Annotated in this window: 40 protein-coding genes and 1 tRNA gene (1 of these 41 only partly in view); 10 read left to right on the forward strand and 31 right to left on the reverse strand. The window is 73.1% G+C overall.

Translation table 11 applies throughout. From position 1 onward, the window contains the following. Positions 1–368 carry the 5' portion of a branched-chain amino acid ABC transporter permease gene (locus M8316_RS19335; RefSeq protein WP_250057410.1) on the reverse strand. It extends 994 nt beyond the left edge of the window, so only the first 368 of its 1362 coding nucleotides appear in the window; its start codon is at positions 366–368; its stop codon lies off the left edge, out of view. A 347-nt stretch (positions 369–715) separates the two neighbouring features. After that, positions 716–1333 carry an ANTAR domain-containing response regulator gene (locus tag M8316_RS19340; RefSeq protein ID WP_308196058.1) on the reverse strand — a complete coding sequence of 206 codons (618 nt, stop codon included), beginning with the start codon at positions 1331–1333 and terminating at the stop codon, positions 716–718. Between the two features lie 89 nt (positions 1334–1422). Between M8316_RS19340 and M8316_RS19345 the strand changes: the two genes are divergently transcribed. After that, positions 1423–1495 (forward strand) — tRNA-Leu (locus M8316_RS19345). A gap of 151 nt (positions 1496–1646) precedes the next feature. On the opposite strand, the gene pyk is transcribed toward M8316_RS19345, so the two are convergent. The 7 genes from pyk to trpC form a co-directional block, all read right to left on the reverse strand. Then, positions 1647–3107, reverse strand: coding sequence for a pyruvate kinase (pyk, locus tag M8316_RS19350; RefSeq protein WP_250057412.1), 1461 nt, complete (start codon positions 3105–3107; stop codon positions 1647–1649). Positions 3108–3324: 217 nt separating this feature from the next. Continuing rightward, positions 3325–4791 (reverse strand): glutamate synthase subunit beta, encoded by a 1467-nt coding sequence (locus M8316_RS19355; protein ID WP_250057414.1) that lies wholly within the window; start codon positions 4789–4791, stop codon positions 3325–3327. A gap of 66 nt (positions 4792–4857) precedes the next feature. Continuing rightward, positions 4858–9414: a glutamate synthase large subunit gene (gltB, locus tag M8316_RS19360; protein ID WP_250057416.1), complete on the reverse strand. Its 4557-nt coding sequence runs from the start codon at positions 9412–9414 to the stop codon at positions 4858–4860. A gap of 211 nt (positions 9415–9625) precedes the next feature. Then, entirely contained in the window at positions 9626–10603 is a 978-nt protein-coding gene (gene lgt, locus M8316_RS19365; protein ID WP_250057418.1) for a prolipoprotein diacylglyceryl transferase, read from the reverse strand. 3 nt (positions 10604–10606) lie between these two features. Continuing rightward, on the reverse strand, positions 10607–11416 hold the full coding sequence (gene trpA / locus M8316_RS19370) for a tryptophan synthase subunit alpha (protein ID WP_250057420.1): 810 nt from the start codon (positions 11414–11416) through the stop codon (positions 10607–10609). Next, positions 11413–12612, reverse strand: a complete 1200-nt coding sequence (gene trpB / locus M8316_RS19375) for a tryptophan synthase subunit beta (RefSeq protein WP_250057508.1) — start codon at positions 12610–12612, stop codon at positions 11413–11415. Before trpB ends, trpA begins: the two co-directional genes overlap by 4 nt. Positions 12613–12710: 98 nt before the next feature. Further along, the gene (trpC, locus tag M8316_RS19380) at positions 12711–13493 is read right to left on the reverse strand and encodes an indole-3-glycerol phosphate synthase TrpC (protein ID WP_250057422.1); all 783 of its coding nucleotides are present in this window, start codon (positions 13491–13493) and stop codon (positions 12711–12713) included. Positions 13494–13775: 282 nt separating this feature from the next. On the opposite strand from trpC, the gene M8316_RS19385 reads away from it, so the two are divergent. Together M8316_RS19385 and M8316_RS19390 are read left to right on the forward strand one after the other, a co-directional pair. Beyond that, positions 13776–14078, forward strand: coding sequence for a DUF4190 domain-containing protein (locus M8316_RS19385; RefSeq protein WP_250057424.1), 303 nt, complete (start codon positions 13776–13778; stop codon positions 14076–14078). Between the two features lie 199 nt (positions 14079–14277). Further along, positions 14278–14694: a DUF4190 domain-containing protein gene (locus M8316_RS19390; protein ID WP_250057426.1), complete on the forward strand. Its 417-nt coding sequence runs from the start codon at positions 14278–14280 to the stop codon at positions 14692–14694. A gap of 58 nt (positions 14695–14752) precedes the next feature. On the opposite strand, the gene M8316_RS19395 is transcribed toward M8316_RS19390, so the two are convergent. The 6 genes from M8316_RS19395 to M8316_RS19420 all read right to left on the reverse strand — a co-directional run bounded on the left by M8316_RS19395 (position 14753) and on the right by M8316_RS19420 (position 20324). Then, complete coding sequence (locus tag M8316_RS19395; protein ID WP_250057428.1) at positions 14753–15157, reverse strand: DUF2752 domain-containing protein; 405 nt, start codon at positions 15155–15157, stop codon at positions 14753–14755. Positions 15158–15216: 59 nt separating this feature from the next. Next, the gene (locus M8316_RS19400) at positions 15217–15408 is read right to left on the reverse strand and encodes an HGxxPAAW family protein (protein WP_250057430.1); all 192 of its coding nucleotides are present in this window, start codon (positions 15406–15408) and stop codon (positions 15217–15219) included. 66 nt (positions 15409–15474) lie between these two features. Next, positions 15475–16101 (reverse strand): Trp biosynthesis-associated membrane protein, encoded by a 627-nt coding sequence (locus tag M8316_RS19405; RefSeq protein ID WP_250057431.1) that lies wholly within the window; start codon positions 16099–16101, stop codon positions 15475–15477. Positions 16102–16195: 94 nt separating this feature from the next. Continuing rightward, entirely contained in the window at positions 16196–16573 is a 378-nt protein-coding gene (hisI, locus tag M8316_RS19410) for a phosphoribosyl-AMP cyclohydrolase (protein WP_250057433.1), read from the reverse strand. A gap of 8 nt (positions 16574–16581) precedes the next feature. Continuing rightward, the gene (locus M8316_RS19415; protein ID WP_250057435.1) at positions 16582–18468 is read right to left on the reverse strand and encodes an ABC transporter ATP-binding protein; all 1887 of its coding nucleotides are present in this window, start codon (positions 18466–18468) and stop codon (positions 16582–16584) included. After that, positions 18465–20324 carry an ABC transporter ATP-binding protein gene (locus M8316_RS19420; protein ID WP_250057437.1) on the reverse strand — a complete coding sequence of 620 codons (1860 nt, stop codon included), beginning with the start codon at positions 20322–20324 and terminating at the stop codon, positions 18465–18467. Before M8316_RS19420 ends, M8316_RS19415 begins: the two co-directional genes overlap by 4 nt. A gap of 114 nt (positions 20325–20438) precedes the next feature. Here M8316_RS19420 and M8316_RS19425 point away from each other — a divergent pair, with 114 nt between their 5' ends. Further along, entirely contained in the window at positions 20439–21080 is a 642-nt protein-coding gene (locus tag M8316_RS19425) for a TIGR03085 family metal-binding protein (RefSeq protein WP_250057439.1), read from the forward strand. Positions 21081–21122: 42 nt separating this feature from the next. On the opposite strand, the gene M8316_RS19430 is transcribed toward M8316_RS19425, so the two are convergent. Next, a complete protein-coding gene (locus tag M8316_RS19430) occupies positions 21123–21821 on the reverse strand; it encodes a nucleotidyltransferase domain-containing protein (RefSeq protein ID WP_250057441.1) in 699 nt (232 codons plus the stop codon). A gap of 121 nt (positions 21822–21942) precedes the next feature. Further along, the gene (locus M8316_RS19435; protein ID WP_250057443.1) at positions 21943–22497 is read right to left on the reverse strand and encodes a hypothetical protein; all 555 of its coding nucleotides are present in this window, start codon (positions 22495–22497) and stop codon (positions 21943–21945) included. 137 nt (positions 22498–22634) lie between these two features. On the opposite strand from M8316_RS19435, the gene M8316_RS19440 reads away from it, so the two are divergent. From M8316_RS19440 to M8316_RS19455, 4 genes are read left to right on the forward strand one after another with little or no spacing between them, the layout of a single operon-like run. Next, on the forward strand, positions 22635–23441 hold the full coding sequence (locus M8316_RS19440; RefSeq protein ID WP_250057445.1) for an HNH endonuclease signature motif containing protein: 807 nt from the start codon (positions 22635–22637) through the stop codon (positions 23439–23441). A 31-nt stretch (positions 23442–23472) separates the two neighbouring features. Continuing rightward, entirely contained in the window at positions 23473–24366 is an 894-nt protein-coding gene (locus M8316_RS19445; protein ID WP_250057447.1) for a DUF3626 domain-containing protein, read from the forward strand. Further along, entirely contained in the window at positions 24363–25352 is a 990-nt protein-coding gene (locus M8316_RS19450; RefSeq protein ID WP_250057449.1) for a GNAT family N-acetyltransferase, read from the forward strand. The genes M8316_RS19445 and M8316_RS19450 overlap by 4 nt, the downstream gene beginning before the upstream one ends. Before the next feature lie 44 nt (positions 25353–25396). Continuing rightward, positions 25397–26434, forward strand: coding sequence for a hypothetical protein (locus M8316_RS19455; protein ID WP_250057451.1), 1038 nt, complete (start codon positions 25397–25399; stop codon positions 26432–26434). 27 nt (positions 26435–26461) lie between these two features. On the opposite strand, the gene hisF is transcribed toward M8316_RS19455, so the two are convergent. The 7 genes from hisF to hisD are packed head-to-tail and all read right to left on the reverse strand — an operon-like array spanning position 26462 to position 32188. Then, positions 26462–27223, reverse strand: a complete 762-nt coding sequence (hisF, locus tag M8316_RS19460; protein ID WP_250057453.1) for an imidazole glycerol phosphate synthase subunit HisF — start codon at positions 27221–27223, stop codon at positions 26462–26464. Then, a complete protein-coding gene (gene priA / locus M8316_RS19465; protein WP_250057455.1) occupies positions 27220–27966 on the reverse strand; it encodes a bifunctional 1-(5-phosphoribosyl)-5-((5-phosphoribosylamino)methylideneamino)imidazole-4-carboxamide isomerase/phosphoribosylanthranilate isomerase PriA in 747 nt (248 codons plus the stop codon). The genes hisF and priA overlap by 4 nt, the downstream gene beginning before the upstream one ends. A 54-nt stretch (positions 27967–28020) precedes the next feature. Continuing rightward, the gene (locus tag M8316_RS19470) at positions 28021–28377 is read right to left on the reverse strand and encodes a hypothetical protein (RefSeq protein ID WP_250057457.1); all 357 of its coding nucleotides are present in this window, start codon (positions 28375–28377) and stop codon (positions 28021–28023) included. A 19-nt stretch (positions 28378–28396) separates the two neighbouring features. Beyond that, complete coding sequence (hisH, locus tag M8316_RS19475) at positions 28397–29047, reverse strand: imidazole glycerol phosphate synthase subunit HisH (RefSeq protein ID WP_250057509.1); 651 nt, start codon at positions 29045–29047, stop codon at positions 28397–28399. A gap of 41 nt (positions 29048–29088) precedes the next feature. Further along, positions 29089–29700, reverse strand: a complete 612-nt coding sequence (gene hisB / locus M8316_RS19480) for an imidazoleglycerol-phosphate dehydratase HisB (RefSeq protein ID WP_250057465.1) — start codon at positions 29698–29700, stop codon at positions 29089–29091. After that, positions 29697–30839, reverse strand: a complete 1143-nt coding sequence (locus M8316_RS19485) for a histidinol-phosphate transaminase (protein WP_250057467.1) — start codon at positions 30837–30839, stop codon at positions 29697–29699. Before M8316_RS19485 ends, hisB begins: the two co-directional genes overlap by 4 nt. Positions 30840–30847: 8 nt before the next feature. Continuing rightward, positions 30848–32188 carry a histidinol dehydrogenase gene (hisD, locus tag M8316_RS19490; RefSeq protein ID WP_250057468.1) on the reverse strand — a complete coding sequence of 447 codons (1341 nt, stop codon included), beginning with the start codon at positions 32186–32188 and terminating at the stop codon, positions 30848–30850. Positions 32189–32297: 109 nt separating this feature from the next. Here hisD and M8316_RS19495 point away from each other — a divergent pair, with 109 nt between their 5' ends. Further along, entirely contained in the window at positions 32298–32981 is a 684-nt protein-coding gene (locus M8316_RS19495) for an LON peptidase substrate-binding domain-containing protein (protein WP_250057470.1), read from the forward strand. 46 nt (positions 32982–33027) lie between these two features. After that, on the forward strand, positions 33028–33519 hold the full coding sequence (ybaK, locus tag M8316_RS19500; protein WP_250057472.1) for a Cys-tRNA(Pro) deacylase: 492 nt from the start codon (positions 33028–33030) through the stop codon (positions 33517–33519). Between the two features lie 15 nt (positions 33520–33534). On the opposite strand, the gene M8316_RS19505 is transcribed toward ybaK, so the two are convergent. The 7 genes from M8316_RS19505 to M8316_RS19535 form a co-directional block, all read right to left on the reverse strand. Next, positions 33535–35160, reverse strand: coding sequence for a DUF3352 domain-containing protein (locus M8316_RS19505; RefSeq protein WP_250057474.1), 1626 nt, complete (start codon positions 35158–35160; stop codon positions 33535–33537). Between the two features lie 91 nt (positions 35161–35251). Then, positions 35252–35878 carry a hypothetical protein gene (locus M8316_RS19510; protein ID WP_250057483.1) on the reverse strand — a complete coding sequence of 209 codons (627 nt, stop codon included), beginning with the start codon at positions 35876–35878 and terminating at the stop codon, positions 35252–35254. Next, entirely contained in the window at positions 35863–39438 is a 3576-nt protein-coding gene (gene dnaE, locus M8316_RS19515; RefSeq protein ID WP_250057485.1) for a DNA polymerase III subunit alpha, read from the reverse strand. Before dnaE ends, M8316_RS19510 begins: the two co-directional genes overlap by 16 nt. A gap of 152 nt (positions 39439–39590) precedes the next feature. Next, positions 39591–40187, reverse strand: coding sequence for a GNAT family N-acetyltransferase (locus M8316_RS19520; RefSeq protein ID WP_250057487.1), 597 nt, complete (start codon positions 40185–40187; stop codon positions 39591–39593). Positions 40188–40233: 46 nt separating this feature from the next. Further along, complete coding sequence (locus M8316_RS19525; RefSeq protein WP_250057489.1) at positions 40234–41172, reverse strand: RluA family pseudouridine synthase; 939 nt, start codon at positions 41170–41172, stop codon at positions 40234–40236. Beyond that, positions 41169–41774: a signal peptidase II gene (lspA, locus tag M8316_RS19530; RefSeq protein WP_250057491.1), complete on the reverse strand. Its 606-nt coding sequence runs from the start codon at positions 41772–41774 to the stop codon at positions 41169–41171. Before lspA ends, M8316_RS19525 begins: the two co-directional genes overlap by 4 nt. Before the next feature lie 11 nt (positions 41775–41785). Further along, positions 41786–42229: a TraR/DksA family transcriptional regulator gene (locus M8316_RS19535; RefSeq protein WP_250057492.1), complete on the reverse strand. Its 444-nt coding sequence runs from the start codon at positions 42227–42229 to the stop codon at positions 41786–41788. Positions 42230–42401: the final 172 nt, after the last annotated feature.

The following is a 42401-nucleotide window of genomic DNA, read 5'->3' on the forward strand; positions in this document are numbered from 1 at the left end:
CGCTCGGCGGCCGGGATGATCTCCTGGTCCTCCGGCAGCGACTCCGGGTCCACGGCGACGTAGTACGTGCCGGCCGTGTCGACCGAGAAGCTGAACTTGCCGTCGGCCCCGGTGGTGACCGAGTCGACCTCGGCCTCGTTGGAGTCGAGCAGCGTGACGTCCGCACCCTCGATGGGGTTCGTGCGGTTGCCGACGGTGCCGCTGATGCAGCCGGAGACGTCTGCCTGCGGGAGGCAGAAGGTCGAGGTCGTGCTCGCGGACGCCCCGGGGGCCGCGAGGAGCAGCAGGCCGGCCAGCAGGGAGAGCAGGGCCATCAGCCCCGTGACTCCCCTGGCCCGGGGCCGCGCCCAGGTCGGTGTGGTGGACACCAAGGTGGTTCTCCTTCTTCGAGCGTGCTCGAGCACCTGCTCGTACGCGTTCGCCAGGGCCGTGATCATAGGCCCGGAACTTGCCAACCCAACCACACCGCACCGCTGCGGGTCGCCCTCGAAACGGCGGCTTTACCCCGCCGTTCCCGGGTTGAGACCCAGACGTCCCTGTCCGTGACCAGCGGTCGGGCACGCCCGTGACCGGCAGCACCCCGACGGTGCCCGGACCGTGCCCGGCCTGCCCCCGGACCTACCCCCGACCGTCCCCGGACGGCCTCCGGACGGCCTCCGGACGCACGACAGGGCGGCCCCGTACGGGGCCGCCCTGTCGTGCTGTCGCGCGTGGTTCAGGAGCTCTCGGCGATGCCGGGGCCGTGGGTGAGCACGCCGTCGGCGACCTGACGCATCGAGAGGCGCAGGTCCATGGCGGTCTTCTGTATCCACCGGAAGGCCTCGGCCTCGGAGAGACCCATCTGGGCCTGCAGCGCGCCCTTGGCCCGGTCCACGACCTTGCGGGTCTCCAGGCGCTCGGTGAGGTCGGCGACCTCGCTCTCGAGCATCTGGACCTCGGCGAACCGCGTCACCGCCATCTCGATGGCGGGCACGAGGTCGGTCTGGGAGAAGGGCTTGACCAGGTAGGCCATCGCGCCGGCGTCGCGGGCCCGCTCGACCAGGTCGCGCTGGCTGAAGGCGGTGAGGACGATGACGGGCGCGATCCGCTTGCCGGCGATCTCCTCGGCCGCGGCGATGCCGTCGAGCACGGGCATCTTCACGTCCACGATCACCAGGTCGGGCCGCAGCTCGGTGGCGAGCTCGATGGCGCGCTGGCCGTCGCCGGCCTGACCGACGACCTCGTAGCCCTCCTCCCCCAGCATCTCGGCGAGGTCCATGCGGATGAGGACCTCGTCCTCGGCGATGACGACGGTCCGGGGGGAGGGCTGGCTGCCCGTGGCTGCGTTGCTCACGGCGCAAGGTTAGGCCACGAGCGGCCCGGACGACGGCCGGGGCGAGCGACGTCACGTGTCGTGGCCCCGGTAGCCTCTCCCCTGGCCGCGCCCCGGTAGTCCAACGGCAGAGACACGGTGCTCAAACCACCGCCAGTGTGGGTTCGAATCCCACCCGGGGCACGTCGGCCCTCAGCCGGACCTCACCACGACCTCCCCAGGCCCGCAGCAGGCCCGCATGAGGACTCCTGGCCGACAGGAGCAGGCCTCGACGGCACGAGGGCCGCCCCACCGGTGGTGGGACGGCCCTCGTGCGGGTGCCGGACGCGGTGCGTCAGGCCTGCGGCTCGTAGGCGGGGGTGACGCGGTTGATGGCGTCGCCGATCCGGTGCACGCGCAGCGCGTTGGTGGACCCGGGGATGCCCGGGGGCGCACCGGCGACGATGACGACGAGGTCACCCTCCTCGACGCGGCCGATCTTGAGCAGCGCCTCGTCGACCTGGCGCACCATCTGGTCGGTGTGCTCGGCCTCGTCGGTCAGGAAGGTCTCCACGCCCCAGCTCAGGGCCAGGCGCGACCGCACCCGGGACTCCGGGCTGAACGCCAGCACCGGCGGCGCACCACGCAGGCGCGACATCCGACGGGCGGTGTCGCCGGTGGTCGTGAACGCCACCAGGTAGGACGCGCCCACGCCGGCGGCCACGTCGCCCGCGGCCTTGGCGATGACGCCCGACTTCGTCCGCGGCGCCCACTTGATGTCGGCGAACCCGAAGTGCTCGTCGGAGAGCGCGCGACGCTCGGTGGTCTCCACGATCCGCGCCATGGTCTCCACGGTGTGGATCGGGTAGTCGCCCACGCTGGTCTCGCCCGAGAGCATCACCGCGTCGGCGCCGTCGAGCACGGCGTTGGCCACGTCGGAGGCCTCCGCACGCGTCGGGGACGGGGAGGAGATCATGGACTCCAGCATCTGCGTGGCCACGATGACCGGCTTGGCGTTGAGCCGCGCCTTCTCCACGATCTGCTTCTGCAGGAACGGCACGTCCTCCAGCGGGCACTCCACCGCCAGGTCGCCACGGGCGACCATGAAGCCGTCGAACGCGCGGATGACCTCGTCGAGGTTGTCGATGGCCTGCGGCTTCTCGATCTTGGCGATGATCGGGAGGCGGATGCCCTCCTCGTCCATCACCTTGCGCACGTCCTGCGCGTCCTTGGCGTCACGCACGAACGAGAGGGCGATGAAGTCGACCCCGAGGTGCAGCGCGAAGCGCAGGTCCTCGATGTCCTTCTCGCTCATCGCCGGCACCGAGACGGCCACGCCGGGCAGGTTGATGCCCTTGTGGTCGCTCACCTTGCCGCCGACCAGCACCTCGCAGCGCACGTCGGTGTCGGTGACCTCGATGGCACGCAGGCGGACCTTGCCGTCGTCGATGAGGATCGGGTCGCCGACCTTCACGTCACCGGGCAGGCCCTTGTAGGTGGTGCCGCAGGACTCGGCGTCACCGGGCACGTCGCGGGTGGTGATGGTCCACTCCATGCCACGGCGCAGCTGGACGGGCCCGTCCGCGAAGGTCTCCAGACGGATCTTCGGGCCCTGGAGGTCCGCCAGCACGGCGACCGCCTTCCCGGAGTCGTCCGAGGCGGCGCGGACGTGGTGGTAACGCTCCGCGTGCTCCTCGTGAGACCCGTGACTCATGTTCAGCCGGGCGACATCCATCCCGGCGTACACGAGCTCACGGATGCGGCGGGGGGTGCCGACAGCGGGACCCAGGGTGCAGACGATCTTGGCTCTTCGCACCCGCTCAGAGTACCGGCCCCTTGGATCGTTCCAGCCACCGGCCGCCCCCTGGACGGCCACATTTCACCTTCCCAGGCGCAACTTGTCAGATAAGTCACCACGCGGGTGGCCCGGGGAAGGCGTGCGAGGAGGGTCGGCCGGACGACGGGAAAAGGTCGGAGCCGGGCCGACCACGAGGGTCGACCCGGCTCCGGGTGCTGCAGGAGCGCCGGGGCGCTCAGGCCATCAGCGGACGGTCCGTCGGCTTGATCGGCGCGGGCAGCGCCGTCGAGCCGGTGAGGTAGGCGTCCACGTGGGAGGCAGCTGCGCGGCCCTCCGCGATCGCCCAGACGATGAGCGACTGGCCGCGGCCGGCGTCGCCGGCCACGAAGACGCCGGGCTTGGAGGACTGGTAGTCCGCCCCGCGCTTGACGTTGCCGCGCTCGTCCAGGTCCACGCCCAGCTGCTCGACCAGGCCCTGCTTCTGCGGGCCGGTGAAGCCCATGGCGAAGAGCACCAGGTCGGCCGGGATCTCGCGCTCGGTGCCCTCGACCTCGGTGAGCTTGCCGCCCTCGAAGACGACCTCGACGATGCGCAGGCCCTTGACGTTGCCGTTGCCGTCGCCCACGAACTCCTTGGTGGAGGCCGAGTAGACGCGCTCGCCGCCCTCCTCGTGGGCCGAGGAGACGCGGTAGATCATCGGGTAGGTCGGCCACGGCTGGCCCGCGGGCCGGTCCTCGCCGGGCTGCGGCATGATCTCCAGCTGCGTGATCGACGCGGCGCCCTGACGGATCGAGGTGCCGAGGCAGTCGGCGCCGGTGTCACCGCCGCCGATGATGACGACGTGCTTGTCGGTGGCGGTGATCTGCCCCTCGACGCTCTGGCCGACCGCGGTGCGGTTGGCCTGCGGCAGGAACTCCATCGCCTGGTGGATGCCGTTCAGCTCGCGGCCCGGGGCCCCGAGGTCGCGCGGCACGGTGGAGCCGATGGCCAGGACGACGGCGTCGTACCGCTCGGCCAGCTTCTCCCCCGTCAGCTCGCCGCCGACGTCCACGCCCGTGCGGAAGACGGTGCCCTCGCGACGCATCTGCTCCAGGCGCCGGTCGAGGTGCTTCTTCTCCATCTTGAACTCGGGGATGCCGTAGCGCAGGAGGCCACCGACGGCGTCCGCCCGCTCGTAGACCGCGACCGTGTGACCGGCGCGGGTGAGCTGCTGGGCGGCGGCGAGGCCGGCGGGGCCGGAGCCCACGACCGCGACGGTGCGGCCCGAGAGCCACTCCGGCGGCTGCGGGGTCACGTAGCCGGACTCCCACGCCTTGTCGATGATCGAGACCTCGACGTTCTTGATGGTCACCGGGTCCTGGTTGATGCCCAGGACGCAGGCGGTCTCGCAGGGCGCGGGGCAGAGGCGACCGGTGAACTCCGGGAAGTTGTTGGTCGCGTGCAGGCGCTCGATCGCGTCGGCCCAGTCACCGCGGTACACCAGGTCGTTCCACTCCGGGATGATGTTGCCCAGCGGGCAGCCCTGGTGGCAGAACGGGATGCCGCAGTCCATGCAGCGGCTCGCCTGCGGCGTGATGATCGGCAGCAGCGCGCGACCGATGCCGTCGGGGTAGACCTCGTCCCAGTCGTTGACGCGCTCCTCGACGGGGCGGCGTCCTGCGACGGCACGCCCCTCCTTGAGGAATCCCTTGGGGTCAGCCATCGTGCTCAGCCCTCCGTCGTGGTGCCGGCCGTGCGCACCGCGCACGGGAAGGTGGAAGTCACGCGGTCAGCCATGGAGGGCCTCCATCATCGCGTGAGCGGTCTGGTTCTCGTCGAGGCCGTCGGCCTCGGCCTTCGCCTTCGCCTCGAGCACGATGCGGTAGTCCCGCGGCATGATCTCGGTGAAGCGCGTGAGGGCGGCCGGCCAGTCGGCGAGCAGCTGCTCGGCGACCTCGGAGCCGGTCTCCTCGAAGTGGGCACGCACCATCTGCTCGAGCTCGACGGCGGCCTGGCCCTCGACGGCACCCAGCTCGACGAGCTCGGTGTTGACCCGGAAGGGCTTGAGGTCCAGGACCCAGGCGATGCCGCCCGACATGCCGGCGCCGAAGTTGCGGCCGGTCTTGCCGAGCACCGCCAGGCGTCCGCCGGTCATGTACTCGGCGGCGTGGTCGCCCACGCCCTCGGTGACGACCCAGGCACCCGAGTTGCGCACGCAGCAGCGCTCGCCGACGCCACCACGGACCAGGATCTGGCCGGTGGTCGCGCCGTAGGCCAGCGTGTTGCCCGCGATGATGTGCTCGTGGGAGCGGAAGGTGGCCGCCCGGTCGGGGCGGATCACGATCCGGCCACCGGACAGGCCCTTGCCCACGTAGTCGTTGCCGTCGCCCTCGAGACGCAGGGTGATGCCCCGCGGGACGAAGGCGCCGAACGACTGGCCGGCGGACCCGGTGAAGGTGATGTCGATGGTGCCGTCGGGCAGGCCCTCGCCGCGGTACCGCTTGGTGACCTCGTGGCCGAGGATGGTGCCCACCGTGCGGTTGACGTTGCGGATCGGCAGCTGGGCGCGCACCGGCTCGCCGTTCTCGAGCGCCGGCTGGGCCAGCGGCACGAGCTCGGTGACGTCGAGGCTCTTCTCCAGACCGTGGTCCTGGCTCTTGGTGCAGCGCAGGTCCTGCTCCGGGAACGCCGAGGTGTCCGGGGCGTGCAGGATGGGCGACAGGTCGAGCCCGTCGGCCTTCCAGTGGTCCACGGCCTTCTGCGTGTCGATGGCGGCGACCTGGCCCACGGCCTCCTCGATCGAGCGGAAGCCCAGCTGCGCCAGGTACTCGCGCACCTCCTGGGCGATGTACTCGAAGAAGTTCACGACGAACTCGGGCTTGCCCGAGAAGCGCTCGCGCAGGACCGGGTTCTGCGTGGCCACGCCCACCGGGCAGGTGTCCAGGTGGCACACGCGCATCATGATGCAGCCGGAGACGACCAGCGGGGCGGTGGCGAAGCCGAACTCCTCGGCGCCCAGCAGGGCGGCGATGACGACGTCGCGACCGGTCTTGAGCTGGCCGTCGGTCTGCACGACGATCCGGTCACGCAGGCCGTTGAGCAGCAGGGTCTGCTGGGTCTCGGCCAGGCCGAGCTCCCAGGGACCGCCGGCGTGCTTGAGGGAGGTCAGCGGGGACGCGCCCGTGCCGCCGTCGTGCCCGGAGACCAGGACGACGTCCGCGTGCGCCTTGGAGACGCCCGTGGCGACCGTGCCGACGCCCACCTCGGAGACCAGCTTCACGTGGATGCGGGCCGCGGGGTTGGCGTTCTTGAGGTCGTGGATCAGCTGCGCCAGGTCCTCGATGGAGTAGATGTCGTGGTGCGGCGGCGGGCTGATGAGGCCCACGCCCGGCGTCGAGTGCCGGGTCTTGGCCACCCACGGGTACACCTTGTGGCCGGGCAGCTGCCCGCCCTCGCCGGGCTTCGCGCCCTGCGCCATCTTGATCTGGATGTCGTCGGCGTTGGTCAGGTACTCCGAGGTGACGCCGAAGCGGCCCGAGGCGACCTGCTTGATCGCCGAGCGGCGCTCGGGGTCGTAGAGGCGCTCGGGGTCCTCGCCGCCCTCACCGGTGTTCGACTTGGCGCCGAGCCGGTTCATGGCGATCGCCAGGGTCTCGTGGGCCTCCATCGAGATGGAGCCGTAGGACATGGCGCCGGTGGAGAAGCGCTTGACGATGGACTCGACCGGCTCGACCTCGTCGATCGGGACCGGGGTCCGGCCGAGCTCCTCGGCGGACTTGAACGAGAACAGGCCTCGCAGCGTCATCAGGCGCTCGGACTGCTCGTCCACGCGCGAGGTGTACTGCTTGAAGACGTCGTAGCGGCCGGCGCGCGTCGAGTGCTGGAGGCGGAAGACCGTCTCCGGGTCGAACAGGTGCGGCTCGCCGTCGCGGCGCCACTGGTACTCGCCACCGGTCGCCAGCTCGCGGTGGGCGGGCTGGATGCCGCCGCGCGGGTAGGCGGTGCGGTGCCGACGGGCGACCTCCTCGGCGATGACGTCGATGCCGATGCCGCCGAGCTTGGAGGTGGTGCCGGTGAAGTAGGTGTCGACCGTCTCCTGGGAGAGGCCGATGCACTCGAAGATCTGCGCACCCGTGTAGGAGGCGACCGTCGAGACACCCATCTTGCTCATGACCTTCAGGACGCCCTTGCCGAGCGCCTTGACGAGGTTCTTGACCGCGACCTCGGGCTCGGTCTTGACGTAGTACCCCTCGCGGGCGAGGTCCTCGACGGACTCCATCGCCAGGTACGGGTTCACCGCGGCCGCGCCGAAGCCGACCAGCAGCGCCACGTGGTGCACCTCGCGCACGTCGCCGGCCTCGACCAGCAGGCCCACCTGGGTGCGGGTCTTCTGGCGCACCAGGTGGTGGTGCACGGCGGCGGTGAGCAGCAGCGACGGGATCGGCGCCTGCTCGGCGGTGGAGTGGCGGTCCGAGAGGAGGATGACGCGGGCGCCGCGCTCGATGGCGCGGTCGCACTCGCCGAAGATCTCCTCGATGCGGGCGGCCATCGCCGCACCGCCGCCCTCGACGTCGTAGAGGCCGCGGGAGACGTGCGTGATGAAGCCCGGCATGTCGCCGTCGTTGTTGATGTGCCGGATCTTCGCCAGGTCGTCGTTGGAGATGACCGGGAAGGGCAGCACGATCTGACGGCAGGAGGCCGGCGTCGGGTCGAGCAGGTTCGACTCCGGGCCGATGGAGCCGTTGAGCGAGGTGACGAGCTCCTCGCGGATGGCGTCCAGCGGCGGGTTGGTGACCTGCGCGAACAGCTGGCTGAAGTAGTCGAAGATCAGCCGCGGCTTCTCCGAGAGCGCCGCGATCGGCGTGTCGGTGCCCATGGAGCCGATCGGCTCGGCGCCGGTGTTGGCCATCGGGGTGAGGAGGACGCGGAGCTCCTCCTCGGTGTAGCCGAAGACCTGCTGGCGACGGGTGACCGAGGCGTGGGTGTGGATCACGTGCTCGCGGTCGGGGACGTCGTCGAGGTGGACGAGCCCGGCGTGCAGCCACTCGGAGTAGGGGTGCTCGGCGGCGAGGCCGGCCTTGACCTCCTCGTCCTCGATGATCCGGTGCTCCTCGGTGTCGATGAGGAACATGCGGCCCGGCTGGAGGCGGCCCTTGCGGACGATGCTGGCGGGGTCGAGGTCGAGCACGCCGACCTCGGAGGCCATGACGACGAGACCGTCGTCGGTGACCCAGTAGCGCGAGGGGCGCAGACCGTTGCGGTCCAGGACCGCGCCGATCTGGTGGCCGTCGGTGAAGACCACCGAGGCCGGGCCGTCCCAGGGCTCCATCATCGCGGCGTGGAACTGGTAGAAGGCGCGGCGCGCCTCGTCCATCTCGCCGTGGTTCTCCCAGGCCTCCGGGATCATCATCAGCACGGCGTGCGGCAGGGACCGGCCGCCCATGTGCAGCAGCTCGAGGACCTCGTCGAAGGACGCGGAGTCCGAGGCCTCGGGGGTGCAGATGGGGTACAGGCGCGACAGGTCCCCGGGGATGACGTCGGACTCCAGGAGGGCCTCGCGGGCGCGCATCCAGTTCCGGTTGCCCTTGACCGTGTTGATCTCGCCGTTGTGCGCGATGAAGCGGAACGGGTGCGAGAGCGGCCAGCTCGGGAAGGTGTTGGTGGAGAAGCGCGAGTGCACGACCGCCATGGCGGAGGCGACGCGCTCGTCGACCAGGTCGGGGAAGAAGTTGTCCAGCTGGTCGGTCGTCAGCATGCCCTTGTAGGCGATGGTGCGGCTCGACAGCGACGGGAAGTACACGTCGGTCTCGCGCTCGGCCCGCTTGCGCAGGCAGAAGGCCTGACGCTCGAGCGGCATGCCGGTGAGCGCCTCGGCGCCCGCGACGAAGAGCTGGCGGAAGGTCGGCATGACGCCGAGGGCGGTGGCGCCCAGGATGGACGGGTCCGTCGGGACGTCGCGCCAGCCGAGGACGCTGAGGCCCTCCTCGGCGGCGATCGCCTCGATCCGGGCCGCGGTGGCGGCCACGGCGGCCTCGTCCCCGGGGATGAAGGCCGTGCCGACCGCGTACGTGCCCGCGGCGGGCAGGTCGAAGCCGGCCTCGGGGGCCACGTCCCGGAAGAACGCGTCCGGCACCTGCATGAGGATGCCGGCGCCGTCGCCCGAGTTGGGCTCCGCGCCCGCGGCTCCGCGGTGCTCGAGGTTGCGCAGGGCGGTGAGCGCCTGCGCGACGATGCTGTGGCTGGCCTCGCCGGTCAGGGTCGCCACGAAGGCCACGCCGCACGCGTCGTGCTCGTGACTCGGGTCGTAGAGGCCCTGCTTCGGCGGGAATGCGTGCTGGTAGGGCACCGGGTGTTCTCCCGTCGTCGTCGGCACCGGGCAGCCCCTCACGCTCGTCGACGAGCGAGGGGTCGAACCGGCTGCTGGCGGGTGGTGCTGGAACTGGTCGTGACCAGTCATGACTGCCGGGGACGACGTTGGCCCTCGCGCGCTAGAAGATTACCACCGGGTTTCGCGGAGTCCCGCACCGCGGACACGGTGACCGCCGGTTGAGACCGGCTCAGGCGTCGGGGCGGGGTTCGGCGGGAGCCTCGTCCGGGTCCTCGTCCGGGGCCTCCTCCGGGTTCACCTCGGCCCCGGGCTCGACAGGCTCGTCAGGCTCCACCGGCTCGTCGCGCAGCGCGTGGCCGCGGGCGGTGAGGACGTCGGTCTCACGGCCCGGACGCAGGCGCGCCGAGACGACGAAGTAGACGGCCGCGAGCACGAACATCGCCAGCGAGAGCCACACGTTCCAGCGCAGGCCACCGACGTCGGAGAGCTCCACGGAGTCGATCCGCAGGTTCTCGATCCAGGCGCGGCCGGCGGTGTAGGCCATCACGTAGGCGGCCAGCACCCGGCCGTGACCGAGGCGGAAGCGTCGGTCCAGCCAGATCACCAGGAAGAACGCCCCCAGCGCCCACAGCGACTCGTAGAGGAAGGTGGGGTGGAAGAGCGTGTCCGCGGGGTACTGGGCGCGCACGCTGTCGCGGTCCGGGTCGATCTCCAGGCCCCACGGCAGCGTGGTCGGGCGCCCGTACAGCTCCTGGTTGAAGTAGTTGCCCCAGCGGCCCATGGCCTGGGCGATCAGTACGCCCGGGGCGATGGCGTCGAGCAGCGGCAGGATGCGCAGGCCCTTGAGCCGCGCGCCGATCGCGATGCCCACCGCGCCCAGGGCGATGCCGCCCCAGATGCCGAGGCCACCGCGCCAGACGTAGAGGGCCTCCCACGGGCTGCCACCGGGGCCGAAGTAGCGGTCCCACTCGGTGACCACGTGGTAGAGCCGCGCGCCGACCAGGCCGAACGGCACCGCCCACAGGGCGAGGTCCTGGATGTCGCCGACGCGTCCACCGCGGGCGGCCCAGCGGCGCTCGCCGATCCAGACGGCGGCCACGATGCCCGCGATGATGCACAGCGCGTAGGCGCGGATCGGCACGGGGCCGAGGTACCAGACGCCCTCGGACGGGCTGGGGATGGCCAGCACGGCCAGCTGGGGCAGCACGCCTCAGACCTCCCGCACGCCGCGGGCGAGGTCCTCGGTCAGCGTGCGCAGCGCCGACAGACCGGCGGCGCGGTCGCTGCCGGCGTCCAGGAGCGTGCGCACGAACGCGGAGCCGACGATCACGCCGTCGGCGAAACGCGCCACGTCGGCGGCCTGTGCCCCGGTGCTGACGCCGAGGCCCACCCCGACGGGCAGGCCGGGCTGGGCCGAGAGGGTCTTGGTGCGCTCCACGAGCGGGCCGGCGAGGCCGCTGGTGGTGGTGCGGGCGCCGGTGACGCCCATGACCGCGGTGGCGTACACGAAGCCGCGGCAGGCGGCCGTCGTCATCGTGATGCGCTCGTCGGTGGAGGACGGGGAGACCAGGAAGACCTTGTCGAGGTCGTGGGCGTCGGCCGCGGCGATCCACTCGGGCGCGAAGTCGGGCGTGAGGTCAGGGGTGATGAGCCCCGCTCCCCCGGCGTCGCCCAGCGAGGCGGCGAACTTCTCGACGCCGTAGCGCTCGACCGGGTTCCAGTAGGTCATGACGAGGGTCGGCACGCCGGTGGCGGCGACGGCCTCGACGGTGCGCAGGACGTCGGCGGTGCGGGTGCCGCCCTCGAGCGCCTGCTGGGCGGCGGCCTGGATCGTGGGGCCGTCCATCACCGGGTCGGTGTAGGGCAGGCCGATCTCGATCACGTCGCAGCCGGCGTCGACCATCACCTTCATGGCCTCGATCGAGCCCTCGTGGTCCGGGAACCCGGCGGGCAGGTAGCCGACGAGCGCGGCGCGCCCCTCAGCACGGGCCTGCTCGTAGGCCGTGGCGGTGGTGCTCACTTGCTCTCCTGCTCCTGGCCCTGCTCCTGGCCCTGGTTCTGGTCCTGGTCCTGGCCGAGACCGAAGTACTCCATGACGGTGCCCATGTCCTTGTCGCCGCGACCCGAGAGGTTGACGAGGATCGTCGCCTCCGGGCCCTTCTCGGCCGCCAGCTCCTCGGCCACCTTCAGCGCGCCGGCGACGGCGTGGGCGGACTCGATGGCGGGGATGATCCCCTCGGTGCGGGCCAGCAGGGCCAGGGCGTCCATCGCCTCGGCGTCGGTGACGGGCAGGTACTGCCCCCGACCGCTCGCGGAGATCCACGCGTGCTGCGGGCCGACGCCGGGGTAGTCCAGGCCGGCGGAGATCGAGTGCGACTCGATCGTCTGCCCGTCCTCGTCCTGCATGAGGTAGGTGCGGGCCCCGTGCAGGACGCCGGACTCGCCGGCGTGGATGGGAGCCGCGTGCCGCGGCGTGTCGACGCCCTCGCCGCCGGCCTCGAAGCCGTAGATCGCCACGTCGGCGTCGTCGAGGAAGGCCGCGAACAGGCCGATGGCGTTCGAGCCACCGCCCACGCACGCCGCGACGGCGTCGGGCAGGGCGCCGTACTGCTCCAGGCACTGCGCGCGGGCCTCGTCCCCGATGCCGCGGGCGAAGTCACGCACCATCGACGGGAACGGGTGCGGCCCGGCCGCGGTGCCGAACAGGTAGGCGGTGTGGTCGACGTTGGCGACCCAGTCGCGCATGGCCTCGTTGATGGCGTCCTTGAGGGTGGCGCTGCCGGTCTCGACCGGGATCACCTCGGCACCCAGCAGGCGCATGCGGGCCACGTTGAGCGCCTGACGTCGGGTGTCGACGGCGCCCATGTACACCGTGCAGTCGAGGCCGTAGTAGGCGGCGGCGGTCGCGCTGGCGACGCCGTGCTGGCCGGCGCCGGTCTCGGCGATGACCCGCTTCTTGCCCATCCGCTTGGTCAGCAGCGCCTGCCCGAGGACGTTGCGGATCTTGTGCGCGCCCGTGTGCGCGAGGTCCTCGCGCTTGAGCAGGACGCGGCAGCCGACCCGCTCGGAGAGGCGGGTGGCGTGGTAGAGCGGGCTGGGCAGGCCGGCGTACTCGCGCAGGGAGGCGCCGAACTCGTCGGTGAAGGTCGGGTCGGCCATGGCCTGCTCCCACGCGACGGTGAGCTCGTCGAGCGCGGCCACGAGGGCCTCGGGCATGAAGCGGCCGCCCCAGGCGCCCTCGCCGCCGAACCAGCCGTGCAGGTCGGCGTCCCAGGGTCCGTGACCGGTCACCGGTGCGGTGGTCTCGTCGATGCTCATGCGCCCACTCCCGTCATCGCGCGGACGGCGGCGGTCGGCTCGCCGTCCTTGACCAGTGCCTCCCCCACGAGCACCGCGCGGGCGCCCTCGAGGACGTGCCGCTTCACGTCGTCGGGGGTGAAGACCCCCGACTCGGCCACCTTGACGACGTCGTCGGGCAGCAGCGGCGCGAGGCGGCCGAACGTGTCGACGTCGACCGCCAGGGTCTTCAGGTTGCGGGCGTTGACGCCCACGAGGGGGGCGCCCAGGGCCACGGCCCGGGCGCACTCGGCCTCGTCGTGGACCTCGACGAGCACGGTCATCCCGAGCTCGGAGGCCAGGTCGTGCAGGCGGCGCAGGTCGTCGTCGCCGAGGGCGGCCACGATGAGCAGCACCAGGTCGGCGCCCGCGGCGCGCGCCTCGATCACCTGGTACTCGGTGACGATGAAGTCCTTGCGCAGGATCGGGGTCTCGACCGCCGCCCGCACGGCGCGCAGGTCCGCCAGGCTGCCGCCGAAGCGGCGCTGCTCGGTGAGCACGCTGATCGCGGCCGCCCCGCCGGCCTCGTAGGCGCGCGCGAGGACGGTGGGGTCGGGGATGTCGGCGAGGTGCCCCTTGCTGGGGCTCCTCCGCTTGACCTCGGAGATCACGCTGGAGCCGGGCGCGCGCAGGTGGGGCATCGGGTCGCGGGCGGGGTCGACGTCGGCCAGCGCGGCCCGCAGGTCGGCCAGCGGCGTCGCCGCCTCGCGGACGGCCAGGTCCTCCCGGACGCCGGCGACGATGTCGTCGAGCACGGACACGCGGTACACCTCGGATCTCTCTGCACGGGCCCGGCACGACCGTGCCGGGCGGGTTCACGCCTCGCCCGAGTCTGTCACGCGGGTGGTGCCCCCTGCCCCGGCAGGGCCGTGGGTGGACGGGGGTGCGGGAGCGGGCGGACGGAGGATGACACGCAGGGGTGGTGGCGCCACGACCTGTGCAGGAGCGGCCGCACGGAGGGCGTGCGTCCACTAGCCTGCCTGGCACGCGCCGGGCGCTCGGCCCGCGCGCGCCATCCACCCACCCCTCTCGGAGAGGTATCCATGAGCTACGACGCACCCCCGCCGCCCCCGCCGTACGGAGGCGAGCCGGGCGGCTACGCCGCTCCCGCCGGCAAGAGCAAGAAGGCCATCTGGGCCCTCGTGACCGGCATCGTCGGCCTGCTGTGCTGCGGCCCCGCCGCCATCGTCGCGATCGTCCTGGGCCACCAGGCCAAGGGCGAGATCAGCGCCAGCGGCCAGGAGGGCGCCGGCATGGCGCAGGCCGGCTTCATCCTGGGCATCGTCGGCGTGGTCCTGTGGGTGCTCATCCTGATCTTCAACGCCGGCTCGTTCATGTCGGCCTGATCGCCCTCGCCGCCGCGCTCGCCGTCGTCGACCTCCGGTCCCGGGACCAGGTGCCGGGTCGACGTCGGCGGGTGCCGGCACCACCGGGGCCGGAAGTCCGTTCCCCCGGCCCCCCGGCACCGCTACGGTGCCGAACGACCACGTGCGCCCGCACGCGGGCGCACGCCTCCACCACCACCTCGACACGACGGAGCCGTCCATGAGCGAGACCCCGCCGCCCTACCCGCCCTCCGGCGACCAGCCGCCCGCCTACGGTGGCCAGCCCTCCTACGGCGGTCAGCCGCCGTACGGCCAGCCTCCCTACGGCGGCCAGCCCGGTTACGCGCAGCCCGAGAACCACCCCCGCGGCACCCTGATCCTGGTGCTCGGCATCCTCGGCCTCGTGTGCTGCGGGCTCTTCACCGCCCTGCCGGCGTGGATCATGGGCAACAAGGCCCGCAAGGAGACGACGCCCTCCGGCGCGCCCTACGCCAACGCCGGCCTGATCAAGGCCGGCTGGATCCTGGGCATCATCGGCACCCTGCTGACCGTCGCCGGCATCGCCTTCTACGCGGTGCTGCTGATCGTCGGGGCCGCCACCGGCGGCTTCGAGTACACCTACGACAGCAGCTACTGAGCCCCAGCGGCCCGCCGCGCGCACGCCCCCGAGCCTGTCGGCTCGGGGGCGTGCGTCGTCAGGGGGCCAGCCAGAGGCCGGGAGCGACCGGCAGGTTGCGCAGGAGCGTGAAGGCGACGATCACGACGACGCCGACCACCACGAGCGGGCGTCCGCCACGCTCGATCAGCACGGTGGCGGGGTCGCGTCGGCCCTGCCACGACGAGCGGACCCACAGCAGCAGGCCGAGGACGGCCAGCGGCATCAGGGAGACGGCGAGGGCGTTGCTGGAGAACGCGGCCGCGACGTCGCCGTGGGTGAGGTCGTTGACGGCCCGCAGACCCCCGCAGCCGGGGCACCAGAAGCCCAGGGCGGCCGAGGGGCAGATGCCCCAGGACCCCTGGGCGTGCGGGTCGCGGACGTGCAGCGCGAGGGTCGCGGCGCCCAGGGTGCCGATGGTCAGCAGGGGTGCGGCCAGCCGCACGGGCAGCGACCGGGCCGCCCCGCCGGTGGGCGGGACGGGCGTGACGGGGACCGTCGCGGTCAGGAGGCCAGGCCCATCTTGGCCATGACGCCGTACACGACGAGGGAGGCGAGGGTGATCACGACACCGACCCAGAACACCGGCATGGAGACCGGGTTGAAGAGGAGGCCCACGGAGCCGACGACGACGCCGACCAGGCCGATCACGACCGCGGTCCAGGCTGCGGGGGTGTTGCCGTGGTTTGCCGACATGGAGCTGCTCCTCGCGTGTGTGGGGTTCTGCGTGCCCGTCCTGCCCGGGGGCGGGGCGGAGCGGAGTCAGTCTAGGCGGTCGGAGCCCTCGGACCCGCGCGCGGGGGTGCCGGGGGCGGCGTCGGCCTCGCTGGTCGGGTCCTCCCCCTCGTCCAGGGCCTTCCACAGGTCCATGCTGGAGGCACCCTCGTCCAGCGGCGTGCGCGTCGGGCGCGCGGCGGCGCCCGTGGGGGCGTCGTAGCGGCTGCCCATCTCCGGCCAGGTCGGCACCAGGCGCACCACGGCCGCCGTGGCGAGGACCAGGACGACGCTGCTCGCCGCCGCGACCAGGTACCAGCCGCTGGTGGCCACGCCGCCGTCCGCGCCGACGGAGGCGAGGGTGTCGCGGATCGTGGAGCGCACCCCCCACCACGCCTGGACGACGGCAGCGGCGCTGCCGAGCGCGGCCAGCAGGCCCAGCACGGCGACGCCGCGGCGGACCCGGCCGCGGGTGACGAGGACGACGCCGAGGGAGGCCAGCGCGACGAGGGCGAAGGAGGTGACGGCGGGCATGGCCAGCGCGTCGCCCGAGGTCAGGGTCAGCTCGGCGACCGTGCCGGCGGCGCCGTCGCCGGTGGCCGACGCGGCGGGCTTGCCGCCCGCGACCGCGGCCAGCGCACCGGAGGCGAGGACGAGCACGACGACCCCGCCCATCCGGGAACGGGCGCGGGACCGGGTCGAGGGCCGGCCAGGTGACTGGGCGGGCACGGGATCAGGCACGGGATCAGGCACGGGATCAGGCACGGGATCAGGCACGGGCACCGGTGGCGGGCAGGAGGTCCGCGTCGAAGCAGGTGCGGTCGCCGGTGTGGCAGGCCGCGCCCTCCTGGGAGACCTTGACCAGGAGCGTGTCGCCGTCGCAGTCGAGGCGGACCTCGTGCACCCACTGGCGGTGGCCGGAGGTCTCGCCCTTGACCCAGTACTCCTGGCGCGAGCGCGACCAGTAGGTGGCGCGGCCGGTGGACAGGGTGCGGGCCAGGGCCTCGTCGTCCATCCAGCCGAGCATGAGCACCTCGCCGGTGTCGTGCTGCTGGACGACGGCTGGCACCAGCCCGTCGGCGGTGCGCTTGAGCCGGGCGGCCACGGACGGGTCGAGCGGCGTCTGGTCGGGCTGCGGGTCGCTCACGCGTCCCATCATCCCTGCTCCCCCGCGCCGGAGGGCACCCGGTCCGTGGCGCGGCCCTGCTGGGCGACCCAGGAGGCGTGCAGCCCGGCGTAGACCGAGCCGGTCTGGGCGGCCAGCTCGGCGTGCGGGCCGCGCTGGACGACGCGGCCCTGGTCGACGACCAGCACCTCGTCGGCGGCCTCGGCGGTGGAGAGCCGGTGCGCGATCGTCACGGAGGTGCGGGCGCGCATCAGCCGCTCCAGGGCGCGCCCGATGCGCATCTCCAGGGCGGGGTCGACGGCGCTGGTGGCCTCGTCGAGCACCAGCAGGTCGGGGTCGGCCAGGTGCGCGCGGATCAGCGCCACGAGCTGACGCTCCCCGGCCGAGAGCGACTCGCCGCGCTGCCCGACCCGGGTGTCGAGCCCGCGGGGCAGGCCCGCCAGCCAGTCGCCGAGGCCCAGTGCGTCGGCGCTGGCACGGATGGTCGCCTCGTCCGCGTCGGTGCGGCCGTAGCGGACGTTCGCGGCGAGGGTGTCGTCGAAGAGGAAGCCTTCCTGCGGCACGAGCACGACGCTGCGGCGCAGGTCGGCCTGGGAGACGTGGCGCAGGTCCACGCCGTCGAGCAGGACGCGGCCCTCGCTGGGGTCCATCAGCCGGGTCAGGAGCTTGGCGATGGTCGACTTGCCGGAGCCGGTCTCGCCGACGACGGCGACGCGGCTGCCGGGGGCCAGCGTGAGGTCCACGTCGTGCAGCACCGGTCGGCCGCCGGGGTAGGCGAAGCCGACGTGGTCGAAGGTGACCTCGATCGGGCCCGAGGGCAGCGGCTCGCCGTCGGCGCCGGGGTCGGTGAGGTCGGCGGGGGTCTCGAGGATGCCGATGACGCGCCGCCAGCCGGCCAGCGCGTTCTGGGCGTCGGTCAGGATCTGGGTGCCCATCTGCACGGGCCCGACGAACAGCGTGACGAGGAAGGCGAACGCGATGACGGTGCCGAACGTCATCGCGTCGGTGCCGAACCAGCCGTCGGGCATGAGCAGGATGCCGACGACCACGACGCCGGCGTTGGCCAGCCCCGCCGAGACCCCGCCCAGGGAGAAGGAGAACGCGGTGAAGCCCTGGGCGCGGAACGAGGCGGCCTTGTGCCGGTCGATGGCCTCGTCGATGCGGGCCTGGGTGCGGTCTGCCACGGCGTAGGAGCGGACGACGGTGGCGCCGACGACCGGCTCGGAGACCGCCGAGAGCATCGCTCCGACCTGGCGGCGCACCACGCCGTAGGCCTCGGTGAGCTTGCGCTGGAAGTAGCGCAGGGACGCGAACAGAGGCGCGAACGCCAGCCACACCACGATGGTCAGCTGCCAGGAGTAGACGGCCATGACGACGGTGGCCACGGCGATCTGGCCGACGCTGACGACGAAGAGCAGGCCGCCGAAGACGAGGAACTGGCTGACCTGGTCGACGTCGCTGGTCACGCGGGCCACCAGCGCGCCGCGGCGCTCGGTGTTCTGGGTGAGCAGCGGCAGGTCGTGCACGTGCCGGAAGGCCTTGGTCCGCAGCGTCGCGAGGCCGCGCTCGGCGGCCCGGAACAGCCGGGCGGTCATCAGGTAGGAGGCGACGCCGGTGACGACGATCGCGGCGGCCGCCAGCAGGCCCATGAGCACGGTGAACCCGAGGTCGACGCCGCCGTCCGCACCCAGGCCCCGGTCGAGGGTCTGCTGCACGGCGATCGGCACGACGACCTCGCCGCCGGAGGCGAGCACCGCCAGGGCGAAGGTGCCGCGCAGGCCCTCGCGCAGCTCCGGGGAGTGCTTCATCCCGAGCCGGATGGTGGTGAACGCGCCGAGGCTCTCGCCGGTGTCCAGCGCGGTGCCGGTGCGGGGCGTGGCGGTGCTCCCCGCGCGGGTGGACGTGGTGGCGCTCATCGGCCCTCCTCCTGCTCGGCGGTCTCGTAGGCGTTGACGAGGCGGGCGTACTCGACGCTCGCGGCGAGCAGCTCCTCGTGGGTGCCGCGCGCGACGATCCGTCCGCGGTCGAGGTGCACCACCTCGTCCGCGAGGCCGATGGTGGCCTTGCGGTAGGCGACGACCAGCAGCGAGGGCTGGGGGCCGTTGCCGGCGGTGCTGCGCAGTGCCGCGAGGATGCGCGCCTCGACCTCGGGGTCGACGGCGGACGTGGCGTCGTCGAGCACGAGCAGCCGGGGCCGGCGCACCAGCGCGCGGGCCAGCGAGATGCGCTGCCGCTGGCCCCCGGACAGCGAGGTGCCCCGCTCGCCGAGCCGGGTGTCGAGGCCGTGGTCGAGCGCGGCGACGAAGCCGTCGGCCTGGGCGGCGCGCAGGGCGGCCCAGACCTCCTCGTCGGTCGCGTCGAGGCCGAGGGTGACGTTGCCGCGCACGGTGTCGTCGAAGAGGAACGCCGTCTGCGGGACGACGGCGACCGACCGGGCCAGCTCGCCGGCCGCGAGATCGCGCAGGTCGGTGCCGTCGAGTCGGACGGTGCCGGCCTGCGGGTCGACGAGCCGGGTGACGAGGCTCGTGAGCGTGGACTTGCCGGACGCCGTGGCTCCCACGAGCGCCACCGTGCGGCCGGGCGCGACCGAGAAGCTGACCTCGCGGAGCAGGCCGACCTCGTCCCCGCCCTCGGTCGAGCCGCTGCCGTAGGAGTAGGCGAGCGCGTCCACCTCGAGGTGCGCGCCGCCCGTGGCGGTGCTGGTGGCGGTGCCGTAGGGCATGGAGCCGGTGGCGTCGAGCACGCGCTTGATCCGCTCCCAGCCGACGACGGAGGCGGGGAAGTTGCCGAGCAGCCAGCCGATGGAGCGGATCGGGAACGCCACGACGGTGAGCAGGTAGGCGACGGTGACCACGGCGCCGGCGTCGATGGCGCCGGACTCGACGCGGGCCACGCCCACGCCGAGCACGAGCAGCACGGCGAGGTTCGGCAGGGCCGCCAGCGCCGGGTCGAAGGCGGCGCGGATGCGGCCCGCGCGCACGTTGACGTCGCGCAGCTCCTCGGCGACGCGGCCGAACCGCGCGGTCTCCTCGGGCTCGCGGCCCAGGGTCTTGACGACCATGGCACCGTCGAAGGACTCGTGGGCGATCTCGGAGAGGTCCGCGCGCAGCTGCTGGGCGCGGGTCATCAGCGGCGAGGAGAGCCGCTGGAAGTACAGGTTGGAGACGATCACCGCGGGGAAGACGGTGAGGCCCACGACGGCCAGGACGACGTCGGAGGCGAACATCTGGACGACGGCGATCACCATCATCGCGATCGTGCCGACCGCCATCGGCAGCGGCGCGATGGGGCGCCAGGCGGCCTCGACGTCGGCGTTGACGTTGCTCAGCAGCTCGCCCGTGGGGTGGCGCTGGTGCCACTCGACGGGCAGGCGCAGGTACTGGCGGCTGACCTCGCGGCGGCTGTGGGCCTGCATCCGGTACTGCATGAGGCCGGCGCCGACGCGGCGAGCCACGATGCCCACGGCCCGCAGGATCGCGATGCCGAGGAAGACCGCGAGGACGGCCCACAGCATCGACCCGTCGGTCTCGCCGGTGCTGAAGGCAGGGACGAGGACCTCGTCCGTGGCCCAGCCGAGCGCCCACGCGTCGGCGACGGTGAGCGCGCCGAACAGCACGCTGCCCAGCGTGGAGATCGTGAAGACCCACGGCTCGCGGCGGATGGCGATGCCGAGGACCTTGAAGCCGTCCCAGGTCGTGGCGGCCTTGGTGCGGTTGCCGACGAGGGCGTCGTCCTCGTCGTGCACGACCTCGGGGGTCGTCGTGGTGCTCATGCGCTCCCGTTCGTCGCGGTGTGCTGCCCGGTGTGCTGCCCGGCTTGCTGCTGGGTGTCCGACTCGGCAGAACTCCCCCGCCCGGGTCCCGTATTCCTCACTAGGGTGAGCGGCATGACGTCTCGGCCCGGGCCCGCCCCGTTCGTCCGCCGCGAGCGCGCTGCGCTGTGCGACCTCCTCCTCGAGGTCGGCCCGGACGCACCGACCCTGTGCAGCGGGTGGACGGCCCGTGACCTGCTCGCCCACCTGCTGGTGCGCGAGCGCGAGCCGTGGATGGCGGCTGGCGTCGTCGTCTCGCGGCTGACCCGCCTGACCGAGACCGCGATGGGGCGCTCGGCGCACCGCTCCTTCGACGAGGAGGTCGCCCGGTTCCGCTCCCCCGGCCCACTGGTGCGCCCGGCGCGCCTGGACGCCGTCGCCAACACCGTCGAGCTGGTCGTGCACCACGAGGACGTGCGCCGCGCGGCCGCGTCCTGGACCCCGCGGGCGTTGCCCGCCGACGACCGCGACGTCGTGTGGCGGGCCGCCTCGCGCATGGGCCGCGTGCTCGCCCGCCCGGCCCGGGGCGGCCTGGTCGCCGCGCGCACCGACACCGATGAGCGGCACGTCCTGCGCTCCGGCCCCGACCCGGTGCTGGTCAGCGGGGACCCGGTCGAGGTGACCCTGTTCCTCTTCGGGCGCCCCGCGTGCGACGTCACCCTCGACGGCTCGCCCACGGCGCTCGACGCGCTCGATCGGGACGCGTTCGGGTTCTGAGGTCTCCCTGCTACCAGGTCCGGGGATGTCCGGCCCGGGTCGTCATCCCACCGTGCGCACTGCGTCCCGCCACGCTGCCCACGCCGTGCGCGACCGGGGCGAGCGACAGCGTTCGCCCGCGCGACGCGCGGCCAGCTGTCGGCGCAGTCGCGGGCCGGCATCCACGTGTGCGAGGGCTGCCGCCTTGGTGACCAGCAGGTCCTCGGTCAGGCCCCGGCGGGCTCGCGCCATGGTGAGGAGGCTGAGGTCGGCGAAGTCGGGCGCGAGCCAGTACCAGGGGCGACGCAGCGCCCACCGCCAGTAGCCGTCGAGGTCGGCGCGGACGGCGCGGCGCGCGTCCCCTGGTGTCGGAGCGGGCAGGACGTCGGCCGGCGACCGCCCCGCGAGCACCAGCCCGTGGGCGGCGAGCTCGAGCCGGGTGAGCGACGACAGCCGACGCTCGCACGGCCGGCCGTGCGACCAGGTGACGTGCCGCCGGTCGGGGTCCCCCAGCGTCCCCTCCTCGACCCACGCGCACCCGAGGTCGAGGCCGCGGGCGGGGCCGGCGTCGAGGTGGCGGTGCAGGTCGTCCACCGCCCCGACGTCGACGGAGGGAACGAGCACGACCAGGTCGAGGTCGCTCACGCCGGCGACGTGGTCGCCGGTGGCCCACGAGCCGCCGACCCACACCGCGGTGGCGCCGAGCGCACGTGCGGCGTCGGCGAAGGCCTCCAGCACGGAGGCGACACGGGGGTCCGGCATGGCTCGAGACTAGGCGCCGAGGCGCGATCCGCGAGGCTCGCGGACTCTCGCGGAGACGCCGAGAAATTCTCCACAGATGCAGCACAGAGCCTGTCATTCGAACTCCCGAACGCCTAGACTGTCAGGCATGACATGGCAGGCGGACGACGTGGGGCACGGCTCCGGTGGCAACCCCACCCGAGCCCTCCTGGCGCGCGTCCGCACGGCCAGGCGTGCCCAGCACCTGGCCGACGTGGAGGTCGCCCAGGCCACGGTCGCGTGGGTCGAGGCCCACCCGGAGCAGGCGGTCATCGGCCTCGCGGACGCCGCCGCCTACACGTGGGACACCCCGGCCTTCCTGCACGGTGACCGGCCCCTGGATCTCGGTGGGCCGGGATCGCCGTTGGTGACCGAGGCGGCCGTCCTCGAGTGGGCCGCGGCCCTCGGGATGTCCACCGACGCCGGCCGAGCCTTCATCGGCCACGTCGTGGAGCTGCGCCACCGGCTCCCCCGGACCTGGGCGGCGATGACGCGTGGGCTCGAGCTCGACGACGACGGCCGGGTGCGCATGGCCGATGCTCGCGAGGTCGACCACGCCCTGCCGTGGTTCAAGGCCAGGCTCGTCGCCCGCAGGACGATGCACCTCCCGGCGGAGGGCGCGGCGTTCGTCGACGACCAGCTCGCCGCCGTCGCGCACAAGATCGGGCCCACCCCCTCGAGCGCCTCACCACCGAGGCCCTGGTCAGGTTCGATCCCGAGACGGCGGAGCAGCAGGCCCTCGACGCCGCCGACACCCGCCACGTCACGATCGACCAGACCCCGCTGGGCCACCGCATGGTGGATCACACCGGCACCGTCTGCCTCGACGCCACGCTGGACGTCACCGACGCCGCCGATCTCGATGCCGCCCTCGCCGTGGTCGCGGCTCAGCTGCAGGAGCAGGGGCACACCGGCGGGCTCGATGCCCGGCGCGCCGCCGCCCTCGGCGAGATCGCCCGCCGACAGCTCGAGGACGACCAGCACGACGCACGCACCGGCACCGGCACCGGGCGTGCTGCTCGCGACCTGACGGTCTACGTCCACGTCTCCGAGGACGCGATCCGCGCCGCCGCGCACGGCACCGCGGACGCCCACCAGGAGCCGCTGGCCCGGGTCGAACCGGGGCCGGGCACCCTCAGCGCCCTCGGGGGCGGGTTCACCAGCCTCGAGGTCCTGCACCGGTGGGTGACGGAGTCCACGGGCCGGACCTCGATCGCCGTCAGACCCGTCATCGACCAGCGCACGCAGCGGCACGCCGAGGCCTACGAGTTCCCCGACCGGCTCAAGGAACAGGTCCGGTTGGCGGAGCCCACGTGCGTCTTCCCGTGGTGCCGCCGACCATCGCGCCGCGCCGACATCGACCACGTCGAACCACACGCCCACGGCGCGGGGACCAGCACCGACAACGCCGCACCCCTGTGCCGAAGACACCACCGCGCCAAGACCCACCTCGGCTGGCGCTACGAGCGCGCGCTCAGCTCCCAGGGCATCGCCACCGGGTGGCGCTGGACCAGCCACGACGGCCTCGACTACCTCGTCACCCCCGCCGGCACGACGAGCGCGACGACCGGCCCGGCGGAGGCCGGCAGATCACTCGCCTGACGCCGGGTTCCCCGTCCGACATCCTGGGCTCATGCACCCGGAGCACGAGGCCGACCCCTTCGTCGAGGAGGCGCTGCGGCACGTGCGCACGCTGGCCCCGCCGCACGCGCCGCCGGTCCCGGCCACGGCCCGCGTCGCGCTGCACCTCCATCCCGACCACCTGCGCGACGGCCGCACCGTGCTGGCGCACCTCACCGCCGACGGCGTCTACCGCACCCAGTTCGAGACCGGCACCAGTAACGGCGGCCTCACGGCGCACCCCGGCGGTGACCGCTGGCGCTGGGAGCAACGCCTCTTCGGTGGCGTCTACGACCACGCGCCACCCGAGGCGCGGCCGCGGTACGGGGCGGTGGGAACCGCCGGGGACACGAGCAGCCTCGGTCCGGCGCCGCGGTTCGGGTCCGCCCGCCTCGTCCTGGCGCCCCACGTGCTGGCTCGCACCACCTTCTGCTTCCCCGACTCCGTGTTCGAGCCGACGCTCGTGGGCACCGCCGACCGGTACCCGGTGCCCGACCCCGCCTGCGACGCGACGGCCCCACCCCACTCCGAGGACCCGCTCGACCACTACGTCGAGGCCCACGTGCACGGGCCCGTCTCCCTGAGCGAGGACGTCGAGGCGCTGGCCCTGGACCCCAGTCACCGCGGCACCCCGACCCACGAACAGGCGGTGCGCCTGGCCGACAGGCACGGCGTGGCCCTGCACTGGCACGAGGGCCGCGTCCTCACCGCCCACGGCCTGGCCGCGCACGAGGACTACCGCGGGGCCGAGGTGGTGGAAGCCGGCCGCCGGGTCGCCGAGGACGGGCGCCTGGACGCCGCCGTCCTCGGCCGTGCCCGCGCCCGGGGCACCGAGGACCCGCAGGTGCTCAAGAAGGTCTGGCACCTCCTCGCCCGTCACGGCACGTCGGGCAGGATGCGCGGGTGACCGCGACGCCCCTTCTCCTTCCCCGCACCATGCCCGTCCTCGAGGACGCCGGCGTGCGCCTGCGTCCCTTCACCCACGCCGACGCACCGGCGGTCCGGGCGGCGACGCAGGACCCCCTCATCCCGCTGATCACGACGGTGCCCGCCACCGACGACGACGGCGAGGTCGCGGCCTACGTCGAGCGACAGCTCGGGCGGTTGGACGAGGGAGTCGGCTACTCCTTCGCCATCGCGGACGCCGCGACCGACACGTGCGTCGGCGAGATCGGCCTGTGGATGCGGGCCGACGGCCGGTGCGGCACCGGGTACTGGGTCGTGCCGGCGCGACGTCGCGGTGGCTGGGCCTCCCGCGCCCTCACGCTGCTGACCGCCTGGGCGCTCGACCACGACGACGTCGGCGTGATCGAGCTCCTGGCCGAGCCCGGCAACGCGGCCTCCCGCGCCACCGCCGCCCGCGCCGGCTACCAGGAGGTGGCGCTGTTGCGCCGCCACGAGCCGGTGGGCGAGGAGCTGCGCGACATGGTGCTGCACCGGGCGGGCCGGGGCGTGGCCACGGACCCGTGGACGGCGGAGGTGGCCGAGGCCGACGCCGCCCTCGACCAGCGGCTCTCCGACGAGCTCGACGCCCACAACGCAGCCGCGACGCCCGGCCTGGCGCCCGCGCGGGAGCTGACGGTGCGGCTGACGGACGACGCGGGCCTGCTGCTCGCCGGCACCAGCGGCTGGACCTGGGGCGTCGCCGGCGGCATCGCCCTGACCTGGGTGGCGCCGCAGGCCCGCGGGACGGGCGCCGGCAGCCGACTGCTCGACCTCTTCGAGACCGAGGCGCGGGCGCGCGGCGTGCAGCACGTGTTCACGACGAGCTTCACGTTCCAGGCACCGGGCTTCTACCAGCGGCACGGCTACGAGGAGATCGGCCGCTGGCAGGGGCTGCCGGTGGCCGGCGAGGCCGACGTCCACCTGGTCAAGCAGCTGGGCCGCGGTTGACCCGTGGCCGAGTGGTCGCGACCGGTCGCCTAGGGTTGCGGGCCATGCCGTTGTTCTCGCGGAAGCCGACGCCCACGTCCGTCCCCGACCCGCACCTGGCCGACGACCTCACGTTGCTGGCCTCGGCCGTCGAGACCGGCGACCCCAGCGCCTGGTCCCAGCGGCTCGGGGCGCTCGCGGCCGACGGTCGGTGGCACCACCGGCACCTGCTGGTCGAGCACACGGCCACGCACCCCGACTTCGCGGACGCGTGGCTGCACGCCTCGTTCGAGGCGGCCGCCGCCGGTGCACCCGCGGCCGCGCCTGCCGAGGACCAGCCCGCCGACGCCCCGCAGGACGAGGACGACTCCGTCGAGATCGACCCCACCACGCTCCCCCACGGCTGCCTCACGACCGCCGGCGTCGTGCGCGTCCGGCAGGCCTGGGAGGCCCGCAGCGGGCGCCAGGCCGAGCACGTCAGTCGTGAGGCGTTCCAGCAGTTCCACGAGATGCTGGACGCCGCGACTCCCCTCATCCAGGGAGCGCTGCACGCCGACCGCGAGGACCCGACCGCGTGGGCGTCCGTGCTCGACCAGGCCCGTGGTCTCCAGGCGGACGCCCCGACCTTCCACGCGATCATGGACGCCGCTCAGCAGGCCTGCCCGACCGGCTACGCCTGGCACGCCAGCGCCGTGGAGTACCTCTCCCCCTGGTGGTTCGGCACCTCCGAGGCCTCCTGGGACCTCGCCGTCACGCTGTCCCGGTCGGCCCCCGGCACCCGCAGCGAGATGCTGCCGGCTGCCGCCGCGGCGCGCGCCTACTGGAAGGAGCGCACCCCGGCCACGGAGGCCATGCTCTCGGAGGCGCTGCCGCAGGCGCACGCCTACGTGACGTCCGTGAGGCAGGACGAGGTGGAGCTGGTGAGCGCCGCCAACGAGCTGGCGGTGCGCCTGTACGTCTGTGGGCTCGTGGACGACGCCGCCCGCGCCCAGGCACCGGCCGGACGGGCCCTGGACACCGCCGTCTGGCGTCGCTGGTTCGACGCCCCGGAGACCGCCCACGCCGAGGTGCTGGCGCGCGCGGAGAAGCTCAAGCTGCTCTGAGCCCTGCGGGAGAGCGGGGCCGGCGCCTCAGCGGACGGGGTGGCCGGCCCCGGCCAGCGTCGACTTCACGTCCCCGATCCGCAGGGTGCCGAAGTGGAAGACGGTCGCGGCGAGCACCGCGTCCGCCCCGGCGTCGACGGCCGGCGGGAAGTGCTCGAGCGCACCGGCGCCGCCGGAGGCGATCACCGGCACGGTCACCTCGGCGCGCACGGCCCGCAGCAGCTCCAGGTCGAACCCGTCCTGGGTGCCGTCGGCGTCCATGGCGTTGAGCAGGATCTCTCCGGCGCCCAGCTCGCAGGCGCGGTGGGCCCACTCCACGGCGTCGATGCCGGCCGACTGGCGACCACCGTGGGTGGTGACCTCGAAGCCGGAGTCGGTGCCGGGCGCGCGGCGCGCGTCGACCGACAGCACCAGCACCTGGTTGCCGAAGCGGTCGGCGATCTCGGCGACCAGCTCGGGGCGACGGATCGCGGCCGTGTTCACCGCGACCTTGTCGGCGCCCGCGCGCAGCAGGCGGTCGACGTCCTCGACGGAGGAGACGCCGCCACCGACGGTGAGCGGGATGAAGACCTCCTCGGCACAGCGCGAGACCATCTCCATGGTCGTGGCGCGACCCTCGTGCGAGGCCGAGATGTCGAGGAACGTCAGCTCGTCGGCGCCCTCCGCGTCGTAGGAGCGGGCCAGCTCGACGGGGTCGCCCGCGTCACGCAGGTCGAGGAAGTTGATGCCCTTGACCACCCGGCCGCCGTTGACGTCCAGGCACGGGATGACCCGGACGGCCAGGCTCACGAGGCACCGCCGGCTGCGGGCAGCGTCAGCGCGAGGGCGTCCTCGAGCGTGAACCGGCCCTCGTAGAGCGCGGTGCCGGCGATGGCGCCCTCGACGCCCACCTCGACCAGGCCCATGAGGGCGCGGATGTCGTCGAGCGTGGTGACGCCGCCCGAGGCGACGACCGGTGCGTCGGTGGCGGCGCAGACGTCCGTGAGCAGCTGCAGGTTCGGGCCGGCGAGCATGCCGTCCTTGTTGACGTCGGTGACGACGTAGCGGGCGCAGCCCTCGGAGTTCAGGCGCTCCAGGACGTCGTAGAGGTCGCCGCCGTCGCGGGTCCAGCCGCGCGCCGCCAGGGTGCGACCCCGCACGTCGAGGCCGATGGCGATCTTGTCGCCGTGCTCGCCGATGATCCGGCGGCACCACTCGGGGTTCTCCAGCGCGGCGGTGCCGATGTTGACGCGGGTGCAGCCGGTGGCCAGCGCCGCGGCCAGCGACTCGTCGTCGCGGATGCCGCCGCTCATCTCGACCTTGATGTCGAGGGCGCCGACGATCTCGGCCTGCAGCGCGCGGTTCGAGCCGCGGCCGAAGGCGGCGTCCAGGTCGACGAGGTGCAGCCACTCGGCGCCGGCGTCCTGCCACCGCTTGGCGGCGGCGATGGGGTCGCCGTAGGTCCGCTCGGACCCGGCCACGCCCTGCGCGAGCTGGACGGCCTGCCCCTCGGTGATGTCCACCGCCGGCAGCAGCTCCAGGTAGTCGCTCATCGTTCCTCTTCTTCCGGTTCAGGTCGTGCGGGTTCAGGTGCAGGGGTGGCGGGCTCAGGCCCGCCGGAACATCAGGGTGTAGAGCACGGGCCCGCCGAGGACGAGGACCACGACGGTCATCGCCACGGCGGACCAGTCGCGGGTGATCACCCCGACCAGGACGACGGCCGCCACGCCGAGCGCGACGAGCCACCCGGTCCGGCGCCGACGCTTCTCCGCGAGGCGTCCGGTCACCCGGCCCCTGGTGGAGCCGGCGCCCAGCCAGGCGGCGACGGCCCGGAACGGCGCCAGCAGCCGGTCGCGCACCGCCCGGCGCCTGGCCGCCCGTTCCTCGGCGAGCCGACGCTCCGCCGCGCGGGCGGCCGCCTCGGCCTCCCGCTCGGCGCGACGCCGGGCGCGCTCCTTGCTCATCGTGGCTCCGGTCGTGCGGTCAGAGGGTCGCGACCCAGTTGCGCAGCAGCGCCGCGCCGGCGTCCCCGGACTTCTCCGGGTGGAACTGGGTGGCCCACAGCGGCCCGTTCTCGACCGCGGCCACGAACCGGTCGCCGCCATGCTCCGTGGGACCGGTCTGGGCCCAGGTGACCAGGGGCGCCTTGGTCCGGTCGTTGGTCTCCAGCGTCCACTCGCGCACGCCGTAGGAGTGCACGAAGTAGAACCGCTCGCCCTCGAGGCCGGCGAAGGCCTGGCTGCCCTCGGGCGCCTCGACGGTGTTCCAGCCCATGTGCGGCACCACGGGAGCGTGGAGCCGCTCGACGACCCCCGGCCACTCGTCGCAGCCGTCGGTCTGCACGCCGTGCTCGATGCCCTGCGCGAAGAGCACCTGCATGCCCACGCAGATGCCCAGGACGGGGCGGCCGCCGGCGAGGCGACGGCCGATGAGCCGGTCGCCCTTGATCTCCTTCAGCCCTGCCATGCACGCCGCGTAGGCGCCCACGCCGGGCACGAGGAGGCCGTCGGCGGCCAGGCCCTTCTCGAAGTCCCCGGTGAGCTCGACCTGCACGCCGGTCCGCTCGACCGCGCGCACGGCCGAGCGCAGGTTGCCCGAGCCGTAGTCGAGGACGACGACGGTCTTGGTGGCCAGCACCGCCGGGTCGAGGCCCGCTCCGGCGGTGGCGACCGCGCTCAGAGCGCGCCCTTGGTCGAGGGCACGCCGGTCTCGCGCGGGTCGAGGGCCACGGCGTCGCGCAGCGCGCGGGCCAGGGCCTTGAACTGGGTCTCGACGATGTGGTGCGGCTCGCGGCCGGCCAGCACGCGCACGTGCAGGCAGAAGTGGCCGTGGAACGCGATCGACTCGAAGACGTGCTGGGTCAGGGAGCCCAGGTAGGAGACGCCGGAGCCGCCGAGCTGCACGTACTGCTGGCCCTCGGGCTCACCGGTGTGCACGCAGTAGGGGCGGCCGGAGACGTCGACCGTGGCGTGCACGAGGGCCTCGTCCAGCGGGACGGTGGCGTCACCGAAGCGGCGGATGCCCTTCTTGTCCCCCAGGGCCTCGCGCAGCGCCTGCCCGAGGCAGATCGCCGTGTCCTCGGTGGTGTGGTGGGCGTCGATCCAGGTGTCGCCCTCGCTGATGACGGTGAGGTCGATCAGCGAGTGCCGCGCGAGCGCGGTGAGCATGTGGTCGTAGAAGCCGACGCCGGTGGAGATGTCGTGCTTGCCGGTGCCGTCGAGGTTGACCTCGACGACGACCTTCGACTCGCTCGTGGTGCGCTCGACGCGGGCGGTGCGGGCGGTCATGCGTCCTCCTCGGTAGCGGGGTCCATCAGGGTGCCGGCCGGCGTCGCCAGCACGGCGGTGGTGGCGTCGCGGAACGCGGCCATCTCCTCGGGCGTGCCGATGGAGACGCGCAGCCAGCCGGCGGGGCCGACCTCGCGCACGAGCACGCCGTGGGCGAGCAGCGCCTCCCAGTGGGCGTGCCGGTCCTCGAAGCGGCCGTAGAGCACGAAGTTCGCGTCGCTGTCGGCGACCTCGAGGCCCTGGGCACGCAGCCAGGTGACGACGTCGTCGCGCTCGCGGCGCAGGTCGTCGACCTTGCCGAGCAGCTCGGGGGCGTGACGCAGCGCGGCCAGCGCGGCCGCCTGCGTCACCGACGAGAGGTGGTAGGGCAGCCGGACGACGCGGATGGCGTCCAGGATCGCCGGGTCGGCCGCCAGGTAGCCGAGACGACCGCCGGCCAGCGCGAACGCCTTGCTCATCGTGCGGGAGACCACGAGGTTGCGGTGCGTGGGCAGCAGCTCCAGGGCCGACGGGGTGCCCTCGCGGCGGAACTCGGTGTAGGCCTCGTCCACGACGAGCAGGCCGCCGTAGGCGCCGGTGGCCTTGCACAGCACCTCGATGGCCTCGGGCGGCAGGGCCGTGCCGGTGGGGTTGTTCGGGCTGGGCAGCAGGACGACGCTCGGCTGCTCGGCCTCGATCAGCTCGCGCGCGGCGTCCACGTCGAGGGAGAAGTCCTCGGCGCGGTGGCCGGTGACCCACCGGGTCAGCGTGTCCCGGGCGTACTCGGGGTACATCGAGTACGTCGGGGCGAACGAGCAGGCCGTCCGGCCGGGGCCACCGAAGGCCTGCAGCAGCTGCAGCATGACCTCGTTGGAGCCGTTGGCCGCCCATACCTGCTCGGGCGTGACCGAGAACCCGGCTGCGACGGTGTCGCGCGACAGGTAGGCCGCGAGTGCCTCGCGCAGGGCGACGTGCTCGCGGTCGGGGTAGCGGTTCAGGCTCAGCGCCGCCTCGCGGACCGACGCAGCGATGTCGTCCGCGCAGGCCTCGCTGGGCCCGTACGGGTTCTCGTTGGTGTTCAGCTGCACGGGCACGTCGAGCTGGGGAGCCCCGTAGGGCTCCAGCCCGCGCAGCTCCTCACGGATCGGCGGGAAGTCCACGGCGCGCCTCAGCCCTGGTTCTCGGAGCCGGCGTCGGCGGCGAAGCGCACGCGGACGGCCTGGGCGTGACCGGGCAGGTCCTCCGCCTCGGCCATCGTGGTCACGTGGTCGGCGACCTCGGCCAGTCCGGTGCGGTCGTAGGTGATGACGTGCACCGACTTGGTGAAGGCGCGCACCGACAGCCCCGAGGAGTGGCAGGCGCAGCCGGCGGTGGGCAGCACGTGGTTCGACCCGGCGCAGTAGTCGCCGAGGCTCACGGGCGCGTGGGCGCCGACGAAGATCGCGCCGGCGTTGCGGACGCGGGCGGCCCAGGCGTCCGCGTCGACCGTCTGGATCTCCAGGTGCTCGGCGGCGTAGGCGTCGACCACCTTCAGGCCCTGCTCGAGGTCGTCGACCAGGACGATCGCGGACTGCTTGCCGCTCAGGCTCGTGCGGATGCGCTCGACGTGCTTGGTCGCGCCGACCTGCTTGTCCAGCTCGGCCTCGACCTCGGCGGCCAGCGTCTCGCTGGGGGTCACCAGCACGGACGCCGCCAGCGGGTCGTGCTCGGCCTGGCTGATGAGGTCGGCGGCGACGAACGCCGGGTCGGCGGTCTCGTCGGCCAGGATCGCGATCTCGGTGGGGCCGGCCTCGGAGTCGATGCCGACCGAGCCCTTGACCAGGCGCTTGGCGGTGACGACCCAGATGTTGCCGGGGCCGGTGATGAGGTCGACCGGGGCGCAGGGGCCGGCGCCGTAGGCGAACATGCCGATCGCCTGGGCGCCGCCGACGGCGTAGACCTCCTCGACGCCCAGCAGGGCGCAGGCGGCCAGGATGCTGGGGTGCGGCAGCCCGCCGAACTCCTTCTGCGGGGGGCTGGCCAGGGCGATGGAGCCGACGCCGGCGACCTGGGCGGGCACCGTGTTCATCAGCACGCTGGAGATGAGCGGCGCCAGGCCACCGGGCACGTAGAGGCCCACGCGGCCCATGGGGACCTTGCGGTGGGTGACGACGGCGCCCGGGCCGAGCTCGGTGCGCGCGTCGGTCTCCAGCTCGTTGGTGCTGGTGGCGCGGAGCCGGCGGATGGACTCCTCCAGGCCGGCACGCAGGGCCGGGTCGAGCTCGTCGAGGGCGCGCTGGATCGCCTCGGCGGGCACGCGGACGTCGTCCAGGGTGACGCCGTCGAACTTGGCGCTCATCTCGAGGATCGCCTCGATCCCCCGCTCCTGGACGTCCGCCAGGATGCGATGGGTGGCCGGCACGGCTGCCTCGACGTCGAAGTCGGCGCGCGGAAGGGCGGTCCGGTAGTCGAACGGCTCCTCCGGCGCGCGACCGGTGGCGGCGCTACGCAGGTCGGTCCGGGTGATCATGGCCCCGATTCTAGGCGCCGGACCCGGTGCGCCCCGAGTCCTGGCCACCCGGTGGTACGCCCCGCGCGCCCCACCCGGACGGACGCGTCGTGACGGCTACGGTGACGGCGTGGACCCCTCGCTGCCCATGTTCCCCCTGAACACGGTCACCTTCCCCGGGCTGACGGTGCCGCTCAACGTGTTCGAGGACCGCTACCGCGCCCTCGTCCGGCACCTGCTGGAGATCGAGGACCCCGCCGAGCGGATGTTCGGGACGGTGGCGATCCGCGAGGGCTACGAGGTGGGCGACCACGGCGCCCAGTCCCTGTTCCGGGTGGGCGTGCGGCTGCGGCTGACGGAGGCCACCGAGCGACCCGACGGCACCTTCGGGATCGTGGCCGTCGGCGTCGACCGGTTCGACCTGGAACGCCTGGCCCCGCACCCCGAGGGCAAGTTCCCCCTGGGCGCCGTGCTGGCACGGCCCGAGCTGGACGGCGGACCCGACGGTGGCGTCGGCGAGGAGCTGCTCCAGCAGGCCCGCTCCACGTTCACCGCCTACCGCGTCGCCCTGGCCGAGCTCCAGGCCGACCCGTGGGAGGGCCGGCTGCCGCAGGACCCGTCGTGGCTGTCCTGGGCGCTGGCTGCCGGCGCACCGCTCCCCCTGCCGGACCGGCAGGAGCTGCTCGAGACCGACGACCCGGCGCAGCGGCTCGGCCACGTCGTCGACCTGCTGCGCGAGGAGCTGCGGGCGATGAACGTCATCCCCTCGCTGCCCGCCACCGAGGTGGCGCGCACCCGCTGGTCGCCCAACTGACGGGCCCCGCGCACCGGTGCCGCGGCGGACGCGGCAGGATCGGTGCGTGGCCAGGAAGAAGCAGGCAGCCGGCGGGACGCCCGCCACCGTCGCGCTGACCGACGCCGGCGTGGCGTTCACCACCCACCCCTACGAGCACGACCCGCGGGCCGCGTCCTACGGGCTGGAGGCCGCCGAGGCGCTCGGCCTGGACCCGGACTCGGTGTTCAAGACGCTCTTCGCCGACCTCGACGGTGAGCTCGTCGTCGGCGTGGTGCCGGTGACCGGGCAGCTGGACCTCAAGGCCCTGGCCCGCGCGCTCGGTGGCAGCAAGGCCGTGATGGCCAGGCCCGCCGACGCCGAGCGCGCGACCGGGTACGTGGTCGGTGGGATCTCGCCGGTGGGCCAGAAGAAGCGGCACCGCACCGTGGTCGACGAGACCGCCGTGCTGCACGACGTCGTCTACGTCTCGGGCGGTCGTCGGGGGTTCGACCTGGGTCTGGCCCCCGACGACCTCGTCACCGTCACCGGTGCGGTGCTGGCGGAGATCGGCCGCTAGACCGCTCCGCCGTCGTCAGTCGGTGGTGGTGATCCGCAGCCGCATGCTGAACTCGCCGTCCCCGCCGCTCACCGAGGCGCCGACGGCCTCCAGCGCGTCCAGGCCGGTCGTGCCGCTCTGCTCGGCGATGTCGGCGAACAGGTCCGAGCCGGCCATCCGGAGGAAGAAGACCGAGCCGGCGCCGTCGGCGTCCGGGACGGCGCGGCTGAACACCGGGTCGGAGGCCAGGTCGCCACCGGAGGCCACGGCGTCGCCGTAGGCGTTGCCGGTGACCAGTGCCGAGCCCGAGGGGGTCTCCTCGACGGTGATCTCGCCGGAACCCAGCGCGTAGCCGGCCAGGATGTTGAGGGTGTCCACCACGGGGGCGACGTCATCGGGCGTCCCACCCACGAGGACCGCGACGGGCAGGGCGTCCAGGGACGTGGAGGCCATCGCGCTGTTGAGGTCCAGCCCGGAGCCGAGCGCGATGCCGATGCCGTCGCCCACGGCGGCCGAGAGCTGGTCCAGCGTGAGGTTGAACGAGGACTGCAGCTCGGCGTCGATCTCGTCGGGGGTGGTGCCCAGGGAGCTCGAGAGCGCCTCCACCTGGGCCTCGATCGCGCCGTCGGCCAGGCCGGCGGCGAGCACCGCGTCGGTCTCGGCCGGCAGGGACGACACCATGTCGCCGCCGGCCGTGACGTCGGTGACGGCGGCGGCCTCGTCGGAGGCCATGCCGCCTGCCTCGACCTCCAGGGCGCCGTCCTCGAACCGCACCTGGGCCACCGCGCCCCCGAAGCCCTCCATCTGCGCGAGGCCCTCGGCGAGCTGGGCCGAGTCGCCCATCTCGTCGAGGCCGGACTGCGAGGCGATCAGGTCGCCGAGCGCGGAGCCCAGCGCCGGCGCGACGTAGGCGGAGACGATGCCGGTGTCCCCGGCCAGGCCGCTGAGCTCGGCGTAGTCGGCGTCGTCGGCCAGGCTCCCCTCGTCGAGGGCCGCGAAGGCGTCGTCGAGGCCCTCCTGGGTCTCGGTGGCGTACAGCCAGCCGTCCCGCACCTCGTACGCACCGAGGTCGTCGGGCTCCTCGCCGCCGTCGCAGGTGGCGAGCGCCTCCAGGCCGGCGTCCACGAGGCTCTCGTCGGTGACCTCCACGGCCAGGAGCGGCACGGTGTCCTCGGAGAGCTCCCCGCGCAGGACCACACCGGCACGGTCGCCCAGCCAGGGCTCCACGTCGTCGGCGTAGGAGAGCGTGTCCTCGCAGCCGGCCTCGGCGATGATCGCCTCGACGATCGCCGCCTTCGGGTCCACCTCGCCCGCGTCGCCGTCCATGCCCAGCTCGGCGGCGAGGTCGGGGAACTTCTGCAGGGTGCGGACGGCCTCGACCTTCTGGCTGCCGCTGGGGTCCAGGGTCATGCCGACGTAGACGAGGGCGTCGCCGGGCAGCGCCTCGGCCGCCTCCCCGCCGTCGGAGGTCCACCACCAGGCGGCCGCGGCACCGCCGCCGACCAGCACGAGGGCAGCCAGGCCACCGCCGATCGCGAGCCCGCGACGGGCACGGGGCTCCTTGTCGGCGGGCCGACCGGCGTCGGACTCCAGGTACTCGGGGTGCTGCCCGGCCTGCTCGGGGCTCTGCTCGGCGGGGTGGTCGGGGTGCTGCTCGGTCACGGCGGGTCCTCGGGTCGGGTGCCGGCGGGCGGGCGAGAGCCCCGCCGCGGCGCTGCGTCCCCCGGGTGGTCCGTCCGGGGGTGGCAGCAGGCTATCCGGCGTCGGGGGTTCCCTGCGGGCGTCGCCGTGAAGTCCGAGGTAACAGTCCGAACACGACCACCAGGGCGATGGCCGCGGCCAGGGGCGCGCAGGTGAGGACGGCCCAGGAGCCGATCGTCAGGTGGTCGGGCAGCCGCGTGCCGTCGTCGGCGGAGGCGGCGAGCACCTGCGGGTCGGCGGGGCCCAGCCGGGTGCCCGTCTGCCAGGCGAGCAGCCCGCAGAGGGTCGAGCCCACGAGCACCGCGACCAGCGTCAGCACCTCGTCACGTCGGGCCAGGAGCCCGGCGACGACGCCGACGAGCAGCCCGGCCGCCAGGGTGATCACGGCGTACAGCGCGGGCCCGGAGAACTGGTTGCGCAGGCCGTCGAGGTCGTAGGTGAGGTCGCTGTCGACCACGTACCAGGTGCCCTGCACGACGACGCCCTGCGTCGGGGTCCACACCGACTCCCACAGCCAGCCCAGCAGCGGGCCCAGGAGGGCGGGGACCAGCACGACCAGGCCGGCGACGGTCAGGGAGCGGCGCGCCGGACGTCGTCCGCGCGACGTCTCCCCCACCGGGGCCGGGGACGGGACCGGGGGCGGCGTGTCCGCCGCGTCCGAGGTCAGCTGGTCAGGCACCCGGGCCCCAGCAGCTGCTTGAGGTCGGCGAAGAGCGCCGGCGACGGGGTGACCCGGTGCAGGTCACCGACCCGCATCACGATCGTCTTGTCGCGCATCAGCACCCGCAGGTGGACCTCGGAGGACCCGCGGTGCGTGGAGAGGACGTCCTTGAGGTCGGCCACCACGTGCTGGTTGACCCGGGTCTGCGGCAGCTGGATCACCACCGGGCCCGACGGGCCGTCGGTGATGTCGGGGGCGCTGACCTCCTGGCCGTGGATCTCCGGCTGGTCCTTGCTCCGCGACAGCCGGCCCTTCACGGTGAGCACGGCGTCCTCCATGAGCAGCGGCGCCGCCAGCTGGTAGGAGGAGGGGAAGAGCAGGACGTCGATGGCGCCGTCCAGGTCCTCGATGGTGACCATGGCCCAGGCGTCACCGCGCTTGGTGATCTTGCGCTGCACCTGGGTGACCAGGCCGCAGACCTGGATCGGCGAGCCGTCCGAGCGCGACTCGTCCAGCAGCAGCGAGCCGATGGAGACGTCGGAGGCGTTGGCCAGCACGTGCTCGAGGCCCAGCAGCGGGTGGTCGGAGACGTAGAGGCCGAGCATGTCCCGCTCGTGGCCGAGCAGGGTCATCTTCTCCCACTCGTCGATGTCCGGGATCGCCACGGTGGTGCCGAAGTCGCCGGCCGCGTCGTCGTCCAGGCCACCGAACAGGGAGTCCTGGCCGATGGCCTCGTTGCGCTTGATGTCGACGTACTGCTCGACCGCGGTCTCGTGCACCGCGACCAGGGCCCGACGCTTGTGCTTCATGTCGTCGAACGCGCCGGCCTTGATCAGGGAGTCCATCACGCGCTTGTTGCACACGTGGGCGGGCACCTTGGAGAGGAAGTCGTTGAAGTCCTCGTAGCGGCCCTTCTCCTCGCGCCCGGCGACGATGCCGTCGACCACGTTGTGCCCGACGTTGCGGATCGCGCCGAGACCGAAGCGGATGTCGTTGCCGACCGGGGTGAAGTTGTTGGCCGACTCGTTGACGTCCGGCGGGAGCACCTGGATCTTCATCCGGCGGCACTCGTTGAGGTAGATCGCCGACTTGTCCTTGTCGTCGCCGACGCTGGTGAGCAGGGCGGCCATGTACTCGGGCGCGTAGTGCGCCTTGAGGTAGGCCGTCCAGTAGGAGACCAGACCGTAGGCGGCGGTGTGCGCCTTGTTGAACGCGTAGTCGGAGAACGGCACCAGGACGTCCCACAGGGCCTTGATGGCCGCGTCGGAGTAGCCGTTGGCCTTCATGCCGCCGGAGAACGGCACGAACTCCTTGTCGAGGATCTCCTTCTTCTTCTTGCCCATCGCGCGGCGCAGCAGGTCCGCCTGGCCCAGCGAGTAGCCCGCCAGCTTCTGCGCCACCGCCATGACCTGCTCCTGGTACACGATCAGGCCGTAGGTGGTGTCCAGGATGTCCTCGAGCGGCTCGGCCAGCTCGGGGTGGATCGGGGTGATCTCCTGCTTGCCGTTCTTGCGCAGCGCGTAGTTCGTGTGGGAGTCCACGCCCATCGGGCCCGGGCGGTACAGCGCGAGCACCGCGGAGATGTCCTCGAAGTTGTCGGGGCGCATGAGGCGCAGCAGGCCGCGCATCGGGCCGCCGTCGAGCTGGAAGACGCCCAGGGTGTCGCCGCGGCCCAGCAGCTCGTAGGCCGCCCGGTCGTCGAGCTCGAGGTCCTCCAGGACGAGGTCCTCGCCGCGGTTCGCCTTGATGTTCTTCACGGCGTCGTCGAGGATCGTCAGGTTCCTCAGGCCCAGGAAGTCCATCTTGATCAGGCCGAGGTTCTCGCAGGTCGGGTAGTCGAACTGCGTGATCATCGCGCCGTCGGCGGGCCGCTTGAGCAGCGGGATGACGTCCTCCAGCGGCTCGCTGGACATGATGACGCCGGCGGCGTGCACGCCCCACTGACGCTTCAGGCCCTCGATGCCGATGGCGGTGTCCACGACCTTCTTGACGTCGTGGTCCTGCTCGTAGATGCCCCGGAACTCGCCACCCTCGGAGTAGCGCTTGTGCTCGGGGTTGAACAGGTCCTGCAGCGGGACGTCCTTGCCCATCACCGCGGGCGGCATGGCCTTGGTGATCCGGTCGCCCATGGCGAACGGGTAGCCGAGGATGCGGCTGGAGTCCTTGACGGCCTGCTTCGCCTTGATGGTGCCGTAGGTGACGATGTAGGAGACGCGGTCGTCGCCGTACTTCTCCGTGACGTACCGGATCACCTCGGAGCGGCGACGGTCGTCGAAGTCGACGTCGAAGTCGGGCATCGAGACGCGGTCGGGATTGAGGAAGCGCTCGAAGATCAGGCCGTGGCGCAGCGGGTCCAGGTCGGTGATCTTGATGGCGTAGGCGACCATCGAGCCTGCGCCCGAGCCACGGCCCGGGCCGACGCGGATGCCGTTGTCCTTGGCCCAGTTGATGAAGTCGGCGACGACGAGGAAGTAGCCGGGGAAGCCCATCTGGATGATGACGCCCAGCTCGTACTCGGCCTGCTTGCGCACCTCGTCCGGGATGCCGCCCGGGTAGCGGTCGTGCAGGCCGCTCTCGACCTCCTTGACCAGCCACGACTCCTCGTTCTCGCCGGGCGGGCAGGGGAAGCGGGGCATGTACTTGCCGACGGCCTCGGTGAACTGCACGTCGCAGCGCTCGGCGATCAGCAGCGTGTTGTCGCAGGCCTCGGGCAGGCCGTACTTGTCGCCCCACAGCGCGCGCATCTCGGCCGCGGACTTGATGTAGTAGCCGTCGCCGTTGAACGCGAACCGCTGGCCCGGGCCGTCGCCGGCCGGGATGTCCATGGTGGAGCCGGAGTTGATGCAGAGCAGGTGCTCCTGGGAGGGAGCGTCCTCGCGGCGCACGTAGTGGGAGTCGTTGGTGGCCAGCAGGGGGATGTTCAGGTCGCGGCCGAGCTTGATCAGGTCGGCACGGACCCGGTTCTCGATGTCGAGGCCGTGGTCCATCAGCTCCAGGAAGTAGTTCTCCTTGCCGAGGATGTCCTGGAAGTCGCCGGCCGCCTGGCGCGCGGCCTCGTAGTTGCCGTAGCGCAGGTGGACCTGGATCTCGCCCGACGGGCAGCCGGTGGTGCCGATGACGCCCTTGCGGTACTGCTGGAGGATCTCGCGGTCCATGCGCGGGTGCTTGAAGTACCCGTCGCGCCAGGCGCCGGTGGACAGCCGGAACAGGTTGTGCATGCCCTCGGTCGACTCCGAGAGCAGCGTCATGTGCGTGTACGCACCGCGGTTGGAGATGTCGTCCGACCCGCCGTCGTAGAAGTTCACGCCCTTCTTCTCGAACCGGGAGATGTTCGGGGCGAAGTAGGCCTCGATGCCGATGATCGGCTTCACGCCGGCCGCGGTGGCCTTCTTGTAGAACTCGTACGCGCCGAACACGTTGCCGTGGTCGGTCATCGCGATGGCGGGCATCTCGAGCTCGGCGGCCCGGTTGGCCAGGTCGCCCAGACGGGCGGCACCGTCGAGCATCGAGTACTCGGTGTGGACGTGCAGGTGCACGAAGGAGTCGGAGGAGCCGTTCGCCATCGGAGCGGGGCGCATCCCTTCTGCGAGTTCGTCAACGGGTGCTGCGGGCAGGGTCCGGGCCACGACGGCGGCCGGGATCCCCGCGGGAGGGGGTCAGCCTACGTGACGCCAGGACCCCACCGTGGCACCCCGCACCGACAGTGCCGGTGCCCCGCGGGGTCGTGCCCTCAGCCCTCGGCCCGGGGCTCGCCGGTGACCTGCAGGGACGCCTCGAAGGGCGTGTCGGAGGCCACGGCGAGCGCCCGCGCGCGGGCACGCAGGTCGTCGCCCACGGCCCGGACGTCGGCCGCCAGCTCGGCGTGCAGCCGGGCCCAGAACGCCTCCGGCTGCTCCCCCGGCCAGGCCATCCGCACGTCCGGCTCGCGCTCCTCGTTGTCGGCGCCGTCGGTGCGCTCCAGCTCGACCAGGCCGGCCGCCGCGTAGAACGCGCGTGCCGGGGCGTTGGCGGCGAAGACCCACAGGCAGAACCCGCCGGGACGGGCGCGGAACGCCTGCGCGAGCAGGGCGGTGCCCACGCCTCGTCCCTGCGCCGCGGGGCGGACGTAGAGGTCGTCCAGCCAGCCGTCGGTGAGCCGGGCGTAGCCGAGCACCTGGGTGCCCTCGTGCGCCACCCAGACCTCGTCGGCGCGCAGCCGCGCGGCCAGCCAGCCCCGCACCTCGTGCTCGGGGTGCACGCCGTCGGGCATGGGCGCCGCCCGGCGCGCGGTGACGTGCACCTGCGCCAGAGCGACGGCGTCGGCCGGCGTACCGCGACGCAGCCGCACGGCAGGATCGCCGGCCCCGGCGCCGAGACCCACCGGGCTCACCGGCTCAGACCGAGTCGCGGACGACCTCGAGCGCCGCGGCCAGGTCGTCCGGGTACGGGCTCTCGAACTCGACGTACTCGCCGGTCGAGGGGTGCTCGAAGCCGAGCTTCACGGCGTGCAGCCACTGCCGCTCCAACCCGACGCGGCGCGCGAGCGTCGGGTCGGCGCCGTAGGTGAGGTCGCCCACGCAGGGGTGCTTGAGGGCGCTCATGTGGACGCGGATCTGGTGGGTGCGCCCGGTCTCGAGGTGGATCTGCAGCAGCGAGGCGAACCGGTGGGCCTCGAGCGTCTCGTAGTGGGTGACCGAGGGCCGCCCGTCGACGCGCACCGTGAACTTGTAGTCGAACTTCGGGTGCCGGCCCAGGGGCGCGTCGATCGTGCCCTCGAGCGGGTCGGGGTGGCCCTGCACCAGCGCGTGGTAGGTCTTGTCGACCGTGCGGTCGCGGAAGGCCTGCTTGAGCACCGAGTAGGCGTGCTCGCCCTTGGCGATGACCATGACGCCGGAGGTGCCCACGTCGAGGCGCTGGACGATGCCCTGCCGCTCGGCGGCACCGGAGGTGGCGATGCGGAAGCCGGCCGCCACCAGGTGGCCCACGACCGTCGGCCCGTTCCAGCCCGGCGACGGGTGCACGGCGACGCCGACGGGCTTGTCGATCACCACGATGGCCGGGTCGTCGTGGAGGATCGAGATCCCCTCGACCTCCTCCGGCACCACCGTCAGCGGGTCCGCCACCGACGGGATCGTGATGTCGAGCCGGGCGCCGGGCAGCAGCCGCTCGCTCTTGGAGACGGCCACGCCGTCGACCAGCACCAGGCCCTCCGCGGCCAGCTCGGCCGCCCGGGTGCGCGAGAGGCCGAACATGCGCGCGATGGCGGCGTCGACCCGCTCCCCCGCCAGCCCGTCGGGCACCAGCAGGGTGCGTTCCTCGCCCGAGACGCTCACGCGTCCTCCTCGCCGTCGACGGTGCTCTCGCCCGTGCTCTCGCCCTTGCTCTCGTCCGCGTCGGTGACGCGGCTGCCGTCCAGGGTGACACCCCGGAAGGTCAGGAGCACGATCAGGACGGCCGCGGAGGTGATGCAGATGTCGGCCACGTTGAACACGGGCCAGTGCGGCAGCTGCAGGAAGTCGACCACGTGGCCGCGCAGCGGCCCCGGCTCGCGGAAGATCCGGTCGGTCAGGTTGCCGGTGATGCCGGCGAGCAGCAGGCCGAGCGCCACGGCCCAGCCGGCGTGGCCCACGCGCCGGGCCACGACGACCACGACCACCGAGGCGACCATCGCCAGGCAGGTCAGGACGACGGTGAACTGCGTGCCCGTGCTGAACGCGGCGCCGGGGTTGAACAGCAGGTTGAGCCGCAGCAGCGAGCCCACCAGGTCACGGTCGCCGTCGGCGAGCGCCTGCGTGGCCCACTGCTTGGTCACCTGGTCGAGGCCCAAGCCGACCACGGCGACGGCGGCCAGGAGCAGCCGCAGCCGGGTGCGGGAGGGCCGGGGTGCCTCGGCGTGCGCGACGCGGTCGGGGCCGTGGTCGGGGTCGGTGCTCACGGGGACGGCGCTCAGCGCCGCTCCTCCCGCTGCTTGCAGGTCATGCAGAGGGTCGCCCGCGGGAAGGCCATGAGACGCAGCTTGCCGATCGGCTCGCCGCAGTTCTCGCAGCGGCCGTAGGTGCCCTTGGCGATGCGCTCGAGGGCACGGTCGATCTGGAGGAGCTTGTCGCGCTCGTTGTTGAGCACGCTCATCTCGTGGTCGCGCTCAAAGGTGGACGCGCCGAGGTCGGCGGGGTCCGGGCCGGCGCCGTCGCCGGAGTCACGCATGAGCCCGGAGAGCTCGGTCTCGTGCTCGGTGATGATCACGGAGGAGTGCTCACGCTGCTCGGTGAGCTCGGCGAGGACCTCCTGGAGCTCCTCGGCGGTCCAGGCGTCCTCGTTCTCCTTGACGACGAGGGCGTCGACGGGAGCGTCCTCGACGGACGGGACCGGGTTCGGGGGGGTGCTCGACATGCGCGGGTGCCTTTACGTGCCAGGACGGGTGACGGAGACGGTGCGGCGGAAGTGTAGTGAACCCGCCCGCGGGCCCACCAGCCGGTCCCCCGGTCGGGCGGGTCGCGCGGTCAGTGGAGGGTCGAGCGAGGCGAGTGGAACGACCGACGGGCGGGGCCCGGGGCGGGCCCCC

The organism is Nocardioides bruguierae (assembly GCF_023554635.1).
Lineage (GTDB): Bacteria > Actinomycetota > Actinomycetes > Propionibacteriales > Nocardioidaceae > Nocardioides > Nocardioides bruguierae.

Excerpts from the sequence above, each read along its gene's own strand:
- M8316_RS19355 (WP_250057414.1), bottom strand. The coding sequence starts at position 4,791 with ATGGCTGACCCCAAGGGATTCCTCAAGGAGGGGCGTGCCGTCGCAGGA.
- trpB (WP_250057508.1), bottom strand. The coding sequence starts at position 12,612 with ATGCCCGAGGCCCTCGTGGCCGCGCTCGACGAGCTCACCGTCGCGTGG.
- M8316_RS19385 (WP_250057424.1), top strand. The coding sequence starts at position 13,776 with ATGAGCTACGACGCACCCCCGCCGCCCCCGCCGTACGGAGGCGAGCCG.
- M8316_RS19390 (WP_250057426.1), top strand. The coding sequence starts at position 14,278 with ATGAGCGAGACCCCGCCGCCCTACCCGCCCTCCGGCGACCAGCCGCCC.
- M8316_RS19400 (WP_250057430.1), bottom strand. The coding sequence starts at position 15,408 with ATGTCGGCAAACCACGGCAACACCCCCGCAGCCTGGACCGCGGTCGTG.
- M8316_RS19405 (WP_250057431.1), bottom strand. The coding sequence starts at position 16,101 with ATGGGCGGGGTCGTCGTGCTCGTCCTCGCCTCCGGTGCGCTGGCCGCG.
- M8316_RS19415 (WP_250057435.1), bottom strand. The coding sequence starts at position 18,468 with ATGAGCGCCACCACGTCCACCCGCGCGGGGAGCACCGCCACGCCCCGC.
- M8316_RS19420 (WP_250057437.1), bottom strand. The coding sequence starts at position 20,324 with ATGAGCACCACGACGACCCCCGAGGTCGTGCACGACGAGGACGACGCC.
- M8316_RS19425 (WP_250057439.1), top strand. The coding sequence starts at position 20,439 with ATGACGTCTCGGCCCGGGCCCGCCCCGTTCGTCCGCCGCGAGCGCGCT.
- M8316_RS19430 (WP_250057441.1), bottom strand. The coding sequence starts at position 21,821 with ATGCCGGACCCCCGTGTCGCCTCCGTGCTGGAGGCCTTCGCCGACGCC.
- M8316_RS19440 (WP_250057445.1), top strand. The coding sequence starts at position 22,635 with ATGGTGGATCACACCGGCACCGTCTGCCTCGACGCCACGCTGGACGTC.
- M8316_RS19445 (WP_250057447.1), top strand. The coding sequence starts at position 23,473 with ATGCACCCGGAGCACGAGGCCGACCCCTTCGTCGAGGAGGCGCTGCGG.
- M8316_RS19455 (WP_250057451.1), top strand. The coding sequence starts at position 25,397 with ATGCCGTTGTTCTCGCGGAAGCCGACGCCCACGTCCGTCCCCGACCCG.
- priA (WP_250057455.1), bottom strand. The coding sequence starts at position 27,966 with ATGAGCGACTACCTGGAGCTGCTGCCGGCGGTGGACATCACCGAGGGG.
- M8316_RS19470 (WP_250057457.1), bottom strand. The coding sequence starts at position 28,377 with ATGAGCAAGGAGCGCGCCCGGCGTCGCGCCGAGCGGGAGGCCGAGGCG.
- hisB (WP_250057465.1), bottom strand. The coding sequence starts at position 29,700 with ATGACCGCCCGCACCGCCCGCGTCGAGCGCACCACGAGCGAGTCGAAG.
- hisD (WP_250057468.1), bottom strand. The coding sequence starts at position 32,188 with ATGATCACCCGGACCGACCTGCGTAGCGCCGCCACCGGTCGCGCGCCG.
- dnaE (WP_250057485.1), bottom strand. The coding sequence starts at position 39,438 with ATGCGCCCCGCTCCGATGGCGAACGGCTCCTCCGACTCCTTCGTGCAC.
- M8316_RS19535 (WP_250057492.1), bottom strand. The coding sequence starts at position 42,229 with ATGTCGAGCACCCCCCCGAACCCGGTCCCGTCCGTCGAGGACGCTCCC.